The 57,671-nt window shown below is 63.7% G+C and carries 44 protein-coding genes and 2 tRNA genes (1 of these 46 running past the window's edge); 25 read left to right on the top strand and 21 right to left on the bottom strand.

Annotation, left to right across the window (positions count from 1 at the left end; translation table 11 throughout):
• Positions 1-72: 72 nt before the first annotated feature.
• The 4 genes from MC381_RS06155 to MC381_RS06140 all read right to left on the bottom strand — a co-directional run bounded on the left by MC381_RS06155 (position 73) and on the right by MC381_RS06140 (position 3,033).
• Positions 73-513 carry a hypothetical protein gene (locus tag MC381_RS06155; protein ID WP_251976849.1) on the bottom strand — a complete coding sequence of 147 codons (441 nt, stop codon included), beginning with the start codon at positions 511-513 and terminating at the stop codon, positions 73-75.
• 111 nt (positions 514-624) lie between these two features.
• Positions 625-1,533, bottom strand: a complete 909-nt coding sequence (gene rimK / locus MC381_RS06150; protein WP_251976848.1) for a 30S ribosomal protein S6--L-glutamate ligase — start codon at positions 1,531-1,533, stop codon at positions 625-627.
• Between the two features lie 44 nt (positions 1,534-1,577).
• Positions 1,578-2,015 carry an ATP-dependent zinc protease family protein gene (locus MC381_RS06145; protein ID WP_251976847.1) on the bottom strand — a complete coding sequence of 146 codons (438 nt, stop codon included), beginning with the start codon at positions 2,013-2,015 and terminating at the stop codon, positions 1,578-1,580.
• A gap of 4 nt (positions 2,016-2,019) precedes the next feature.
• Complete coding sequence (locus MC381_RS06140; RefSeq protein WP_251976846.1) at positions 2,020-3,033, bottom strand: DUF3549 family protein; 1,014 nt, start codon at positions 3,031-3,033, stop codon at positions 2,020-2,022.
• A 191-nt stretch (positions 3,034-3,224) separates the two neighbouring features.
• Here MC381_RS06140 and MC381_RS06135 point away from each other — a divergent pair, with 191 nt between their 5' ends.
• Positions 3,225-3,551: a YqcC family protein gene (locus tag MC381_RS06135; protein WP_251976845.1), complete on the top strand. Its 327-nt coding sequence runs from the start codon at positions 3,225-3,227 to the stop codon at positions 3,549-3,551.
• Between the two features lie 130 nt (positions 3,552-3,681).
• Here the strand turns inward: MC381_RS06135 and MC381_RS06130 are convergent, their stop codons facing one another.
• The 6 genes from MC381_RS06130 to MC381_RS06105 form a co-directional block, all read right to left on the bottom strand.
• Positions 3,682-4,251, bottom strand: a complete 570-nt coding sequence (locus MC381_RS06130; RefSeq protein WP_251976844.1) for an OmpW/AlkL family protein — start codon at positions 4,249-4,251, stop codon at positions 3,682-3,684.
• Positions 4,252-4,499: 248 nt separating this feature from the next.
• Positions 4,500-5,990 carry a sodium/proline symporter PutP gene (gene putP, locus MC381_RS06125; protein ID WP_251976843.1) on the bottom strand — a complete coding sequence of 497 codons (1,491 nt, stop codon included), beginning with the start codon at positions 5,988-5,990 and terminating at the stop codon, positions 4,500-4,502.
• Between the two features lie 178 nt (positions 5,991-6,168).
• Positions 6,169-9,357: a bifunctional proline dehydrogenase/L-glutamate gamma-semialdehyde dehydrogenase PutA gene (gene putA / locus MC381_RS06120; RefSeq protein ID WP_251976842.1), complete on the bottom strand. Its 3,189-nt coding sequence runs from the start codon at positions 9,355-9,357 to the stop codon at positions 6,169-6,171.
• Positions 9,358-9,519: 162 nt separating this feature from the next.
• Positions 9,520-10,290, bottom strand: a complete 771-nt coding sequence (locus tag MC381_RS06115; protein ID WP_251976841.1) for a helix-turn-helix domain-containing protein — start codon at positions 10,288-10,290, stop codon at positions 9,520-9,522.
• Between the two features lie 63 nt (positions 10,291-10,353).
• A complete protein-coding gene (locus tag MC381_RS06110; protein ID WP_251976840.1) occupies positions 10,354-10,725 on the bottom strand; it encodes a hypothetical protein in 372 nt (123 codons plus the stop codon).
• A gap of 98 nt (positions 10,726-10,823) precedes the next feature.
• A complete protein-coding gene (locus MC381_RS06105; protein WP_251976839.1) occupies positions 10,824-11,837 on the bottom strand; it encodes a Bug family tripartite tricarboxylate transporter substrate binding protein in 1,014 nt (337 codons plus the stop codon).
• Between the two features lie 559 nt (positions 11,838-12,396).
• Here MC381_RS06105 and MC381_RS06100 point away from each other — a divergent pair.
• The gene (locus tag MC381_RS06100; protein WP_251976838.1) at positions 12,397-13,590 is read left to right on the top strand and encodes an MFS transporter; all 1,194 of its coding nucleotides are present in this window, start codon (positions 12,397-12,399) and stop codon (positions 13,588-13,590) included.
• Between the two features lie 111 nt (positions 13,591-13,701).
• Here the strand turns inward: MC381_RS06100 and MC381_RS06095 are convergent, their stop codons facing one another.
• Both MC381_RS06095 and MC381_RS06090 read right to left on the bottom strand, forming a co-directional pair.
• Positions 13,702-13,908 (bottom strand): hypothetical protein, encoded by a 207-nt coding sequence (locus tag MC381_RS06095; RefSeq protein WP_251976837.1) that lies wholly within the window; start codon positions 13,906-13,908, stop codon positions 13,702-13,704.
• Between the two features lie 138 nt (positions 13,909-14,046).
• Entirely contained in the window at positions 14,047-14,625 is a 579-nt protein-coding gene (locus MC381_RS06090; RefSeq protein WP_251976836.1) for a helix-turn-helix domain-containing protein, read from the bottom strand.
• Positions 14,626-15,030: 405 nt separating this feature from the next.
• Here MC381_RS06090 and gltX point away from each other — a divergent pair, with 405 nt between their 5' ends.
• The 3 genes from gltX (at position 15,031) to MC381_RS06075 (ending at position 16,788) form a co-directional block, all read left to right on the top strand.
• The gene (gene gltX, locus MC381_RS06085; RefSeq protein WP_251976835.1) at positions 15,031-16,512 is read left to right on the top strand and encodes a glutamate--tRNA ligase; all 1,482 of its coding nucleotides are present in this window, start codon (positions 15,031-15,033) and stop codon (positions 16,510-16,512) included.
• A 97-nt stretch (positions 16,513-16,609) separates the two neighbouring features.
• Positions 16,610-16,685 (top strand) — tRNA-Ala (locus tag MC381_RS06080).
• Between the two features lie 27 nt (positions 16,686-16,712).
• Positions 16,713-16,788, top strand: a tRNA-Glu gene (locus MC381_RS06075).
• Positions 16,789-17,214: 426 nt separating this feature from the next.
• Here MC381_RS06075 and gltA read toward each other — a convergent pair.
• Positions 17,215-18,501 carry a citrate synthase gene (gene gltA / locus MC381_RS06070; RefSeq protein ID WP_251976834.1) on the bottom strand — a complete coding sequence of 429 codons (1,287 nt, stop codon included), beginning with the start codon at positions 18,499-18,501 and terminating at the stop codon, positions 17,215-17,217.
• Positions 18,502-19,008: 507 nt separating this feature from the next.
• Between gltA and sdhC the strand changes: the two genes are divergently transcribed.
• From sdhC to sucD, 9 genes are all read left to right on the top strand, one after another.
• Positions 19,009-19,386: a succinate dehydrogenase, cytochrome b556 subunit gene (gene sdhC, locus MC381_RS06065; RefSeq protein ID WP_251976833.1), complete on the top strand. Its 378-nt coding sequence runs from the start codon at positions 19,009-19,011 to the stop codon at positions 19,384-19,386.
• Entirely contained in the window at positions 19,380-19,727 is a 348-nt protein-coding gene (sdhD, locus tag MC381_RS06060) for a succinate dehydrogenase, hydrophobic membrane anchor protein (RefSeq protein WP_251976832.1), read from the top strand. Before sdhC ends, sdhD begins: the two co-directional genes overlap by 7 nt.
• A gap of 3 nt (positions 19,728-19,730) precedes the next feature.
• Positions 19,731-21,503: a succinate dehydrogenase flavoprotein subunit gene (sdhA, locus tag MC381_RS06055; RefSeq protein WP_251976831.1), complete on the top strand. Its 1,773-nt coding sequence runs from the start codon at positions 19,731-19,733 to the stop codon at positions 21,501-21,503.
• A gap of 14 nt (positions 21,504-21,517) precedes the next feature.
• Complete coding sequence (locus tag MC381_RS06050) at positions 21,518-22,228, top strand: succinate dehydrogenase iron-sulfur subunit (RefSeq protein WP_251976830.1); 711 nt, start codon at positions 21,518-21,520, stop codon at positions 22,226-22,228.
• A gap of 260 nt (positions 22,229-22,488) precedes the next feature.
• The gene (locus MC381_RS06045) at positions 22,489-25,323 is read left to right on the top strand and encodes a 2-oxoglutarate dehydrogenase E1 component (RefSeq protein WP_251976829.1); all 2,835 of its coding nucleotides are present in this window, start codon (positions 22,489-22,491) and stop codon (positions 25,321-25,323) included.
• Positions 25,324-25,362: 39 nt separating this feature from the next.
• The gene (gene odhB / locus MC381_RS06040; RefSeq protein ID WP_251976828.1) at positions 25,363-26,952 is read left to right on the top strand and encodes a 2-oxoglutarate dehydrogenase complex dihydrolipoyllysine-residue succinyltransferase; all 1,590 of its coding nucleotides are present in this window, start codon (positions 25,363-25,365) and stop codon (positions 26,950-26,952) included.
• A gap of 50 nt (positions 26,953-27,002) precedes the next feature.
• Entirely contained in the window at positions 27,003-28,484 is a 1,482-nt protein-coding gene (gene lpdA, locus MC381_RS06035; protein ID WP_335342010.1) for a dihydrolipoyl dehydrogenase, read from the top strand.
• A gap of 118 nt (positions 28,485-28,602) precedes the next feature.
• Positions 28,603-29,769, top strand: a complete 1,167-nt coding sequence (gene sucC, locus MC381_RS06030; protein ID WP_251976826.1) for an ADP-forming succinate--CoA ligase subunit beta — start codon at positions 28,603-28,605, stop codon at positions 29,767-29,769.
• A complete protein-coding gene (sucD, locus tag MC381_RS06025; RefSeq protein ID WP_251976825.1) occupies positions 29,769-30,641 on the top strand; it encodes a succinate--CoA ligase subunit alpha in 873 nt (290 codons plus the stop codon). The genes sucC and sucD overlap by 1 nt, the downstream gene beginning before the upstream one ends.
• A 186-nt stretch (positions 30,642-30,827) precedes the next feature.
• Here sucD and gpgF read toward each other — a convergent pair whose 3' ends face one another.
• The 5 genes from gpgF to MC381_RS06000 all read right to left on the bottom strand — a co-directional run bounded on the left by gpgF (position 30,828) and on the right by MC381_RS06000 (position 36,681).
• Positions 30,828-31,826 carry a glucosaminyl phosphatidylglycerol flippase gene (gene gpgF, locus MC381_RS06020; RefSeq protein WP_251976824.1) on the bottom strand — a complete coding sequence of 333 codons (999 nt, stop codon included), beginning with the start codon at positions 31,824-31,826 and terminating at the stop codon, positions 30,828-30,830.
• Positions 31,823-32,656, bottom strand: coding sequence for an N-acetylglucosaminyl phosphatidylglycerol deacetylase (gene gpgD, locus MC381_RS06015; RefSeq protein ID WP_251976823.1), 834 nt, complete (start codon positions 32,654-32,656; stop codon positions 31,823-31,825). Before gpgD ends, gpgF begins: the two co-directional genes overlap by 4 nt.
• Positions 32,649-33,782, bottom strand: coding sequence for an N-acetylglucosaminyl phosphatidylglycerol synthase (gene gpgS / locus MC381_RS06010; RefSeq protein ID WP_251976822.1), 1,134 nt, complete (start codon positions 33,780-33,782; stop codon positions 32,649-32,651). The genes gpgD and gpgS overlap by 8 nt, the downstream gene beginning before the upstream one ends.
• A gap of 154 nt (positions 33,783-33,936) precedes the next feature.
• Positions 33,937-35,877 carry an exoribonuclease II gene (locus MC381_RS06005; RefSeq protein ID WP_251976821.1) on the bottom strand — a complete coding sequence of 647 codons (1,941 nt, stop codon included), beginning with the start codon at positions 35,875-35,877 and terminating at the stop codon, positions 33,937-33,939.
• 171 nt (positions 35,878-36,048) lie between these two features.
• Positions 36,049-36,681, bottom strand: coding sequence for an NAD(P)H-binding protein (locus tag MC381_RS06000; protein WP_251976820.1), 633 nt, complete (start codon positions 36,679-36,681; stop codon positions 36,049-36,051).
• A gap of 245 nt (positions 36,682-36,926) precedes the next feature.
• Between MC381_RS06000 and MC381_RS05995 the strand changes: the two genes are divergently transcribed.
• The 6 genes from MC381_RS05995 (at position 36,927) to MC381_RS05970 (ending at position 45,186) form a co-directional block, all read left to right on the top strand.
• Positions 36,927-37,661: a GntR family transcriptional regulator gene (locus MC381_RS05995; RefSeq protein ID WP_251976819.1), complete on the top strand. Its 735-nt coding sequence runs from the start codon at positions 36,927-36,929 to the stop codon at positions 37,659-37,661.
• 22 nt (positions 37,662-37,683) lie between these two features.
• Positions 37,684-38,799: an N-acetylglucosamine-6-phosphate deacetylase gene (gene nagA / locus MC381_RS05990; protein ID WP_251976818.1), complete on the top strand. Its 1,116-nt coding sequence runs from the start codon at positions 37,684-37,686 to the stop codon at positions 38,797-38,799.
• Positions 38,800-38,833: 34 nt separating this feature from the next.
• Positions 38,834-39,868 carry an SIS domain-containing protein gene (locus tag MC381_RS05985; RefSeq protein ID WP_251976817.1) on the top strand — a complete coding sequence of 345 codons (1,035 nt, stop codon included), beginning with the start codon at positions 38,834-38,836 and terminating at the stop codon, positions 39,866-39,868.
• 93 nt (positions 39,869-39,961) lie between these two features.
• Positions 39,962-42,586 carry a phosphoenolpyruvate--protein phosphotransferase gene (ptsP, locus tag MC381_RS05980; RefSeq protein ID WP_251976816.1) on the top strand — a complete coding sequence of 875 codons (2,625 nt, stop codon included), beginning with the start codon at positions 39,962-39,964 and terminating at the stop codon, positions 42,584-42,586.
• 10 nt (positions 42,587-42,596) lie between these two features.
• Positions 42,597-44,303 (top strand): N-acetylglucosamine-specific PTS transporter subunit IIBC, encoded by a 1,707-nt coding sequence (nagE, locus tag MC381_RS05975; protein ID WP_251976815.1) that lies wholly within the window; start codon positions 42,597-42,599, stop codon positions 44,301-44,303.
• 82 nt (positions 44,304-44,385) lie between these two features.
• The gene (locus MC381_RS05970) at positions 44,386-45,186 is read left to right on the top strand and encodes a Cof-type HAD-IIB family hydrolase (protein WP_251976814.1); all 801 of its coding nucleotides are present in this window, start codon (positions 44,386-44,388) and stop codon (positions 45,184-45,186) included.
• A gap of 28 nt (positions 45,187-45,214) precedes the next feature.
• On the opposite strand, the gene MC381_RS05965 is transcribed toward MC381_RS05970, so the two are convergent.
• From MC381_RS05965 to MC381_RS05955, 3 genes are all read right to left on the bottom strand, one after another.
• Positions 45,215-46,261 carry a YcjF family protein gene (locus tag MC381_RS05965; protein WP_251976813.1) on the bottom strand — a complete coding sequence of 349 codons (1,047 nt, stop codon included), beginning with the start codon at positions 46,259-46,261 and terminating at the stop codon, positions 45,215-45,217.
• Positions 46,258-47,649, bottom strand: coding sequence for a YcjX family GTP-binding protein (locus MC381_RS05960; RefSeq protein WP_251976812.1), 1,392 nt, complete (start codon positions 47,647-47,649; stop codon positions 46,258-46,260). The genes MC381_RS05965 and MC381_RS05960 overlap by 4 nt, the downstream gene beginning before the upstream one ends.
• A 116-nt stretch (positions 47,650-47,765) precedes the next feature.
• A complete protein-coding gene (locus MC381_RS05955; protein ID WP_251976811.1) occupies positions 47,766-49,361 on the bottom strand; it encodes a solute:sodium symporter family transporter in 1,596 nt (531 codons plus the stop codon).
• A gap of 746 nt (positions 49,362-50,107) precedes the next feature.
• On the opposite strand from MC381_RS05955, the gene MC381_RS05950 reads away from it, so the two are divergent.
• From MC381_RS05950 to MC381_RS05930, 5 genes are all read left to right on the top strand, one after another.
• Positions 50,108-51,637: a glucan biosynthesis protein G gene (locus MC381_RS05950; protein ID WP_251976810.1), complete on the top strand. Its 1,530-nt coding sequence runs from the start codon at positions 50,108-50,110 to the stop codon at positions 51,635-51,637.
• Positions 51,630-54,125 carry a glucans biosynthesis glucosyltransferase MdoH gene (mdoH, locus tag MC381_RS05945; RefSeq protein ID WP_251976809.1) on the top strand — a complete coding sequence of 832 codons (2,496 nt, stop codon included), beginning with the start codon at positions 51,630-51,632 and terminating at the stop codon, positions 54,123-54,125. The genes MC381_RS05950 and mdoH overlap by 8 nt, the downstream gene beginning before the upstream one ends.
• A 223-nt stretch (positions 54,126-54,348) precedes the next feature.
• Positions 54,349-54,591: a GlsB/YeaQ/YmgE family stress response membrane protein gene (locus MC381_RS05940; protein WP_251976808.1), complete on the top strand. Its 243-nt coding sequence runs from the start codon at positions 54,349-54,351 to the stop codon at positions 54,589-54,591.
• A gap of 110 nt (positions 54,592-54,701) precedes the next feature.
• A complete protein-coding gene (locus MC381_RS05935) occupies positions 54,702-55,970 on the top strand; it encodes an acyltransferase family protein (RefSeq protein WP_251976807.1) in 1,269 nt (422 codons plus the stop codon).
• A 147-nt stretch (positions 55,971-56,117) separates the two neighbouring features.
• Positions 56,118-57,671, top strand: partial view of a DUF1266 domain-containing protein gene (locus MC381_RS05930; RefSeq protein WP_251976806.1) — the 5' portion only. The gene runs 855 nt beyond the window's last position; the window shows 1,554 of its 2,409 coding nt (coding positions 1-1,554); its start codon is at positions 56,118-56,120; the stop codon falls past the right edge of the window.

Genomic DNA, 57,671 nt, shown 5'->3' with positions numbered 1-57,671 from the left:
GGCCGAGGAAGGCACGATACGAGAAAACGCGATACGAAAAAGGATAGAGGCGCAGTGTCGCGGCGGGGTGATCTAGCGCTGGCGTTCCTGCAGCCTGTTGATCTCGCGGATCAGGGCGCGGCAGTTTTTCCAGCAGCGCTCGAGCGCCGGCTCCAGGGGCTCCGGCAGTGGATGCGTAAAGGCGGAGCCCAGTGCCTGCATCAGCACACGCTCCTGCTCAAGCAGCTCGCCGAGCAGAACCAGACTGTCGTTGCCGACGAAGCTCTTGATGCGACTCCAGAGCCATAGATAATCGTCGCGCTCGACGTCTGCATCGCGCGGCAGCATATCGAGATGTTCGCGCACCAAGGCCTGCAGCTCACGCATGGCCGCTCCACGTTCCTCGTAGTGGGGTTTCAGGGCATTGCGCAGCGCCGGGCGCAGGCGATCGAGGTTGTCCTGAAAATAATCGAGACTGTCGGCCAGCGCTTCGAGCACGCTGTCCATCGCCACTTGGCGATTGTCGAGAAACATGTGCGGCCACCTCCTGAGGTGCCACAAATTGTGCGGCTGGAAACACTGTTTTGCTAGCCCCGGGAGCAGAAAAATTTAGTCTTTTCGCGAATTTGCTTAGTGCGTTCGGGGTCAGCCCTTGGGCTTCGGCGGTGCCTTGCGCGGCGCCACCGCATTCTTCTCCAGATGTTCGACGATCTGCCCGGCGATGTCCTTGCCGGTGGCCGACTCGATCCCCTGCAAGCCGGGCGATGAGTTCACCTCCATGATCACCGGGCCATGATTGGAGCGCAGCAGGTCGACGCCGGCCACGCGCAGGCCCATGGCCTTGGCGGCACGAATGGCGGTCGAGCGCTCTTCCGGGGTGATGCGGATCACGGTGGCGGTGCCGCCGCGATGCAGGTTGGAGCGGAACTCCCCCTCGGCCGCTTGGCGCTTCATGGCGGCGACGACCTTGTCGCCAATCACGAAGCAGCGAATGTCCGCCCCTTTTGCCTCCTTGATGTACTCCTGGACCATGATATTGGCCTTCATGCCCATGAATGCCTGAATCACCGACTCCGCTGCCTGATTGGTCTCCGCCAGCACCACGCCGATGCCCTGGGTGCCCTCGAGCAGCTTGATCACTAGCGGCGCGCCTTTGACCATCGTGATCAGATCCGGAATGTCGTCCGGAGAGTGGGCGAATCCGGTGACGGGCAACCCCAGCCCCTTGCGCGAGAGCAGCTGCAGCGAACGTAGCTTGTCGCGCGAGCGGGTGATGGCGACCGAATCATTGAGCACGTAGGTGCTCATCATCTCGAACTGGCGCAGCACTGCACAGCCGTAGAACGTTACCGAGGCACCGATGCGAGGCACGATCGCATCGAACGGCTCTAGTTCTTCGCCACGGTAGTGGATCGACGGCCGATGGGAGGCAATGTTCATGTAGCAGCGCAGTGTGTCGACGACCCGGACCGTGTGGCCGCGCTGTTCGGCAGCCTCGATCAGACGGCGGGTCGAATAGAGATTGCGATTGCGTGACAGAATGCCGATATGCATGGACCAGAACTCCGGGGGTCGGATAGGCGTGAAAGGTGCGTCGTTCAGGGCTCGCCGTGAAGAAAGGAAGCACCGGGCGCGACTAGCAGGCGGCGCATCGCGCGCCGGCCAAGCAGCATCGGGTGGCGCATGTTACTGCGATCGGTCAGGGTCAGTTCGATCGGCAGATCGAGCCCGCCCAGCAGCATGCGGGTGCGAATGACGTAGCGCCACTCCTCCTGCCCGTTGGAGCTGCGTACCTTGCGCCGGTCGTGCAGCGGCAGCCGACACTCGTGAGGCGGTGTCTGGCTGCCGCTGGTTCGCGTCAGAAAGCGAATCCAAGGGTGGCCATTCTCCTCGTAAGGCTCGATGGCTTCGGCATGCAGCGCGGACGTCCGCGCGCCCGTATCCGCCTTGCAGCACAGGGTCAGGTTAAGATCGGGCAGCGAGACCATCTCGCGGCGCCCGATCACGGCCTTGGCCTGGTAGGGAAGTGGTTTCATGGACTCAGGCATTTCCTTCCGAAAGGCGCCGGCCGATCTCGGCGTCACCGTTTGACTGGCGCAACATCATCAATATTGGCAGCCTCAGGCGAGGGATCAAAGCCAGATCGCGCACGACGCCGAGAAAATTGGCCTGCGGACAGGCCGCCAGTCGTGTCAGAAACTGTTGCAGCCGGGTCTCATGCTCCAGGTGATGCCAGCCGCGAGCGGCAATAGCCGCCAGACAGTCGGCCGCCATGGCGTCCTTGTCTGCCAGCAGTTGCTCCAGCCAGGCACCCACCTGCGGGCTGTCACAGCCGACCAAGGCGCGCAGTAGCGCACAGTAGCACTCCAGATCTTGCGCCTGGCGGGCCGTCTCCATGGCCTGCCAGAGCGCGGGCAGCAGCGACGCCGGCGTGTCGCCGTGCTCCAGCAGATAGCAGAGCGGTACGATGACGTCGCGAGGCAACGTGCCGAGACGCTCGGCCAGCGCGGCGTGGATCTCTGCCTTGCCACTTGCGACCTGGTCGGCAAGCCCCTGCAGGCCAAGCATCTGCCAGTTGATCGAGGCGTCGCCAAGGAGATAGCGGCGGGCCATGTCGGCATGGGACGAGAGCGGACGCGAGAACTGGCGGGCCAAGCGGGCATGCAGCAGGGCGCGCTGGTGCAGATCCGGTTCGAAGGCCAGTGGATTGTCCTGCATCAGGTTCTGGACGCTGCCGCTGTCGCTCGCGGCTTGCGTGCCTAGCGTCTGCAGCAGTCGGTCGAGGAAGGCATCGCGAGACGCGGGGACCAGCTGGCCCTGTTCGTCGAGCGGCAGGGTGAGGAACCAGATCGCCGGGTCACCAGCCGTTGCTGGCCAGTTGAGCGCGCAGGCGAACTGGGCCTGCCCTTTCCACGGCAGCGGCCAGGCGGTTTGCTCGCGCTCGAAGGCATCAAAGGTATCGCGGGAGAGCGGCGCGACGCGTCGACCCAGCGTCGACAGCGCCACGTCGGCGCCGCTCTGCGTGAAAAAATCGCTCAGCGTTTGCATGGTCATTGGTGCCAGGATCATCGAGGCGCGCACTGTAACGCGGCAGTCGCGGAGTGAATAGGGTGCGATCAAAAATTGATCATCTTGCAGTATGACTCGTCAGAGCCGGCTTCGATCGATGTATCCCAAGTTTATCCACAGTCTCTTTCAGGTATTCTGTGTGCAGATACACCCGCTGAAAAGAGAAAGGAGTTGGAATGACCGCGCACGACGAACTGGCCGTGGCGCTTCGCCAGTTGGAGGAGACGTTGGCGGCGGCAGAGCTGTGGGAGGTGTCCTACCCCGATGCGGAGGCCTTCGAGAGCCAGCAGCCGTTTTGCGTCGATAGCATGAGCCTGCCGCAGTGGCTGCGCTATGTGTTCATGGCTCGCCTGCAGGCGTTGGTCGACGCTCGTGCAGCGCTTCCCGCAAACTGTGCGGTAGCGCCCGCGATGGAAGTCTGGCTTCAGCAGAATGCGGGAGGGCGCCACCAGGCCGTGGTCCGCCAACTGACCGAGGTCGACCGGCTCGTGACCGAAGGATGACGACAAAGCCGTGAGCGGGTGAGTTCCTGCTAGGTTCATCACCGGCCGGCACACGTAAAAAACCGGGCCCCCCTGAGGGGCCCGGTTTTTTCGTACCGAGTCGCGATGCTCCGACAGGAGCGGTGCGATCTTAGAAGCGCAGCATAGCGCCTGCACCGACGGTGACCGGGTCGAGATCGAAGTCATCGCCGCCGCTGACGTCGGCTTTGACATCGGTGTAGCGGGCGAAAGCGTTGAAGCCGAAGTTGTCGGTTACGGCCAGGTCGAGACCCAGCTCACCGGCAGCACCCCAGGAGTCGTCGATGTCGTTGCCCTGGGCCAGGTTCTCGTCGGAGAACTTGGTGTAGTTGACGCCGACGCCGGCGTAAGGCTGCACGCGAGATTCCAGGCCGCCCAGCGGGTAATACTGGACCATCAGATTGATCGGCTGCTGCTTGAAGTTGCCTTCGGCGCCGTCAGTCGTGATGTCGTGCTTCATCTCTTCGGTCGCGCTCAGTTCCACACCCAGCTTGTCGTGGAACATATATCCCAGGCCGAGGTAGCCGCCATTCTCGTCTTCGGCGTATCCCGGGTCCAGATCCGTCTTGGCGATACCGGCACGGGCGAAGAAGTCACCGGCGCCGTAAGCGAAGGCAGCTTGGGTACCGAATGCGCAGACACCGGCAACGGCCAGGGCGGAGAAAAGTTTGGTCTTGGTCATGATTATGCACTCCCTTTCAGCATCATGTTGCCGGCTCAACCGGCACCCCACGTTCTGTGAGACAACGTAGGCATGATAGGAAACGGTGTTTTTTATTTCAAGTAAAATTTTGAAACAACGTTTTTTAACTGCGTGGCGATAAATGCGCCTGTCTGTTGCCGGCCGACCAAGAAAAAGGCCGCAGCATTGGGCTGCGGCCTTTCCAGCCACCGACCCCGGGGGATCGGTGGTTCGTTCGGTGCTCTCGGTCAGCGCGTGATGTGTTGGTACTCGCCCGCATCGCGAGTGGCGTTGCTGACCACGAGGATGGCGACGAAAGCAGCGATGAAGCCAGGGATGATTTCGTAAACGCCGGGGCCGCCCAGGAAAGCGTTGTTCCAGCCTAGTGCGATCCAGGCGATCACGGTGAGGGCGCCCACTACCATGCCGGCGATCGCGCCAGCACCGTTGGTGCGCGGCCACATCAGTGACAGCAGGATCAGTGGCCCGAATGCCGCGCCGAAGCCGGCCCAGGCGTTGCTGACCAGTCCCAATACCTGGGAGTCGGGATCCGATGCGATGACGGCGGCGACGAGGCCGACCAGCACCACGCTGATCCTGCCCACGAGGACGGTCTCTTTTTCGGAGGCCTCCTTGCGCAGAAACAGGCGATAGAAGTCTTCGGTCAGCGAGGAGGAGGCAACCAGCAATTGACTGGAGATGGTGCTCATGATGGCAGCGAGCAGGGCGGCGAAGAGGAAGCCGGTGATCAGCGGATGGAAGAGCAGGTCGGCGAGAATGATGAAGATCGTTTCCGCATCCTCGACGTCCAGGCCGTTGCGAACCGCATAGGCACGACCGAAGATCCCCACGGAGATGGCGCCGATCAGCGAGATCAGCATCCAGCTCATGCCGATGTTGCGGGCGGTGGGCACGTCCTTGGGCGAGCGGATGGCCATGAAGCGCACGATGATGTGCGGCTGGCCGAAGTAGCCGAGGCCCCAGGTGACCGCGGAGAGCCATCCGATAAAGGTCAGTCCGCTGGTCCAGGACAGCAGGGTGGGGTCGACCTCGTTGAGCGTCTGCGAGGCCTGGCTGAAGCCGCCGCCGCCCTCACCGAAGAGGACCACCGCCGGCATGATCACCAGGGCCAGCATCATGATGCAGCCCTGCACGAAGTCCGTCATGCTGACCGCCAGAAATCCGCCGACGACGGTATAGACGAGTACCACGCCCAACGTGAGGATCACGCCGGTGGCGTAGTCACTCAGCCCGCCGATATCGATCAGACCGGCGAAGGCGCTGTCGAACAGCTTGCCGCCGGCGACCAGGCCGGAGGCCGTGTAGATCGAGAAGAACACGACGATGACGATGGCCGAGATCATTCGCAGCGACAGGGCGCGGGTGGGAAATCGATTGGCCAGGAAGGCGGGGATGGTGATCGCATTGTTATAGTGGATGGTCTGCTCGCGCAGGCGCGGCGCCACCAGCAGCCAGTTGAAGAAGGCGCCGACGAACAGGCCGATACCAATCCAGGCAGAACCCAGCCCGGAGAGGAACATGGCGCCAGGCAGGCCGAGCAACAGCCAGCCGCTCATGTCCGAGGCGCCGGCGGAGAGGGCGGCAACCTGCGGGCTCAGGGTGCGGCCACCGAGCATGTAATCTTCCGAGGTGGATGTCGACCGGCGCATGGCATACACACCAATACCGATCATCAGTGCAAAATAGGCAAAAAGACTGATCCAGACCCCAATCGCCATAAAGACGTCTCCTGTTTGATGTTATTGGATCGGAAATGGCTCCGATGGGCCGTTGGTGCTCGGGTATTCCACCATATTGCTTTCAGCCTGCCGCGCCCGGTGCGGGCGCGGCAGCTGAAGGGAGGGGCTTGCCCTCGACCATTCAACGCTGACCGAGGTCTCGATAGCGAGTCGGTCTTTAGTCGCCCATGGCGAGCAGCGAGGCATTGCCGCCCAGGGCCGCGGTGTTGATGGTACGGGTCTTTTCGGTGGCGAAGCGTAGCAGATAATGGGGCCCGCCCGCCTTCGGGCCGGTGCCCGAAAAGCCCTGTCCGCCAAAGGGTTGCACGCCGACCACGGCGCCGATGATGTCGCGGTTCACATACACATTGCCGACGCGGACACGACTGGCGACGTGGTTGGCGAAACTCTCGTTGCGGCTGTGGACGCCGAACGTCAAGCCATAGCCCTTGGCGTTGATAGCGTCGATGACGTCGTCCAGCTGATCGGCGCGATAGCGGGCGATGTGCAGCAGCGGGCCGAACTGTTCAGTCTGCATCGACTCGATGCCGTCGACGCTGAAGGCCATCGGCGGAACGAAGGTGCCGTGTTCGGTCTCTGCGGGGTCCAGCATCGCTTCCGCCAGCAGCCTGCCTTCCGCCTTCATGGTGTCGATATGGCGCAGCAGGCCATCGCGTGCTTCCTCGTCGATGACTGGGCCGACGTCGGTGCCCAGGTCGCGGGGGTCGCCGATGCGCAGCTCTGCCATGGCACCGCGCAGAATCTCGATCACGCGATCCGCCACGTCTTCCTGAATATAGAGCACGCGCAGGGCCGAGCAGCGCTGGCCGGCACTCTGGAAGGCAGAGTGGACCACGTCCGCGACAACCTGCTCGGGCAGGGCGGTGGAGTCGACGATCATGGCGTTGAGACCGCCCGTCTCGGCGATCAGTGTCGGCAGGGCGGCGTTCTCCCGCGCTGCCAGCGCCCGGTTGATGATCTGCGCGGTATCGGTGGAGCCGGTGAAGACCACGCCGGTAATGCGCGGATCGTTGCTCAGGACGCTGCCGACCGTCGGGCCATCCCCGGGCAGCAGCTGCACGACATCGCGCGGCATGCCCGCTTCGTGCAGTAGCTCGATGACCCGATGCGCGATCAACGAGGTTTGTTCCGCCGGCTTGGCCAGGACGGTATTGCCGGCGACGGCGGCGGCGACCAATTGGCCGGTAAAGATGGCGACCGGGAAGTTCCACGGGCTGATGGCCGCGAAGACGCCCTTGCCGGCCATCATCAGTTCGTTGGATTCGCCGGTCGGCCCCGGGAGCAGGGTGGGCTCGGCGAACAGCTCACGAGCGCGGGTGGCGTAATAGCGGCAGAAGTCGACCGCCTCGCGAATCTCGTCGACGCCATCGGTCAGCAGCTTGCCGCCCTCACGCGAGCAGAGCGTCATCAGCTCGGCAAGATGCGTTTCCATCAGGTCGGCGTGACGTTCGAGAATCGCCGCGCGCTCTTCCACTGGCGTCTTGCTCCAGCGGGGGAAGGCTTGCCAGGCGACGTCGACCGCCTGCTCGGCCTCTTCCCCGGTGGTCCACTGTACGCTGCCGACCGTCTGGCGGCGGTCATAGGGGCTGGTGACTGCGTGCTGGCGTTGCTCGTCGTTGGCGACGTCCACGCCCAGCAGCGGCCCGGCCTGATAAGTCCGGTCCATGAAGTCCGCCATGTGATCGATCAGCGGCTGATATTCACTATTGATGTTCAAGTTGACGCCCTTGGAGTTCTTGCGTGCCGTGCCATAGAGATTCGGCGGCAGGGGGATCTTGGAATTGGCGAAGGTATCGTGCGGCTTCAGCGTTTCGACCGGGTGCACGCAGAGTGACTCCACCGGGACGCGCGGATCGACCAACTGGTGGACGAACGATGAGTTGGCGCCGTTTTCGAGCAGGCGGCGAACCAGGTACGGCAGCAGATCCTTGTGCGCCCCGACCGGGGCATAGATACGGCAGTAGGTGCCTTTGGGCGCCCGCTTGAGAGCCGCGTCATAGAGGGCTTCGCCCATGCCGTGAAGACGCTGGAACTCGAAGGTGCGGTCAGCGGCGTTGGCCAGTTCGAGGATATTGCTGATCGTATGCGCGTTATGGGTGGCGAACTGCGGAAAGATGCGGCCGCGCGTATTGTCGGAAAGCAGAAAGCGTGCGCAGACCAGATAGGCGACATCGGTGCACGCCTTGCGCGTGTAGACGGGATAGCCGTCGACACCGAGCTTCTGCGACTCCTTGATCTCGGTATCCCAGTAGGCGCCCTTGACCAGCCGCAGCGGAATCTCGTCGCCCTGTTCATCGGCGAGACGCGTGAGGTAGTGGAGCACCGGCAGGGCCCGTTTGGCATAGGCCTGCACGACCAGGCCGAAGTGACCCCAGCCGCGGCAGGCGTCGCTCTCGAAAACGGCGCGGAAAACTTCGAGGGAAAGCTCCAGTCGGTCGACCTCTTCGGCGTCGATGGTCAGGGCGACATGACGCTCCCGGGCCAGCGTGACCAGCGCCTTCACCGTCCCGACCAGTTCCTCGAGTACCTGGCTGCGGCGGCCGAATTCGTAGCGCGGGTGCAGCGCCGACAGCTTGATAGAGACCGAGGGGGCGGGCGTGGTGTCGTCCAGGCGCATGCTGGTTTCGCCGACGCGTTCGATCGCCGCGGCGTAGTCATCGTAATAACGCTGGGCATCGTCGCGGGTGCGCGCCGCCTCGCCGAGCATGTCGTAGGAGTAGGTATAGCCTTTGCTGAACAGCGGCTTCGAACGCTTGAGGGCCTCGTCGATGGTGCGCCCGAGCACGAACTGCTGGCCCATGATCTTCATCGCCTGGTACATGGCGCTGCGAATCACCGGCTCGCCCATGCGGTTGACCATGCGGTTGATGAAGCTGGCGGGCTTGCCTTCGCGGGGCTTGTCCATCTGGATCACGTTACCGGTCATCAGTAGCCCCCAGGTGGAGGCGTTGACGAACCAAGATTCGCTCTGACCCACGTAGCGTTTCCAGTCGGCGACGCCGAGCTTGTCCTCGATCAGCGCATCGGCCGTGGCCTTGTCAGGGATGCGTAGCAGCGCCTCCGCCAGGCACATCAGCAGGACGCCTTCCTGGGTATCGAGACTGTACTGCTGGAGCAGCTCGTCGATGGAGTCGACCGCCGTATCCATTTCACGCACTTCGCGAACCAGCTGGGCGGTCGCGTCGCCGATACGGGCGAAGTCCTTCTCGCCGGCACCCAGCACGGCGCAGAGCTCTTCGAGGTAGGCATCCTCGTCGACGATATAGTGGTCGCTGACTCTGGCGAACAGCGTGTCCAGGGAGGTTTGCCAGGTAGCAGTGTCCAGCATTTGATCGGCTTTTAGCATTGTTCAGCCCCGTAATGATCGGCATTCGCGATGGCTCGGCGGGCGCTCGAGGTCGTCCGCGGCAGCCGCGTGCAGGAGGAGTGGCGACTGACTCTAGCGTGAAACAGGCTGGCGATTCTTGCCAATTAAACCGGGTCGATTTGTCAGAAAGCCGGATGCCGCTCAGGGGGTCGAACGGCGCAGATGGGTCGGCGGATGCCCGTAGCGGCGGCGGAAGGCGTTGCTCAAGGCGCTTTGGTTGGCGAATCCGGTGAGCGCGGCGATTTCGGCCAGGGGGAGCGGGGTGGTCAGTGTCAACTCGCGGGCCTTGTCCAGGCGCAGGCGCAGCACGAATTGATAGGGCGTCAGCCCGGCTTGGTCGCGAAAGCGTTCGCTGAAGTGCGCCTCGCTGAGGCAAGCATGGGCGGCGAGATCCGCCACGCTGAGACGCTGACCAAGACGTTCGACCACGAAACGCTCCAGGCGCGCAAGATCCAGCGGACGCGCTCGGCGATCGGACGCCGGGGGGGCGACCAGCGAGGCGCCCTGGCGGGCATGCAGGGCACTCAGCAGCGTTGTGACCAGCAGGTCATCGGCGGGTCTCGACAGGCGGGTCATCTCCTGGAGCATGAAACTGAGGTAGTGCTGCAGCGACTCGTCCAGCGTGAAATAGCCCGGGCGGTCGAACAGGACGCGCAGCTCTCGGTGCCAGCCGGTCAGCGATGAGGCGTCGTCCGGCAGATCGATGATCAACTGACGATTGTCGCCGACGCCCTCGTAGAAATGCTCGACGTTAGCCGGAACCAGGCAGCCCGACCGCGGTGCGACCAGCCCGCCTTGGCCGGCGATCTCGAATTCCGCGTAGCCGGAGAGGCCAATCACGATCTGGTGGAAGTCGTGATGGTGGTGCTGGATGGCGTTGTCGAGCGGCGTCAGCCGAATGGCTTCGGTCATGCCTTGCCTCGGGCGTTGGCAATCCATGGTGGTGCGGCGCGCCGGTAAGGGCAGGGTCGATGCTCAGGCATGGTACTCGCCTTGATGCAGCGCTTGGTGTGCCGCCAGATGATCGCGTAGGGCGGCCAGCTCCTCGCGGCCGCTGCGTGACAATAGCGAGCCGCCCTGGGCGGCCTGCCACGGCCTGCCGTAGGACTCCATCAGTCGCTGACTGCGCTGGCGCAGGTTCTCGAGATAGGCATCGTGGCGGATAGGATGTCCGATCACCGCATGCCAACGCGCCTCGCTGGCCCGGTTGTCGAGCACGGCATCGAACAGTTGGAGCAGGTCTTCCGAGCCTGTGCGGTAGCGCGGGGTGCGCGACAGCATCAGCGCGGCGACGGTGGCCAGGCTGATCAGCAGGCAGACGGCAAATACCAGTAGGAAGATCGACATCGGCGCACTCCGCGCAAGACGTGGCGACCGCCGCAGTCTATCACGTCGGCCGCCTGTCGCCCCAAGGCTGTCTTACAGGCATCACATAAAGGCGTGTCTCAGCGCAGCATGCCGAGTTCACCGCCGATATCGCGGATATCGGCAATCTGCTGGTCCACGAACCGTGTCAGTTCCTCGCCGGATTTGTGGAACGGCAGCAGGCCGTTCTGTGTCATCACGGTTTGCCATGCCTCACTGTCGTAGAGCGTATCCAGCGTGTCGACCCACCATTGGTAGCTCTCCTCGGAGGCCGACGGTGCGGTATAGAAGCCCCGCCAGTTGGGGGCGACAACATCGATGCCCTGCTCGCGAGCGGTGGGGATGGCGGCCAGTTCGCCCGGCAGGCGCTCCTCGGAGAAGACGGCCAGCAGTCGAATGTCGCCGCTGTCGACGAAGCTCTTGGCCTCGCTGAGATCCCCGGTGAAGGCATCGATATGGTTCCCCAGCAGTTGCGTGATCGCCACGGAGCCGGAGTCGAAGGCGAGGTACTTGATCTCGCGCAGGGCGTCGACACCCGACTCGCGAGCAGCCATCAGCACCTTGATATGGTCGAAGCCGCCGGCGACATCACCACCGGCAAAGGTCACGCTGGCCGGATCGGTTTCAAGCGACGCGAGCAGGGCTGACAGCGAGTCGTAGGGGGAATTGGCGGGCACGGCAATGACGCCGTAATCGGCCCCCAGCGTGGCGGCCCAGCGGATATTGTCCGGATCGCCGCCGGGATAGTTGCCGAGCGCCAGTTGCGTGGTGGTGGCGGTCGAGGCGGCGACGATCAGGTCGTCGTCCGTGGCGCGTTTCGCGCGCACGTGGCTGTAGGCGACGCCGCCGCTGGCGCCCGGCACGTTGGTGGTCTGCATGGCGGCGGGGATCAGATCGAGATCCTGCAGCGTGCGGGCGACCGAACGGCAGGTGAAGTCCCAGCCGCCACCGGGCTGGGCCGGGGCGATGCAGTCGACCTTGCCGGTGGGCTCGGCCTGGACGGGTAGCGTCAACAGCGACAGGGCGCAGAGCGGCACGATCTGACGAAGACGGTGGGAGGCGGTTCGTGTGGTGAACCCGGAAAACAAGGCCATGGTGGAATCCGTACTGTGTTCAGCGAAAACTCGATATCGTTATCAGGGTCGCGTCGAGGCGCGACTGCCGGACAGTACCGGATTGGATGCGCTTTCGCTATCGCCCTTTGGCGGCAGGCGATGGAGCCAGTAGCCTCGCGGGTGATACGGGGGCAGTTCAGGCACAGACGGGCGTGAGAAACTGAGAAGGGGAGATAAGAGACTGAGAAAGGGAGAGACGGCGTGTCGGGGGCCGTGCGCCAATACGTCAGCGTGCAATAAATAAAAAGTCGCCGCGCTGGGCGCGGCGACAAAGATCGATAACAGTAAACTCGAGACGCCTCCACAGCGACTGCGTATGGGATCTCTTGCTTATTACGACGGCACGCCGCGGGAAAAGTTCCCGCCAGATGTATCGTTATGACACAGGATGTTGTAGGACGTGTCGCCAGCGGGTGATCGGTACGACCGGCCACGCCGGCATACGCGGTTTCACGTCGAGCAGCCAGGCGGTTCCCATCTGGTCGAGAGGTGTGAATAATGCTCGTCTCTCATCATTCGACCAAAGTTGGAGGCTTGTGTGGCGAGTGCTTCGGAAGTCGACGCCGCGAAGCCGTCGCGGCGTTCCACGCTGTTGCTGGAACTGGCACTGGCCGTTGGCGGGTTCGCCATCGGTATCGGCGAATTCACGATCATGGGGCTGATGCCCAACGTCTCCGCCGCCTTGGGTATCTCGGAGCCGCAGGTAGGCAACGTCATTAGCGCCTACGCCCTGGGCGTGGTTGTCGGGGCGCCGCTGATCGCTATCCTGGGGGCGCACTTTTATCGGCGGCATCTGCTGCTGGCGCTAATGGCGTTCTTTGCCATCGGCAATCTGGCCAGCGCCTTGGCGCCGGATTACCACACGCTGATGGTTTTCCGTTTTATTTCCGGTTTGCCACATGGGGCCTATTTCGGTGTCGCCTCGCTGGTGGCGGCATCGCTGGTGCCACCGCACAAGCGAGCCCAGGCGGTCAGCCGTGTTCTCGCCGGGTTGACCGTCGCGACGTTGGTTGGAAATCCCATTGCCACCTGGCTCAGTCAACTGGTGAGTTGGCGGCTGGCGTTCGCGCTGGTCGGCGCGATCGCTATTCTGACGGTGGTGCTGGTGTTCATCTATTTGCCGCTGAACCGGCAGGAGCGACGCAGCAGCCCGCTACAGGAGCTGACGGCTTTCAATCGTTCGCAGGTCTGGATCACGCTGGCCATTGGGGCGATCGGGTTCGCTGGCATGTTCTGCGTGTTCAGCTATCTGGCGCCGGTATTGCTCAATGTGACTCAGGCATCGCCCTACTGGATTCCGGTGGCCCAGGCGGCTTTCGGGGTGGGGGCGATCGTCGGCAACATCGTGGGGGGGAAGCTCTACGATCGCATGCAGATGCGGGGTGTCGGCTATCTGCTGGTCTGGTGCATTGCCATTCTGCTGCTGTTTCCGCTCGCCGCGCAGCAACTCTGGTCGGTACTGCTGATCTCCGCGGCGGTTGGCACCATGGTTTCGCTATCGCCGGCGCTGCAGACGCGTCTGATGGATGTGGCCGCGGACGCGCAGACGCTGGCTGCCGCATCCAATCATGCCGCTTTCAACGTGGCCAACGCGCTGGGGCCATGGCTAGGTGGGCAGGCGATCGCCGCCGGCTTCGGCTGGACGGTCACCGGTTATGTCGGGGCGGCGACGGCGGCCGTCGGTCTGCTGGTCTTTTTCGTGGCCTTCGGCATGCAACGTCGCCACGGCTAGGCTGGGCGCGGGCATCGGTTCTGATGCCTTCGTGCTTATCGCTGATAGGCAGGCACAAAAAAGGGCCAAGCCGCAAGGCTTGGCCCTTTGTCGTTTCGGCCGAGCGCAGTACTAGTAGCCGAGCGTCGTCGGTTCCGCAGTGGTGGGCGGAGGCATCGAGAGATAGGTCTCGCGGCCGGGGCAACGCTCGCACTGAATCTCGTAACCCTGCGCGGCATCGGCGAGCCTATCGTCGTCCGGTAGGGTCTGCTCGTGTCCACATGCCCGGCAGCAGGCGACCCAGCGATCCGATGATCGAGTCAGAGTAAACATGTCCATGGTGCTCTCCGTGCCTTTCCTTTGTCCCATGCCCGCCGGTCGACGTGGAAGTCGATGCGAACGCCAGCAAAGGGAGTGAGGGCAAAACCCGCTTTTTCAAGGGGGCGCCGTTCGCGAATGACCTTTTTGCGAACGACCTTACTGGCGGCTCCAGCGGGCGCGGACGTAGCCGATGATGCGGAAAGGCGGATGGCGCACGTTCTCGACGGTGACACCTTGCAGCTGTTCGCCGCTGACACGCATCCGGCCGGAAGCGAGCCTTTCGAGATACTGAATCTGCAGGCGTCCCTCTCGCTCCAGCAGGTAGAGGCCGTCCTGCTGAAACTGCTCGCAGGGGGCGACGGCGGCCAGATCGCCATCGTAGAGGAAATCGAAGGATTCGTGCTCGGCGGGGGTGACCAGATAGCAGTCCTGCGTCAGCATCTGAACCGTCGACAGCGCTTCCTCGCCATGATTTTCCAGGCGCTCCCAGGGTGCGGTGAGGTGGGTTTGCAAGCTCAGCACGGCGCGGCTTTGTGCGGCGGGCGCGGCCGCCATGGTGGCATTGAGCGAGTCGTCATCCAGCAGCTCCCGAATCGAACAATCGAGGGCCGAGGTCAGCGACACCAGTCGCTCGTGCCCGATCTGCTTGATGGTACCGGATTCCCAATAGGAGATAGTGACGTCAGAGACGCCCACTCGCCTGGCGAGCGCGGCCTTGCTCAGGCCCGCTTGCACTCGAAGCTGTTTGATTCGTGGTCCTAACCCGTCCATCCATGAATCTCGACGACAGAATTGATGCGACAGAATATCGGCTCGACCCCGAAGTTTGCTTCGGGTGCGATCTCGCCGGGCTTGTGGTATCACGCCACTCAGGAGCGATCGGCTGACGGGGCAGCCTGATGGCGCGGGACAGCCGTTCGTGATGTCTGTTGCCCCGTGCTTCCTGATCTCGTCAGCTTGCGACGGCCCGTCGTGTCACGCCTGCACGATAGGGTTTGCTCGCCCCTTAGGCCTTCCTATTAAGGGTGGCTGCTGAAAGGGCTTCCGGCAAGCCTTGATCGGATGGGTTTCGACGGCCCCTGCAGGACCGGGCGCCGGTTGCGTATAATGATGCGGTTGCCCATCAACGGATTGGATTTCATGACGGTACGCACGCGTATTGCGCCTTCGCCCACCGGCGACCCCCATGTCGGTACGGCTTATATTGCCCTGTTCAACCTCTGCTTCGCGCGGCAGCACGGCGGGCAATTCATCCTGCGCATCGAGGATACCGATCGCCAACGTTCGACGACCGAATCCGAGCAGATGATTCTCGACTCGCTCCGCTGGCTGGGGCTGGAGTGGGACGAGGGTCCCGATGTCGGTGGCCCGCATGGTCCATATCGTCAGAGCGAGCGTGGCGACATTTACGCTGACTACGCCAACCAACTGGTCGAGAAGGGGTATGCCTTCCGCTGTTACCGCACCAGTGCCGAGCTGGACGAGCTGCGCGAGGCGCGCAAGGCGGCAGGCCTGCATCTCGCGCTGAAGCCCGCAGACCTGGCACTGGATGAAGACGAGCAGCACCGGCGCGAGGCGGAAGGCTATCCCTACGTGATCCGCATGCACGTGCCGGACGAGGGCGTCTGCGAGATCGACGACATGCTACGGGGTCGTATCGAGGTGGACTGGGCGCAGGTCGATGCGCAGATCCTGCTCAAGTCCGATGGCATGCCGACCTACCATCTGGCCAACGTGGTCGATGATCACCTCATGGGGATTACCCATGTACTGCGCGGCGAGGAGTGGATCAACTCCGCGCCCAAGCACAAGCTGCTCTATGAGTATTTCGGTTGGACGCTACCGCAGCTCTGCCACATGCCGCTGCTGCGCAACCCGGACAAGTCCAAGCTCTCCAAGCGCAAGAATCCGACATCAATCAACTACTACGAGCGCATGGGCTTTCTGCCGCAGGCGGTGCTCAACTATCTCGGTCGCATGGGCTGGTCGATGCCCGACGAGCGCGAGAAGTTTACGCTCGACGAGATGATGACGAGCTTCGATATTCAGCGCGTGTCGCTGGGAGGGCCTGTCTTCGACCTGGACAAGCTGACCTGGTTGAACGGTGTCTATATTCGCGAGGATCTCGATGATGCCGCGCTCTTGCAGGCATTGAGAACCTGGGCTTTCAACGAGACGTATGTCAGTCAGATCCTGCCGCAGGTACGCCCCAGGATTTCGACGCTGTCGGATGTCATGCCGCTGGCTGGCCATTTCTTTTCCGGGCTGCCGGATATCCGTGAGGAGAGCTTCTCCGGTATTGATCTCGATCGAGAAACGCTGGTGTCACTGCTGCAGTTCCTGATCTGGCGTCTTGAAAGCGTTCCGACATGGGAAAAGGCCTCGTTGCTCGAGGAGGTCAAGCGACTAGCAGCGCACTTCGATCTGAAGATGAAGGCCTTCCTGGCCCCGGTTTTCGTGGCCGTTACGGGGAGTGCTCACTCGACATCGGTACTCGACGCGATGGCGATTCTCGGCTCGGATATGACGCGCGCGAGGCTGCGTCACGCTGTTGATGTGCTTGGCGGCGTTTCCAAAAAGCAGGCCAAGCGGCTCGAGAAGCAGTATCGCGAGCTACGCTGAGCGAGCGTTTCCTCTGTCCGGAAAAATTTGTGCTTCGCGACGACAAACCGTTGACCAATCAGCCAGATACCCGTATAGTTCGCCCCGTTCCTGAGACGGGGCCTTAGCTCAGCTGGGAGAGCGCAACACTGGCAGTGTTGAGGTCAGCGGTTCGATCCCGCTAGGCTCCACCAAGGAACATCAAGCGTACTTTGCGCTGCGTCCCATTCGTCTAGTGGTCCAGGACACCGCCCTTTCACGGCGGTAACAGGGGTTCGAACCCCCTATGGGACGCCATCTCGTTTTTCCTCTCCTGATTTCTCTTCTCGCACACCCGATAGGGTGTTGATAACGTCGTCGTGCCGTTGTTTTCGGCTTGACAGCCTGCCTGTTTTTCCACTGCTGTTGCGTGTATTCGCGATGATGCCATTTAACTCGCTGAATCTACGCAAATCTCCTCTTAATCTTTGTAAATCAACAAGTTACGTAAGATCAAAAATTGAACAATCTGTCTGAAGGGCCCTGAATAGGGCGGCTGAGTGACATTATCTAGCGATTTTTCACAGGGTTATCCACAGAATGTGTGGACATCTGGTGGCGCCTTGGGGTGCGGTTGGCAGCGGTGGGGAATCGGCCAAAAAAAACCGCCGAAGTGTCGGCGGTTCTGAGGGCGGGAGCGGGGTGGGTCGCTCCTTTTCCTGTCTGGCTGATGATGTGGGGTGTTCAATCGGTCGGGTAGTCGCGCTTCTCGTAGCCAGTGTACAGCTGCCGCGGCCGGCTGATGCGGTAGCCGCTGGAAAGCATCTCATTCCAATGTGCCGTCCAGCCAACCGTGCGTGCCATGGCAAAAATCACCGTAAACATGTTGGTCGGGATGCCGATCGCCTTGAGAATGATGCCGGAGTAGAAGTCGACGTTGGGGTAGAGTTTTCGCTCGATGAAATATTCGTCTTCCAGTGCGATCTGTTCCAGGCGCTTGGCAATCTGCAGTTGCGGATCGTCGCCGATGCCTAGCTCGCCCAGCACCTCGTCGCAGGTTTCCTTCATAACCTTGGCGCGCGGATCGAAGTTGCGATAGACGCGGTGGCCGAAGCCCATCAGCTTGAACGAATCGTTCTTGTCCTTGGCCTTGTCGATGAAGCGCTGGATGTTCTCTTCGGAATCGTCGCCGATCTCGTCGAGCATCGCCAGGACGGCTTCGTTGGCGCCTCCATGAGCGGGACCCCAGAGCGCGGCAATGCCGGCGCTGATGCAGGCAAACGGATTGGCGCCGGTGGACCCGGCCAGGCGCACGGTCGACGTGGAAGCATTCTGCTCATGGTCGGCGTGCAGCATGAAGATGCGGTCCATCGCCTTGGCGATCACCGGGTTGACCTCATAGCTCTCGCACGGGTTGCCAAACATCATGTGCAGGAAGTTCTCCGAGTAGCTCAGATCGTTCCGCGGATACATGAAAGGCTGGCCAATGTTGTACTTGTGGCACATTGCGGCGAGCGTCGGCATCTTGGCGATCAGGCGCACCGCGCTGACATGGCGCTGATCGGCCTGGGTAATGTCGAGATTGTCATGATAGAAGGCGGCCAGGCCGCCGACGACGCCGCACAGGATGGCCATTGGGTGCGCATCGCGGCGGAAGCCGCGATAGAAATTCACGATCTGTTCGTGAACCATGGTGTGGCGGCCAAGCGTCTTGGCAAAGGCGTCGTACTGATCCGTCGAAGGGAGCTCACCGAACATCAGCAGGTAGCAGAGCTCCACGTAGTTGGAGTGTTCCGCCAGTTGTTCGATCGGGTAGCCGCGGTGCAGCAGCGTGCCGGCGGCGCCGTCAATATAGGTGATGCTGGACTCGCAGGAGGCGGTTGCCACGAAGCCGGGGTCGTAGGTGAACAGGCCTTCTCCGGTCAGACCGCGAACGTCGACCACGTCGGGGCCGATGGTGCCAGAGTAGACCGGTAGTTCGATGGCATTGTCGACACCGTCGACCGAGAGTTTCGCTTTTCTGTCAGCCATGAAGGCCTCCTTATCGTGACATAACCCTTTGTCTTGACTGCCGTGCGGGCTGAAAATAATTCGCCCACTATAGATTTCCGAGGGGGATTGTCAATTCGCCCAAGGCGCCATGGCGCTGCGCTCGCGGCATTCATCGAAGGGTCTGGGTGTGGCGTCGGGGCACGTCGGCCGCGTGAGAGGCGCGCGCGGGCTGCGCTGTGTTTCTTCATCATACCAACTGCATTGGTCAGGCTGACAATAAAGAAAGAAATTTTCGTGACTGTCGACAACCTGCAAGCCTTGTGCGGTGGGGGATGCATCGGTTTTTCCGCGTTTTGACGGCCTGTCACGGTTTGTCATCGCCCACCCCAAACCCTATAATCCATTCCCGCGCGATATGGCATCGTCAGCCGGCCTGGGCCGCATCGGATGGGTTTTGCCGCCGATTCCGCGACCGAGTTCCTGCTTCTAAAAACCACCGCCCCTGACGGGTTTGGCCTGTCCGGGTAAAGAGAGTGTTTAAGAGCCGTGAATAGCAAACGTCCAGTAAACCTCGACCTATCCACCATCCACTTCCCACTCCCCGCACTGACCTCCATCACGCACCGCGTTACCGGCGTTATCCTGTTTGTCGGACTGATCTTCGGCTTCTGGGCGCTGGATGCCTCGCTGTCCTCTCCCGAGGGATTCGATGCGGTTCGCGACGCGCTGGCGCACAACGTGCTGGCCAAGCTGATTGCCTGGGGGCTGCTCTCTGCGCTCGGCTTTCATTTCGTGGCGGGGATCAAGCACCTGCTGATGGATGCCGGCTACGGCGTCGATCTCGAAGGTGGCAATCGCAAGGCGCAGATCACGGTCGTGATCAGTGCCGTCCTGGTGGTTCTGGCGGGAGTCTGGGTATGGTAACCAACATCACGAATCTCGGTCGCAGCGGCCTTTCGGATTGGCTGATCCAGCGGGTCTCGGCCCTCGTGCTGGCAGTTTATGCACTGTTCGTCGTCGGCTACCTACTGTTCCATCCGAATCTGGACTACGCCACTTGGAGTGGGCTGTTCGCTCAGACCTGGATGCGCATCTTCTCCTTGCTCGCCTTTATTTCGATGGCCGCTCACGCCTGGGTCGGTCTGTGGACGATTTCCACCGACTATCTCAAACACACCGGTGCTCGCTTCGGCTTTCAGGCCGTCGTGATTCTCGCCATCTTCGTTTTTCTGGTGTGGGGCGTTCAAGTCCTCTGGGGAGCCTGATTCATGTCTACCATGCGTAACCTGACATTCGACGCCATCATCATCGGTGGTGGCGGTTCCGGCCTGCGAGCAGCGCTCGAACTGGCCAAATCCGGCAAGAAGACCGCGGTGCTGTCGAAGGTCTTCCCGACGCGTTCGCACACTGTCTCGGCGCAGGGTGGCATCACCTGTGCCATTGCATCGGCCGATCCCAATGACGATTGGCGCTGGCACATGTACGACACCGTCAAAGGGTCGGACTACATCGGCGACCAGGATGCGATCGAATACATGTGCAACGAGGGGCCGAAGGCGGTCTTTGAACTCGAGCACATGGGGCTGCCGTTCTCTCGTTTCGACAACGGTCGCATTTATCAGCGGCCGTTCGGCGGGCAGTCCAAGGATTTCGGCAAGGGCGGCCAAGCGGCCCGAACCTGTGCCGCTGCCGACCGTACGGGGCATGCGCTGCTGCATACGCTTTACCAGAATAACCTGAAGAACAATACGGTCTTTCTGGACGAGTGGTACGCGGTCGATCTGGTCAAGAATGCCAACGGTGACGTGGTCGGCTGCATCGCGCTATGCATCGAGACCGGCGAAGTGGTGCACGTCAAGTCCAAGGCGACGGTGCTGGCGACCGGCGGTGCCGGGCGTATTTACGCCTCGACCACCAACGCCCTGATCAACACCGGTGACGGTATCGGCATGGCGCTGCGTGCCGGCTTCCCGGTGCAGGACATCGAGATGTGGCAGTTCCACCCGACCGGCATCCACGGGGCAGGCTGTCTGGTAACCGAGGGTTGCCGCGGCGAGGGCGGCTATCTCGTCAACAAGGACGGTGAGCGGTTCATGGAGCGCTATGCGCCCAACGCCAAGGATCTGGCCGGCCGTGATGTCGTGGCGCGTGCGATGGTCATGGAGGTGCTGGAAGGGCGCGGTTGTGGCGAGAACGCCGACCACGTCATGCTCAAGCTCGACCACCTTGGCGAAGAGGTGCTGATGAAGCGCCTGCCCGGGATCGTCGAGCTCTCCAAGACCTTCGCGCATGTCGATCCGGTCAAGGCGCCGATTCCGGTCACCCCGACCTGTCACTACATGATGGGCGGCATCCCGACCAACGTTCACGGTCAGGCGCTGATGCAGGATGGCGACGGCAACGACCAGATCATCAATGGTCTGTTCGCCTGTGGCGAGGCGGCCTGTGTGTCCGTTCACGGCGCCAACCGTCTGGGTGGAAACTCGCTGCTCGACCTGGTCGTTTTCGGCCGCGCTGCCGGCATCCATATCGAAAAGTCGCTCAACGAGGGCGTCGACTATCTGGATGCGACCCAGTCCGACGTCGACCAGGCCATGAGTCGCATGGCGCGCTGGAACGAGTCCAGTGGCGGCGAGTCGGTCCACGATCTCAAGACAGAGCTTCAGAACATCATGCAGAACGCCTTCGGTGTCTTCCGTCAGGAAGACAACATGCAGGAGGGGGTGAAGCAGCTTGGCGAGCTACGCGAGCGTATCGGCCAGGCGCATCTGGGTGACAAGTCCAATGCCTTCAACACCGCGCGTGTCGAAGCGCTGGAGCTGGACAATCTGCTCGAGGTTGCCGAAGCGACGGCGATTGCCGCGCTGGAGCGCAAGGAGAGTCGCGGTGCACATTCGCGCTACGACTACCCGGATCGCGACGACGTCAACTGGCTGAAGCACTCGCTGTTCCATCCGGGCGACAAGACGGTGACCAAGCGTGAAGTGAACTTCACGCCGAAGACGGTCGATACCTTCGAGCCGAAAATCCGTACCTATTGAGGGGGTTGTCATCCATGTCCAATCTTCAGGTTTCCGTTTACCGCTACAACCCCGAGACCGACTCCGCGCCTTACATGCAGGAGTTCCAGATCGACACGCAGGGTCGCGATCTGATGGTGCTCAACGTCCTGACCATGATCAAGGATCAGGACAGCTCGCTGGCGTTTCGTCGCAGCTGCCGCGAGGGCGTCTGCGGTTCCGATGGCATGAACATGAACGGCACCAACGGGCTGGCCTGCATCACGCCGATCTCAGACGTGGTCAAGGACAACAAGCTGGTGCTGCGACCGCTGCCGGGGCTGCCGGTCATGCGTGATCTCGTTGTCGATATGAACCTGTTCTACAAGCAGTACGAGCGGATGCAGCCGTATCTGCAAAACGATACGGCCGAGCCGGCGATCGAACGGCTGCAGTCGCCGGAAGACCGCGACAAGCTGGACGGTCTCTACGAGTGCATCCTGTGTGCGTGCTGCTCGACGTCGTGCCCGTCGTTCTGGTGGAACCCGGACAAGTTCGTCGGTCCGGCGGGGCTGCTGCAGGCCTATCGATTCCTGGCGGACTCGCGTGACACCGCGACATCGTCGCGTCTCGCCGAGCTCGAGGATCCGTTCAGTCTGTTCCGTTGCCGCGGCATCATGAACTGCGTCTCGGTCTGTCCGAAAGGGCTCAACCCGACGCGGGCGATTGGCAAGATTCGTGAAATGCTGCTGTCGAACGCGACCTGATCGACGATCAGGTCAACTACGACTTAAATCGTAACGCCTGGCTTGTTATCATGGGCGTACGCGGTCGGCTGCGACGACATGTCGCAGCCGGATGCCGCCCAAGATGTTAGCCGGTGCCTTGTGCACCGGCTTTTAACGATCATGACGACGCCTTGATTGGTCTGGTCGTTTCGCCGTCTCGCGACGGTTCCGGAGTGACGCCGAGGCGCGTAACCGCGACCGGCGCCGACAACACCCCATCAGTGCAGGGTGAACGAGAGATGCAAGAAGGCATAATGGAGTTGATGTGGCGCACTTCTCATATGAGTGGCGGCAACGCCCACTATGTAGAAGCGCTCTACGAGCAGTACCTGAACGATCCCACAACTGTTCCCGATGAATGGCGTCAGGCTTTTGATCAGCTGCCGCGCCTGGAAGGTACCCCCTCCCACGACGTTCCTCTCGGTCCCATTCGGGAAGAGTTCTACCAGCTGGCGCGCGAGCGTCGCCCCTCGATTCCGGCCAGCAGCGCCGGCAGCCAGGAAAGCCGCAAGCAGGTCAAGGTTCTCCAGCTGATCAACGCCTATCGTTTCCGTGGCCACCAGCGCGCGGATATCGACCCGCTGGGGCTGCGGCAGTCCGAAACGGTTCCCGATCTCGATCTCTCCTTCCACGACCTCACCCAGGCCGACATGAACACCGAGTTCCAGACCGGTTCGTTCTTCCTGGGCAAGGATGAGGCCCCGCTCAAGGAGATCATCGAGGCGCTGGATCAGACCTACTGCCGTTCCATCGGCTGCGAGTTCATGCACATCGTCAATACCGACGAGAAGCGCTGGCTGCAGCAGCGCTTCGAGTCCGTGCGCTCGAAACCGAAATACAGCCTCAGCGAACGCGAGCATCTGCTGGAGCGGTTGACCGCGGCAGAAGGACTGGAAAGCTATCTGGCGTCCAAGTATCCGGGCACCAAGCGCTTTGGCCTCGAGGGTGGCGAATCCTTCATTCCGATGATGGACGAAGTCATCCAGCGCAGTGGCAACTATGGTGTCAAGGAGGTGGTCATCGGCATGGCCCACCGCGGGCGCCTCAACCTGCTGGTCAATATCCTTGGCAAGAGTCCTTCCGAGCTGATCGATGAGTTCGACGGCAAGAAGCAGATCGAGCACGGCTCGGGGGATGTCAAGTATCATCAGGGCTTCAGCTCGAACGTGATGACGCCGGGCGGCGAGGTGCATCTGGCGCTGGCGTTCAACCCGTCACACCTGGAAATCGTTTCGCCGGTGGTTGAAGGCTCCGTGCGGGCGCGGCAGGATCGTCGCGACGACGAGGGCGGGCAGCAGGTCTTGCCGGTCGTGATCCATGGCGATGCCGCCTTCGCCGGTCAAGGCGTGGTCATGGAAACCTTCCAGATGTCGCAGACCCGCGGTTACAAGACCGGCGGCACGCTGCACGTGGTGATCAACAATCAGGTCGGCTTCACCACCTCGCGAGCCGAGGACGCTCGCTCCACCGAGTACTGCACCGATATCGCGAAGATGGTTCAGGCGCCGATCTTCCACGTCAACGGCGACGACCCGGAAGCCGTGCTGCATGCCACGCAGGTGGCAGTGGACTACCGCAAGGAGTTCAAGCGCGACGTGGTGATCGATCTGGTTTGCTACCGTCGCCGCGGCCACAACGAGGCCGACGAGCCTTCCGGTACGCAGCCGCTGATGTACGCCAAGATCAAGTCGCACAAGTCGACGCGCACGCTCTACGTCGAGCAGCTGATCAAGGAAGGGGTGCTGACGGAAGATCAGGCCAAGCAGATGGGCGAGCAGTATCGTGACGATCTGCTGGCCGGCAATCACGTCGCCAACGCGCTGGTCAAGCAGCCCAATACCGGTCTGTTCGTCGACTGGACACCGTACCTCGGGCACGAGTGGTCAGCGGACGCGGACACCAGCTGCGATCTCGAGCATCTGACGCAGCTGGCCCAGAAAATGAGCGAGATCCCCAACGGGGTCGAGGTGCAACGCCAGGTGGCGCGGGTCTACGAGGAGCGTCGCAAGATGCTCGCCGGCAGCCAGCCGATGAACTGGGGGTTTGCCGAGACGCTGGCCTACGCCACGCTGGTCGACGCAGGGCACCCGGTGCGTCTGACCGGGCAGGACTCCGGTCGCGGCACGTTCTCGCATCGTCATGCGGTCGTGCATAACCAGGCCGATGGGTCGACCTACATTCCGCTGCAGCATATCCGCGACGACCAGCCTCGATTCACGATCCACGACTCTTTCCTCTCCGAGGAAGCGGTGCTGGCATTCGAGTATGGCTACGCGACGACGATGCCCAATGCGCTGATCGTCTGGGAAGCCCAGTTCGGCGACTTCTTCAATGGTGCGCAGGTCGTCGTCGACCAGTTCATCTCCTCCGGCGAATCCAAGTGGGCTCGCCTCTGCGGTCTGACACTGCTGCTGCCGCATGGCTACGAGGGGCAGGGGCCGGAGCACTCGTCCGCGCGTCTCGAACGCTTCCTGCAGCTGTGCGCCGAGCACAACATGCAGGTTTGCGTGCCGACGACGCCGGCGCAGATCTTCCACCTGCTGCGACGCCAGGTCATCCGCCCATTGCGCAAGCCGCTGATCGTGATGTCGCCGAAGAGCCTGCTGCGGCACAAGGATGCGACCTCGAGCATGCAGGAGCTGGCCGAGGGGCGTTTCCAGACGGTGATTCCCGACGTCGCCGAGCTCGAAGCCGATGCGGTCAAGCGAGCCGTGCTCTGCTCGGGCAAGGTCTACTATGATCTCGCGACTTACCGGGCCGATAACGAGCGCCGCGATACGGCGATCATTCGCGTCGAACAGCTCTACCCCTTCCCGAAGGACGAGCTTTTCGAGGCGCTCAAGGCCTATCCGAATCTGGAACAGGTCGTCTGGTGTCAGGAAGAACCGCTCAATCAGGGCGCCTGGTATCAGAGCCAGCATCATCTCCGCCTGGTGGCGAGCATGGTGCGCGAGGGATTGGACCACAGCCTCAAGTTTGCTGGTCGTCCGGCATCCGCCGCACCAGCCGCAGGCTATATGTCTGTCCATGTGGCACAACAGAGCCAGCTGGTCGACGACGCCTTCAACGCCTGAGGCGCGTCACCGCGAGAGAAATGAGACTAAGGATACGACATGGCTACTGATATCAAAGCGCCGACTTTTCCCGAATCCGTTGCCGAGGGAACCGTCGCCACCTGGCACAAGAAGGTAGGTGACAGCGTCGAGCGCGATGAACTGATCGTCGAGATCGAGACCGACAAGGTCGTGCTGGAAGTCGTGGCGCCGGAGGCGGGTACGCTCTCCGACATCAAGGTGGAAGAGGGTGACACCTGCGAATCCGAGCAGGTTCTGGGCGTACTGGGCGCTGCCGCCGAAGGTGGCAAGAGCGAGTCCGCCGACGATGGCGATACGGGCGGCGATGAGAAGGCATCCGTGGCATCGGCTTCCGGTGGCGACGACAAACCGGCGGCTTCCGGCAAACGCCATGATGTGAAGGCGCCGAGCTTCCCGGAATCCGTGCAGGAAGGCACCGTCGCGAGCTGGAACAAGCAGGTCGGTGAAGCGGTCAAGCGTGACGAGGTGCTGGCCGAAATCGAAACCGACAAGGTCGTGCTGGAAGTCGTGGCACCGGCCGACGGCGCGCTTGCCGAGATCAAGGTTCAGGAAGGCGAGCAGGTCGAATCCGAAGCGCTGCTGGCAACCTTTGCCGAAGGCGCCGGCGGTGAGGGCGGCTCGGCGTCCGCCGAGCCTGGTGGCGACCAGGCGGCCGCCTCCAGTGACGACGGTGGTGAAGAGGATGCCAAGGTCGACGGCAAGATCCTGGCGCCGGCCGCTCGCAAACTGGTCGCCGAGAACGACCTCGATGCGGCAAAGATCCAGGGGACCGGCAAGGGCGGCCGCGTCCTGAAGGAAGACGTGCAGAAAGCCCTCAAGGACGGTTCGGCCAAGAAGTCCGCCGGTGGTGGCGCCGGCTCCAAGCCCTCCTCCGCCGCGGCGCCGAAGACCCCCGCGATCGAGGGTGAGCGCCCCGAGCAGCGCGTACCGATGAGCCGGCTGCGCCAGACCATTGCCAAGCGTCTGGTTCAGGCGCAGCAGACCGCCGCGATGCTCACCACCTACAACGAGGTGGACATGAGCGCGGTCATGGCGCTGCGCAGCCAGTACAAGGACACCTTCCTCAAGGCGCACGACGTCAAGCTCGGCTTCATGGGCTTCTTCGTCAAGGCGGCAACCGAGGCGCTCAAGCGCTTCCCGGACGTCAACGCTTCCATCGACGGCACCGACATCGTCTACCACGGCTACCAGGATATCGGCGTCGCCGTCTCCACGCCGCGTGGGCTGGTGGTGCCGGTGCTGCGCGATACTGACAGCATGAAGCTGGCTGATGTCGAAAAGGCGATCGGTGATTTCGGGCAGCGTGGTCGCGAAGGCAAGCTCGGCATCGAGGACATGCAGGGCGGTACCTTCACCATCACCAACGGTGGGATCTTCGGCTCGCTGATGTCGACGCCGATCCTCAATCCGCCGCAGACCGCGATCCTGGGCATGCACAAGATCCAGGAACGCCCGATGGCAGTGAACGGCAAGGTCGAGATCCGTCCGATGATGTATCTGGCCGTCTCCTACGACCACCGCATGATCGATGGCAAGGATGCGGTGCAGTTCCTGGTGGCGATCAAGTCGCTGCTCGAGGATCCGGCACGCCTGCTGCTCGATATCTGAGTCGCGCTGCCACGGACTGAAGATTCGATTCGCCGGGTCAGTCCCGGCGAATGACCAACGAAGCGAACAGGAAATGTGTAATGGCCGATAAATTCGATGTGATCGTCATTGGTGCCGGCCCTGGCGGCTATGTGGCCGCGATTCATGCCGCGCAGCTGGGCCTCAAGACGGCCTGTGTCGAGAAGTGGGTCAACAAGGAAGGCAAGACCGTCCACGGTGGCACCTGCCTGAACGTGGGCTGTATTCCCTCCAAGGCGCTGCTCGAGACCTCGCACAAGTTTGTCGAGACGCGCGATCATTTTGCCGAAATCGGCATCAACGTCGGTGATGTCGAGACCGACGTGAAGAAGATGATGGAGTTCAAGAACAGCGTCATCGCCAAGAATACCGGCGGCATCAGCATGCTGTTCAAGTCCAACGGCGTGACCGCGCTCGAAGGCACTGGCAAGCTGCTCGACGGCAAGAAGGTCGAAGTGACCGGACATGACGGCAAGGCCGAGACCTACGAAGCGGAAAACGTCATCATCGCCTCCGGCTCGGTGCCGGTGAACATTCCGCCGGCACCGATGACCGACGACATCATCGTCGATTCCGCCGGTGCGCTGGAGTTCGAATCCGCACCCCAGCGCCTCGGTGTCATCGGTGCTGGTGTCATCGGCCTCGAGCTGGGTAGCGTGTGGAATCGTCTGGGCAGCGAAGTCACTGTCCTCGAAGCGCTCGACAGCTTCCTGCCGATGGTCGATCAGGCGATCTCGAAAGAGGCTCAGAAACTGCTCAAGAAGCAGGGTCTCGACATCAAGATGGGCGCCCGCGTGACCGGCTCCGAGATCAAGGGCAAGGGCGACAAGCGGGAAGTCGTGGTCAAGTACACCGACAGCGAGGGCGAGCAGGAACAGACCTTCGACAAGCTGATCGTTTGTGTCGGCCGCAAGCCCTATACCGAGAACCTGCTCGATGATAGCGCCGGTATCAAGCTCGACGAGCGCGGCTTCATTGTCGTCGACGACCAGTGCCGCACCAATGTCTCGGGTGTCTATGCCATCGGCGACGTCGTGCGCGGTCCGATGCTGGCGCACAAGGCATCCGAAGAGGGCGTCATGGTGGCTGATGTCATCGCCGGCCAGAAGCCGGAGATGAACTACGACGCCATCCCCAGTGTCATCTATACCGCGCCGGAAGTGGCCTGGGTCGGCATGAATGAACAGCAGGCCAAGGAGCAGGGAATCGAGGTCAAGACCGGTTCCTTCCCGTTCTCCGCGAGCGGGCGCGCGCTGGCTAACAACGCGCCGGAAGGCATGGTCAAGGTGATCGCCGAGGCCGAGACCGACCGCGTGCTGGGCGTGCATATTCTGGGGCAGCACGCGGGCGAGCTGATCGCTCAGGGCGTGATCGCGATGGAGTTCGGCTCCAGCGCGGAAGATCTGGCCCTGACCTGCTTTGCGCACCCGACGCTGTCCGAAGCGGTGCACGAGGCAGCGCTGGCCGTCGATGGCCACGCCATCCACATGGCCAACCGCAAGAAGCGCAAATAAGACCGCCGCCGGCGTCCTTGCGTTTAGGTGCCGCGTCTTTTTCGCGGCACGGGGGTGGCGGGCCGATCACGGTAGCCCGCCGCCATTCGAGTCACATGCAACCTAATGGCATGAATCGATGAACCTTCACGAGTATCAGGGTAAACAGCTGTTTGCCGATTACGGCCTTCCGGTGTCCAAGGGCTTCGCCGTCGACACCCCCGAAGAAGCCGCGCAGGCGTGCAAGAAGATCGGTGGCGACAAGTGGGTCGTCAAGGCACAGGTCCACGCCGGTGGTCGCGGCAAGGCGGGCGGCGTCAAGCTGGTCCAGAGCCCGGACGAAGCCAAGGCCTTCGCCGAGCAGTGGCTGGGCAAGAATCTGGTGACCTTCCAGACCGACGAGCACGGTCAGCCGGTGGCCAAGATTCTGGTCGAGAACTGCACCGACATCGCCAGCGAACTCTACCTCGGTGCCGTCGTCGACCGCGCGACCCGTCGCGTTGTCTTCATGGCGTCCACCGAAGGTGGTGTCGAGATCGAGAAGGTTGCCGAGGAAACCCCCGAGAAGATCCTCAAGGCCGAGATCGATCCCCTGGTCGGCGCGCAGCCGTATCAGGCACGTGAACTGGCGTTCCAGCTGGGCCTGAACAAGGAGCAGATCAAGCAGTTCACCAAGATCTTCCTGGGGCTCTCGAAGCTGTTCCACGACAAGGATCTGGCGCTGCTCGAGATCAACCCGCTGGTGATCACCGACGAAGGCAACCTGCACTGCCTCGACGCCAAGATCAACCTCGATGCCAACGCGCTCTATCGTCACCCGGATCTGCAGGCAATGCGCGATCCGTCTCAGGAAGACGAGCGCGAAGCGCATGCTCAGCAGTGGGAACTGAACTACGTGGCGCTCGACGGCAACATCGGCTGCATGGTCAACGGCGCCGGTCTTGCCATGGGTACCATGGATATCGTCAACCTGAACGGCGGTAGCCCGGCCAACTTCCTCGATGTCGGCGGTGGTGCAACCAAGGAGCGTGTGGCCGAGGCGTTCAAGATCATCCTCTCCGATACCAACGTCAAGGCCGTGCTGGTCAACATCTTCGGCGGTATCGTGCGTTGCGACATGATCGCCGAGGGCATCATCGGTGCCGTCGAGCAGGTCGGTGTCAACGTGCCGGTGGTGGTGCGCCTGGAAGGGAATAACGCCGAGCTGGGTGCCGAGAAGCTGGCCTCCAGCGGTCTGAACATCATCGCTGCTACCAGCCTGACTGACGCGGCTCAGCAGGTCGTCAAAGCGGCGGAGGGCAAGTAATGAGTATCCTGATCGACAAGAGCACCAAGGTCATCTGCCAGGGCTTCACCGGTGGCCAGGGGACGTTCCACTCCGAGCAGGCGATCGCCTACGGCACCAACATGGTCGGTGGCGTCACGCCGGGCAAGGGTGGCCAGGAGCATCTGGGTCTGCCGGTGTTCAACACCGTCAAGGAAGCGGTCGAACAGACCGGCGCGGAAGCCTCCGTCATCTACGTGCCGGCGCCGTTCTGCAAGGACTCGATCCTGGAAGCCGCCAACGCGGGCATCAAGCTGATCGTCTGCATCACCGAAGGCATTCCGACCCTCGACATGCTTGACGTCAAGGTCAAGTGCGACGAGCTGGGCGTGCGCCTGATCGGCCCGAACTGCCCGGGTGTCATCACGCCGGGCGAGACCAAGATCGGCATCATGCCGGGCCACATCCACAAGCCGGGCAAGGTCGGCATCGTGTCGCGTTCCGGCACCCTGACCTACGAGGCGGTCAAGCAGACCACCGACCACGGCTTCGGCCAGTCCACCTGCGTGGGCATCGGCGGTGACCCGATCCCGGGCTCCACCTTCATCGACATCCTCGAGATGTTCGAGAAGGATCCGCAGACCGAAGCGATCGTGATGATCGGCGAGATCGGCGGGACCGCCGAAGAAGAAGCGGCAGCCTACATCAAGGCCAATGTCTCCAAGCCGGTCGTTTCCTACATCGCCGGTGTCACGGCGCCTCCGGGCAAGCGTATGGGCCACGCCGGCGCCATCATCGCCGGTGGCAAAGGCACCGCTGACGAGAAGTTCAAAGCGCTGGAAGACGCGGGCGTCAAGACAGTGCGTTCTCTCGCCGAGATCGGCGATGCGCTGAAGGTGGCAACCGGCTGGTAAGTCGCTGCGGATAGCGCGAGGCCAAGCCCTCGATAAACGGCCCGTCGGACTTGCGTCCGGCGGGCCGTTTTTTATGCTTCATCCCATGCCGGCCGCAACGCGGGAACAGGCTTTGCCACTGATTTGGGCTATGGCGATTCGGGGGAGAGGGCGTGACGGACCGGCAGGGCCGGTTGCTCTAGTGCTTCAGGTGCGCTTGCGCTGACTTATCATGCGTAGGAAGGCCCGGCCTGCCGTGAGAACGAAGACCGGGAAGCCGGCGAGCAGATAGAAGTAGTAGGTCACGAAGCGCCAGATGAGCACGGCAGCCGCTGCGCTCTGCGCGCCGATCAGCGGTGTCAGCAGCGCGGAGGAGGTGAGCTCAGCGCCTCCCGCGCCTCCGGGCAGGAAGCTCAGTTGCCCGGCTGCCATCGATACCATCTGCACCAGGAAGGTCCAGGCCCAGTCGATATGCTGGCCGAGCCCCTGAACGACCAGGTAAAGCACGCTGTAGCGCACCAGCCAGTGAGCACAGCAGAGCAGGAAGACCGCCAGCAGCTGCCAGCGAGGCAGGCGCAGGGTTTCAACCAGCGAGTTGCGAAAGTGCAGTAGCCGCCGTGCCAGACCAAAGCGCGAGCGTCGCTTGACGTTGAGCCTCGCCAGCCAGCGACCGGTTATCTGCATGACGCGAGCGTAGTTGTGCAGCGTGAGCCACAGCAGCACGAGCGCGACGACCAGCAGTAATGTCGGTAGTCCGACCAGCCAGCCGAGCTGCAGGTCGACGGCCTCGATCAACACGTAGAGGGCCACGCCCAGGAGTCCGGACAGAAAGAACAGCAGATCGGTCAGCTGATCGACCGCAAAGATCGCCGAGGCCTGTGCCGGACGAACGCCGCGGCGAGCCAGCAGACCCAGCAAGGTCAACGGGCCGCCGGTACCGCCGGGCGTGGCACAGATGGCGAATTCCGTCGCCATGACGATCGAGAACGCGCGCCACTGTGACAGGCGGCCGGCGCGACCGGCCAGCAGTACCCGCAGACGCAGCGCGTTGAGGTTCCAGCAGATCACGATCATGCCCAGCATGAGCAGCAGCTGCGAGGTCGGAAAACCGCGCAGCTCGTCCACGATTCCGCCGCCGCCGATCAGGATCGGAATCGCCAGCGCCGCGACCAGCCCTAGCGCCAGGCACCAGAGGATGCGTTTCATGCCGCGCCGCGGTCCCCGTCTATCAGATCGGGCGCGTGACGCGCGAGCCATGCCTGCTTGGTGACCGGCTGTCGGCCGCTTTGCAGTAAGCGCTCCACCAGCTGCAACCAGTAGTCGTGGGAGCTACGGTGGCGCATATCGACCGGATGCAGCGCCAACCGCATGAGCGGCGCTTCGCGGGCACGGCGATATTGCAGGTTGCTGACTACCCGCGACATGCCGCGCCGCCAGGCGCTACGCGCGCTCCAGACAATGCTGGGGGCCTCGATTGGTGTAAAGCTTGGCAGGCGGTACAGGTGTTGAGGGTTACTGGTATAGCGAAACGGGCGTTCGGCGAGTGCCTGTCGGGTACCCGGGCTCATCAGCCAGGCGGGAGCAACAAAACCGCCGTGTGGCCAGCCGCAGGCGTCGAACTGGGCGATGCCTCGGTCGAGCAGCGTGCCGGCACGCTGCGCGTCCAGCGAGTAGAACTCGCCCTCCCAGGTGTAGATGCGACGCATGTAATAGTCGCGTGGCGTGCGCGGTGTCGGCGCGTCGTCGCGATGGTAGTAGCCGTGCAGGGTCAGTTCGTCGCCGCGTGCCAGTCGATCGTCGAGGACCCGGCGCAGCGTTCGGCTTTCGCGGCACTCGCCCCGGCCGTGGAAGTCGGGAACCACGAGCCAGGTGATCGGAATCGGCCCGTAGCGCTCGGCAAGGCGATCCACCGCCTCGACGAATCCCTGGTAGTCGGGCCAGGTTTCCGGCGCGATATCATGCAGTACCAGCGCGAAGTGCCGATCTGACGCGCCCGAGTTGGCGCCGTGAGGGCCGTTGACGGATCGATCAGCCATGCTGGGAGCCCTGCTCCGTCGCGCCGGCTGTCACGGTGGCGCTGGTGAGGCGGCGATAGTGAGAGAGCAGGCCATCGATGACGATGTCCCAGTCGTGGTGGCGTTCGACATAGCGCCGCGCGCGACGGCCGGCGTTGACGGCGTCGTGATTGGAGAAAAGCTCGCGTACCGCACGCGCCATGTCGGCAGGCGAGTGGGGCTCGCTGAGCAGGCCACAGCCCAGTGGCACGTTCTCGGCCAGCGCGCCGGCGCGGGCGGCGACGACGGGAATGCCGCTCGCCATGGCTTCCAGCGCGACCAGGCCGAAGGTCTCCTGGGTGCCGGCATGCACTAGCGCGTCGCTGGTAGCAAGCCAGCTTGCGACTTCCTCGGTCGGCGTATAACGGTCGATCACGCTGACATTGTCCGGTACCTGGGCTGGCATGCTCGGGCCGACGAGCAGCAGGTGGTAGCCCTTGCCCAGCAGGCGCGCCATTGCCAACAAGTCGTGCAGGTTCTTCTCGCGCGAGCCACGCCCGACGAAAATCAGCAGGCGGGTGTCGTCGTCGAGCCCCAGTTGCCCGCGCAGCGCCGGGTTGCGGTGATCCGGGTGAAAGCTTTCCAGATCCACCCCGAGTGGCTGGATCGCGACCTGCTCGATGCCCAGGCATGTCAACCGGTCGGCCATGACGCGGCTGGGTGCCAAAACCTGATCGAAGTGCCGATAGAGGCGGTAGACGTAGCGTTCGATCAGGCGATCGGTCCCCTTGCCGAGGCGATTGCTGATCAGCCGGGGCAGGTCGGAGTGATAGAAGCCGACCACCGGTACATCCAGCTTGCGTCCGGCATCCAGCGCTGCCCAGCCGGTGACGTAGGGATCGCCGGCCTCGATGATGTCCGGAGCGATGCGCGTCAGTTCGCTTTCCCAGCCGCGTCGGCGCAGCGGGAACCGGTACCCTTGCCCAAAAGGCAGTGGTGGCGCGGGCACTTCATGAATGCCGTCGTGCGAGAACAGGCGGGGCCCGGGAATCAGTAGGCTGCAGGTAATGCCGGGCAGTTTGGCGAGGCGCCGGTGCTTGGCATCCAGGTAGGTACGAACCCCGCCGCTGGCGGGGGCATAGAACATCGTGACGTCGGCAATATGCAACGTGCCGCTCCTCTTGAAAACCATCCCTGTCGTGAAGGCGCATTCCGCAGAATGGCGAGGCTTCAAATGCAGTATATCGTCTTGCTGTCACAGGGGGTTCACACCATGGTGGTAGCCTGTCGACGCGTCCCTGCGTCGGCAGACCGGCGTGTCATCACTCGGCCGGTGTCGCGACCAGTGAGCGGGTAGCTTCGCGAGCCTCGACCAGCTTGACGCGGAGACTGCCACCGAGCTGGTAACGCGCTTCGCCAGCGATCTGGATGCGTCCTTCCTTGTCGTCGATTGCCACCTGGTTACGGTCGCTGTGCAGCATCGGCGCCGGCACGAAGGCGGTCGCCCCGTTAGCGGTCAGTCGAACACGCATGCCACCCCGGCGAATGTCGATGATATCGGCATCGAAAACCTCGCCCTGGTCGAGCGTGGCGCCCAGATAGCGCACGTAAAGCCAGTCTTTGACGTCGCGCTCGGCCATTCGGTTCAGTCGGCGGCGTTCGGTCAACTGCTCGGTCAGCTGCTCGCTGGCTTCCTGGGGGGCGGCCTCGGCCTTGAGCACGCGCTTGATCAGGCGATGGTTGACCATGTCGCCGTACTTGCGGATCGGCGAGGTCCAGGTCGCGTAGGCGGGCAGGCCCAGGCCAAAGTGCGGGCCGGGTCGGGCCGACATGTTGGTATAGCCCTGGAAACGGCGCAGGCGCGCGTCCAGCCAGGCATCTTCGCGCGCGTCGAGCGCACGCCGGAGTTCGCGATAGCGGGAGAGTTCGGCGAGCTGCTCGCGCTCGACCTCGATCTCCTGAGCCGTCAGGAACTCCAGCGCCTGGTCGATCTTTTCCGGATCGAAGGCGTTGTGCACGTTGAAGATGCCGTGGCCGACTTCCTTCGCCAGCAGGTCCGCGCAGCAGGCGTTGGCGACGATCATCGATTCTTCGATCATGCGCTGGGCGATGCGGCGTTCTTCCGTGCGCACGGCGAGGACGTTGCCGGCGTCGTCGAGATCGAAGACGTAGTCCGGACGATCCTTGAACACCAGCGTGTTCGCTTCACGCCATGCGGCGCGCGCGCGTGACAGGTCGGCCAGCGCCACGAGCTGCGGGGCGATCGACTCGGCGGGTGCCTCGGCGTCGGGCTGTTCTTCCAGCCAGTCGGAAACATGATCGTAGACGAGGCGCGCCTGGGAGCGGATCGTCGCCGCGAAGAAGCGGTAGTCGCCCAGGGTACCGTCGGCATGGACGTGAAGGCGACAGGCCAGGACCGGGCGATCGACTTCCGGCTTCAGCGAGCAGAGATCATCTGCCAGCGCTTCGGGCAACATGGTGATGTTCTGGCCCGGCAGATAGACCGTGAAGGCACGCGTGCGCGCTTCCTGGTCGGCCGGGTGAGACTCGTCGACATAGGCGGTCGGATCGGCGATCGCGACGGTCAGATTCCAGCCGTCGTCGGTGGCCTCGATGCGCAGCGCATCGTCCATATCGCGGGTCTTCTCACCGTCGATAGTGAAGAACGGCTCGGCGGTCAGGTCCTCGCGAACGAGTCCTTCCTCACGCAGCGGCCACTCGTCGGCCGCCGGCGGGCACTCCTGCTCCAGCGCGTGGCGGGCTAGCGTCACGCGCCACGGCACGGCCGGGTCGTCGCGCTTGACCACGATCTCGTCGATCTGGGTGAAGAAGCCGCGATCATCGGGGCGCAAGGGGTGGCGCACCAGGCGTGCCACGATCCAGTCGCCGTCCTCGATGGTCGATTCGTCCAGCGAGCGCTTGATGCGAGCCTTGAGCGCCAGGTTGATGGACGGATGGTCGGGAATGACGGCCAGGCGGCCATCGCGTTTCTGCACGCGGGCCACGAAGCGATCGAGCGAGGCTTCGAGCAGCGTCTCCGGATCGGCCTGCTTCTTGTGGCCGTCTTCCTTGATGACGGCCTCGACACGGTCGCCGTGCAGGACCTGCTTCATCGCGGGCGGTGGAATGAAATAGGAGGCGCCATCCTCCGCTTCCAGGAAACCGAAGCCCTTGTCGGTCGCCTTGACGGTGCCCTGGACACGGGGCGTGTTCGCGCGAATGTCCTGCTTAAGCTGGGCCAGAAGAGAGTTGTTCTGCAGCATCGGTTCGAATCGGTCGGTGGACGAGAGCGCCACTATACGGATTCCGCGCTGGCGGCGCCAACCACGCCGGCCTGACTGGCATCATCGTCGATGGCCGCTATGCCGGCGTCAGGCGGGGCATTGCGGCCGGATAAGTCCGCGGGCGGGGTGGTTCGCCCCCGAAGCCAGGCGCTACTCGGCCAGCGCGGTCTCGATGGGGGTGTCGCCATCGAGCAGCGTGATGTCGCGTTGGCGGTGCCGCGGATGCTGCGCCAGATACAGCAGCGTGTGGGCGACGTTGGCGCGGGACGTCGTGCCATCGAGACGCCGCTCGCCGACCTGTACGCGCCGGGTCGCCGGTTCGTCCGTCAGGCGTCCCGGTTTGACGATCGCGTAGGGCAGGCCCGAACTGCGCAGATGGGCATCCGCTGCCGCCTTGGCCGCGCAGTAGGGGCGTAGCTTTTCCGGCGCCTCGAACACCCCGTCAGCGTGCAGGGCACTGACCATCAGGAATTGAGGTAGTCCCATGCCGCGGGCGATATCGATCGCGCGGATGGCACCGTGCAGGTCGATCATCAGCGTTTTGTCGGCCCCGGTATGCGGGCCCGAGCCGGCGGCGAAGACGATCTGGTCACAGCCGTAGAAGGCGTGGCGCAGACGCCCCTCGAGATTCCCGATGACCGTATCGATGCCGCGCTCACCGAACCACGCCTGCTGACCGGTATCACGGATCATCGCCTTGACCGACAGGCCGGCTTCGGCAGCGACCTCGCAGAACTGGCGGCCGATCTGGCCGTTGGCACCGATGACGAGAATTTTTCCCATGACGCATGTCCTTGTGTCGCGTTGTGCTGGGCCGATGGCGGTAGTGACCATCGAGCGGTATCGGGAAAGCATGGCAGAAAGTCGCGAGTGCGACCAAAGTCGGTCTGTCGTGACAGTGAAAGGTATTAGTCAGAGGTAGCTTGAGTGGTCTGCAAGTGGTATTGCTGAAAGCATAGGCAGACGCGCTGCCGGCGCGAGGTCGTCATCCGAGCATCGAGAGGAGGCCGTGGCATGGGGAGCGGGACATGGAGAGCGCGCTGAAGCGCCTGCGGCTCGACGCCGAACAGCCTACGCCACTCTATCGGCAGCTCGCTCGCCAGCTCGAGGCAGCGATCGAAGCCGGCCTCTGGCAAGCCGGCGACGCCCTGCCTTCGGAGCGAGCGCTCGCTGAGAGGCTAGGGATTTCGCGGATCACCGCACGCAAGGCATTGGACCAGCTGGTGTCGATCGGACTGATTCAGCGTGCTCGCGGGTCGGGGACCTTCATTGCACCGCGCCTCAATCAGTCCCTGGCCCGGTTGACCAGTTTTACCGAACTGCTGGAACAGCGTGGGTATCGGCCCAGTTCGCGCTGGCTATCGCGAACGGAAGATTGGCCGATGGCGGAGGAGCGTTGGCGTCTGGGGCTGAGTGACGGCGCGCCGATCGCGCGGCTGCGACGATTGCGCCTCGCCGACGATGTCGTGGTGGCCGTGGAGGAGAGCTGTCTCCCGGTGGCCGTTGTCGGCGACCCATTAGCCGTGACGCAGTCGCTCTATGCGCATCTCGAGGCGCGCGGCCGGACCATCGTGCGCGCGCTGCAGTACGTGTCGGCGGTCAACGCCGACGCCGAGCTGGCGCGCCTGGCCCAGGTGGCACCGGGTCAGGCGCTGCTCAAGGTCACCCGGCTGGGCTTTGTGGCCGACGGGCAGGCGGCGGAACTGACGGTGACCTACTGCCGTACCGATTATTACGACTTCATGGTCGAATTGACCCAGTGAGTCCGAGAAGACAGGACGTTATATGCTCCATGGCAACATTCTGACGCCTGACGGCTGGCGGCTCGGCACCCTGACTTGGCAAGCGGGCCGCATCAGCGCCATCGAAGGGGAGGCCGTCGATCCGGAGAGTAACGATCATCCTCGCCTATTGCCGGGCTTCGTCGATCTTCACGTCCACGGTGGCGGTGGCCGCGATGCGATGGAAGGCGGTGACGCGGTCGGGGTCATGGCGGAGACCCATGTGCGATTCGGTACCACCAGCTTTCTGGCGACGACGATGACCGCGCCGGAGGCTGACATCCGCCGCGTGCTCGGCGAGATCGCCTCACGGCTGCCCTGGCCCTCGGCACGAGGGGCGCGGCTGCTGGGCGTGCATCTGGAAGGGCCGTTTCTCAACCCGGGTAAGCTCGGTGCGCAGCCACCGCACGCGCGCCCCGGCACGTGTGGGGAGATCGATGCGCTGCTCGCGCTGGCGCCGATACGGCTGGTCACGCTGGCGCCGGAGCTAAGCGGCCACGCCGAGCTGATTCGTCATTTGCGTCGTCGCGATGTCTGCGTGCAGATGGGGCATACGCTGGGCAGCTACGAGGAGGGCGTCGCCGGGTTGGAAAGCGGTGCGCAGGGATTTACCCATCTGTTCAACGCCATGACCGGTCTGCATCATCGCGAACCGGGCATGGTCGGCGCCGCGCTCGCCCATGCGGACTACGCGGAGATCATCCCCGATCTGCTGCATGTGCATCCCGGTGCGATCCGTGCCGCGCTGCGCTGCATTCCTCATCTCTACGGCGTCACCGATTCCACCGCCGCCGCCGGCATGCCGGATGGCGACTACCGGCTGGGCGAGCAGCATGTCACCAAGTGTCTGGGCGGTGTCAGACTGGCCGACGGCACGTTGGCCGGCAGTACGCTGACCATGGATCAGGCCCTGCGTAATCTCGTGGCGGTGGGATTGTCGCTCGACGATGCCTCGCGTCGCCTGTCGCAGCTGCCCGCGGACTTCATCGGCCGTCCCGATATCGGCCGACTGGCCGTGGGGTGTCGCGCCGATGTCGCCGTTTTTGATCGTGAGCTCAAGCTCGAGGCTGTTCATGTGGAGGGCGTCCTGACTCACGACGCCGGTACCGAGACGGCCTGACGATACGACAACCCCCAGGACAGGAGCCGAGCCGATGCCCCAGATGTCCGCGTCATGGATGCAGGAGGAAGCGCTCAGCGCGCCGCAACGGATTCAAACCCAGTGGCAGTGCAACCGGGAGTTCGTGACGGCGCTGGCTGCTGAGCTGCGCCAGTTCGACCCGGTGGGAGGGCTGACCGTCGCTCGCGGAAGCTCCGATCATGCGGCCAGCTACTTTGCCTACTTGTGCATGAAGCATCTCGGCCTGCCGGTCGCGTCCGTGCCGCCTTCGCTGACCACGCTGGCGTCGGCACCGTGGCGGGTCTCGCGTCATCTGGCCCTGGCCATTTCGCAGTCCGGTGCCAGCCCCGATCTGGTGGCGACGCAGCAGGCGCTCGCCGGCGGCGGCGCGCGCACGCTGGCGCTGGTCAACGCCAATGAGTCTCCTCTAGCGGCGGCCAGTGATAGCGCATTGTCGCTGCAGGCCGGGGAGGAACGCAGTGTGGCGGCGACCAAGAGTTTTCTCGCGACGCTCTCCGCGAGCGCCCACCTAATCGCGGCATGGGCCGAGAACGATGATCTGCTGGAGGCCATTCAGCGCCTGCCGACCCGCCTAGAGCAGGCCGCCTCGATGGAGTGGCAGGCGGCCGTGACGGCGCTGGTCGAGACCGATCGGCTGCTGGTCGTCGGGCGCGGTGCCGGCCTGGCTGTCGCACAGGAGGCGGCGCTCAAGTTCAAGGAGACCTGCTCGCTGCAGGCCGAGGCGTTCAGCGCCGCCGAGGTCCGTCACGGCCCGATGGCGTTGATCGAGCCGGGGTATCCGGTCCTGGTCTTCGCGCCCCCGGGGCCCGAGCAGCGCGGCCTGCTTGAACTGGCGGCGTGGCTCGAGAGCGTCGGCGCCAGAGTGCTGGTCGCGGCCGATGCCGGCGTACCCCGGCGCCACTTGCCTCTGATCGATGCCGGTCACGACGACCTGCAGGCGCTATCGGTGATTCAGAGCTTTTACCTGATGGCAGCGCAGCTGGCGCAAGCGCGGGGCCAGAATCCCGATCATCCGCGTCACCTGCAGAAAGTCACCAGGACGCTTTGAACGTCGTGGCGGCGTGGTCGGCGTGCCACGGCGATCGGGAACCTGTCCAGCCACCCATACCGCCTGCCCAACAACAATGAGGCCGGAATTTCCATGTCACGAGATACCTTTGTTCTGCAGTCACCCCTGACGGGGATCGTGGTGCCCCTAGCCGAGGTGCCCGATCCGGTCTTTTCCGGCGGTACGCTGGGTCCGGGCCTGGCGATCGATCCGCTGGGCGAAACGTTGCACGCCCCCTGCGATGGCGAGATCGTGCACTGTGCGCGTACCGGGCATGCGTTCACGCTGCGCGACGTCAACGGTTTCGAATGGCTGCTGCACCTGGGGTTGGAGACCGTGGCGCTCGAGGGCGACGGTTTGACGCCGCTGGTGGCGGAAGGTGACAGCGTCGCGGCCGGCGACGTGCTTTGCCGCTTCGATGCCGACCGGGTGGCGTGTCGAGCGAAGGCGCTGATCACACCGATGATCCTGATCAACGGTGAAGGCTGGCAATGTCAGGCGCATGTCAGTGGGGGATCCCGAGTGATGGTCGGAGAGGCGCTGCTGGGCCTGCAACGTGAGCTTGGTCGGCAACGGGATGCGCAGTCATCGGCACCGCTGGAGACGCCCGACCTTCAGATCAGTGACGCGCGGGTCGTGACCGTTGCGCTGTCTGCCGGCATTCATGCGCGCCCCGCCGCGCGGCTGCGGGCCATCGCGCGGGAGCAGGGCGTCACGTTGACCGTGGCGCGCTCCCCGGCGGAGCCGGTTGACGTCGCCAGCCTCAGCGCGTTGCTACACCTTGGCGTGGTTGCGGGGGAGCAAGTGACGCTGACGGCATACGGTGCCCAGGCCACGGTGGCGCTCGCGGCCGCCGCCGAACTGTTGAACGAGGTGGAACTGGTGGCGGCGCTGCCCGTCGACGCGACGGGCCATGGCCTGCCTGAGCTCGGCGAGGGGAGGTTGTCCGGGCTGGTGGCGAGTGCTGGCATGGCGCTGGGGCCGCTGGTGCCTTTTGCGCCACCGCTTCCCGAGGTGCCGACGAATGCTGCCGACCCGGCCGTGGAAAGAGAGGCGCTGCACGCCGCGCTGGCCGTCGTCGGCGAGGCACTGGCACAGGCGCGGCGTCAGGCGCGTCGCCATCACCAGGTTGCCGAGGGCGATATCTTCGAGGCGCATCTCGCCTGGCTTGAAGATCCAGACCTGCTGGCGGCGGCGGAGCAACAGATCACTGCCGGCCGCAGTGCCGGCCGTGGCTGGTACGAGGCGCTGGAGGCGGAAGCCCGGCGCCTGCGGGCAAGCGACAATGCGCTGCTGGCAGCGCGCGCGGAGGATCTGAGGGATCTGCAGCGCCAGGTCATGGCGCATTTTGCATGCGGCGAGCCCGACGGCGACACGGTGCCCGAAGGCGCCATTCTTGTCGCGCGCGAGCTGACGCCGTCGCAGTTCGTCGCCGTGGCCGAGCGTCTCGCTGGGCTTTGTCTCGTGGCGGGCGGGACGACATCTCACGTCGCGATTCTTGCGCGTGCGCGAAACCTGCCATGTCTGGTCGCGATGGGCGAGGTGCTGCTTGAGGCCAGCAGTGAATGTGCTTATCTCGAGGCGCCGGCCGATGCGCCTCACGGCACGCTGGAAATCTCCCCCGACGTATCGCGACAGCGCAGCGTGGAAGCCTGGTTCGATCAGCGCCAGATCCAGGTTGAGTCCGCCCGCGCCGCGGCTTTCGAGATCGCCCGCACGCGGGATGGCCAGACGGTGGAAGTGGCCGCCAACGTCGGCTCGGCCGCCGATGCCGTGCAGGCGGCGAAGGCGGGGGCGGACGGGGTCGGTCTGATGCGCAGCGAATTCCTGTTTCTCGGGCGTGAGACGCCGCCGGATGGGGAGATCCAGCGGCGCGAGTACGCGCAGGTGGTCGACGCGCTCGGCGGGCGTCCGGTAATTGTGCGCATGCTCGATCTTGGCGCCGACAAGCAGCTGCCTTATCTAACGCTGCCGAAGGCGCCCAATCCGGCGCTCGGCGTGCGCGGTATTCGTCTCTGGCAGTGGCAGCCCGAACTCTTCGAGACGCAGCTCGATGCGCTGCTCGAGGCCGGTCGTGGCAGGAAACCGGCCAGCGATGGGCGTTCGTCGCTGCGCATCATGCTGCCGATGATCAGCGATGCCGGCGAGCTGCGCTGGGTGCGCGAGCGACTCGCCGCCAGGGCCGATACGCTCGGGATCGAGACGTTGCCGGCGCTGGGGGCGATGGTCGAGGTGCCGGCCGCCGCCCTGGCGGCCTCCTGTCTGGCTCGGGAGGCGGACTTCCTTTCCATTGGCACTAACGACCTGACCCAGTACGCGCTGGCCATGGATCGCGAAGCGACCGAACTGGCGGCACGTGCCGACGTGCTGCATCCGGGGGTGCTTCGCCTGATTCAGGCATGCGTCGAGGGTGCGGGCGAGCACTGTCCGGTGGGTGTCTGCGGGGCGGCGGCGGGCGATCCACTCGCCGGCATGGTGCTGGTGGCGATGGGGGTCAACGAGCTCTCGGTCGAGCCCGCCCGCGTGGCTGCAGTCAAGGCCTCGGTGCGAGAGCTCGATGCCGGACGCCTGCGGCGTGCGCTGCCTGAACTGCTGGCATTGGATGACTCCTCTCAGGTGCGGAGGGCGCTACGTCGTCTGCTCGACGACATGGGGATGAGCCCCGGCGACTCGTCCGCTTCGGCCCCACGTCGCGATGCCACGACCACCCGATCCTAAGGAGCGCGTCATGTTCACGACCTTCGGTTCCCGCTTGATGGGCGGATTGCAGAAACTCGGGCGCTCGCTGATGCTGCCCATCGCCGTGCTGCCGGTTGCCGGCCTGCTACTGCGCCTGGGGCAACCCGATCTGCTCGATATCGGTTTTGTCGCCAACGCCGGTGATGCCATCTTCGCCAATCTGGCACTGATCTTCGCCATCGGCGTGGCCGTTGGTCTGGCCGATGACGACAACGGGGCTGCGGGGCTCGCCGGCGTCATCGGCTACCTGGTGCTCGACGCGGTGATCGGCACGCTGAACGACGAGATCAATATGGGGGTGTTGGGCGGTATCATCATCGGCGTGGTCGCCGGCGTGCTCTACAACCGCTACAAGTCGATCCAGCTACCGGATTATCTCGCCTTTTTCGGCGGACGTCGGTTCATTCCGATCGCAACCGGGCTGTCGGCCGTGGTACTCGGCGGCCTCTTCGGGGTGGTCTGGCCGCCGATCCAGCAGGGTATCGACCAGCTCGGCCAGTGGCTGATCGATGCCGGGAACCTGGGCCTGTTCGTCTACGGGGTACTCAACCGCGTGCTGATCGTGACGGGGCTGCACCACGTGCTCAACAGTTTCGTCTGGTTCGTGTTCGGCAGCTTCGACGGGGCGACGGGGGATCTCAACCGCTTCTTCGCCGGCGACCCGACCGCCGGCAGCTTCATGGCCGGTTTCTTCCCGGTCATGATGTTCGGCCTGCCGGCGGCGGCGCTGGCGATGTATCACGCCGCGCCGCGCCACCGGCGAGCGCAGGTGGGTGGGTTGCTACTGTCGTTGGCGCTGACCGCCTTTCTGACCGGGGTGACCGAGCCCATCGAGTTCTCCTTCATGTTCCTGGCGCCGCTGCTTTACGGTCTGCATGCCCTGTTGACCGGTCTGTCCATGGCGATCATGAACTTGCTCGACGTCAAGCTGGGCTTTACCTTCTCCGCCGGGGCCTTCGACTACGCGCTCTCCTATGGGCTCTCGACCAATGGCTGGATGATGTTGCCGGTGGGGCTTGTCTACTTCGGGCTCTACTATGGTGTGTTCCGCTGGGCGATCAGGCGCTTCGACCTGCCAACGCCGGGACGTGAACCGGAGACGGCCGCCGTTGACGAGACGTCGGTCGGCGAGCGCGGGCCGGCGTTCGTCGAGGCGTTGGGAGGCGCCGCCAATCTGCGTAGCGTCGGCGCCTGTACAACGCGGCTGCGTCTGGTGCTGCAGGATGACACGCAGATCGACGAGCCGACGCTCAAGGCGCTGGGCGCGCGCGGCGTTCTGCGTCTGCGTGGCGGCGGGTTGCAGGTGATCCTGGGGCCGATCGCCGATGCGGTCGCCGATGATATCCGTCTGGCCGCGAAGGCCCGAGGCGGTGCCCCGGCGATGCCCGAGGTAGTGCCGGCCATGGACGATGCCGAACTCGACCAAGCGGTGCTCGACGCAGCCTCTCGGCGTGCCTGGCTCGCCGCACTGGGGGGCGGCGACAATCTCGCCTCGGTCGATCGGGTGGCGACGACGCGACTGCGGCTGACGCTGGTCGATGCCCAGCGCCTGGACGAGGCAGCCATCATCGGGCTGGGCGTGGCAGGGGTCCAGCGCCTTGCCGGCGGTATCGTGCATCTGCTCATGGGGCCGCAGGCGGTGGCCGTGGCCAACAGCCTGCGCTCCGGCACGTCGCGAGCCGGTGGCGAGGGTTGACCGCCACGGCACACCGCCCGAGACTGAATTTTTCCGTCGCCGAGCCGGTTCGGCGCCCAGGCTCGTACTTCGAGGAGAGACCATGACGCCGCACCTGATTGCCAGCGATCTCGACAGCACATTGCTGAACGCCGAGCATCGCGTCGATGCGCTGACGCGCGATACCCTGCGCGAACTGTCGCGACAGGGGCACGTGATTGCGCTGGCATCCGGCCGGCACTATCGGGATATCGCCGCCATCCGGCGTCAGCTCGAGATCCCCGCGTGGATCATCAGCAGCAACGGTGCACACGTTCACGACCCGCAGGACCGCGTGGTCGCGGAGACGCTGGTGCCTGCCGCCAGGGTAGAAGCCCTGGCGTCCCTGCCGCGGCCCGACGATGTCCGTTTCAATGTCTATACGCGCGAGCGCTGGCTGATCGATGCCGAGGCGCCGGAACTGCTGCCGCTCCACGCGATGACCGGCTTCACCTACGATGTCGATGGCATGAACGATCTCGCCGAGGCAGACGTCGGCAAGGCGCTCTACATCGGGGCGCCGACGGCGCTGGCGCCGCTCGAGGCAACGCTTCGCCAGCGCTATGGCGAGGAGCTGCACATTACCTACTCAGCGGCCAATTCGCTGGAGGTGATGCAGCGTGGGGTCAACAAGGCTAGCGCCTTGAGCCGCGCGCTCGAGGCGTTGGCGATGCCGACGTCGAGGACGCTGGCCTTCGGCGACAATTTCAACGATGTGGAGATGCTGACCCTCGCCGGTCACGCCTTCGTGGTCGCCAACGCGCATCCGGCGGTGATCGATCAGTTGCCGCATGCGACGACTATTGGCGCGCATCACGAGTCGGCGGTGGCGCAGACGTTGCGGGCGTTTTTTGCCCTCGATTGAGCGTGACAGTGGGCGGTGACGTTCGCGCTCAGCGCGTCTGGGAAGCCTCGTCGACCTGGCGTAGCTGCTGCCAGATTTCCTGCCGCAGGTCGCTCAGGCGCGGTTGCTCCTCGGCGCGGAAGGCGATCGGACGAATGGTACGCATGGCGCGCAGGCCGAGTCTCGCGGTCAGGAGGCCGGCACCTAGTCCTTGGCCGGCCCGGGTGGAGAGCTTGGCGGCGAGGTTCATCGATAGCAGATCCATGCCTGCATCGCTGACTATCTCGCTGGCGCCGGCGAAGACCATGTTGCGCAGCACGTCGCGAAACAGGCGCAGGCGACTGGCATAGCCGAGCTCCAACCCGTAGAGCCCGGCGATACGGTCGAGCATGGCGATGTTCCGCCACGCCATCAGCGACATGTCGACCAGCGTCAACGGGCTCACCGCGACCATTACCGCCGTTTCGCCAGCCATGCGCGTGATCAGTTGGCGCGCCGCGCGGTCGCGGGGCAGTAAAAGATGATGGACGATCAGCTCGCGGGTCTCCGTCGCCGTATGGTGCGCCTCGTGAGCCTGCTCGAACGACTGCCAGTGTGGATGCGAACGAGAGAGCCCCATCTGGCCGCGCAATGCATCGGCCAGCGTCATGGCGTCGGCGCCGGTCGTCGTGTCGTCTTCCTGGACCCAGGTCTCGTCGATCCGCTGGCGTAGGCGGGCATGGCGGCGCAGCTTGCGCAGGCGCCAGAGCTCGCCCAGGACGGCCTTGCCGCCGAGGCCGAGTGCCAGCAGGCCGACGGCGCTCCAGGCGCCCGCCAGCCAGTCACCGCCGAGCGTGGCCGCGTAGAGGGTCTGGCCCGCCTCCAGTGTGCCCAGCCCCAGACTGGCGGCGAGCATGAGGAACAGCCCCCAGCGTCGTTTTCTCGGCGGGGCGATGGCGGCCGCTAGCTCGCCCTCGTCTGCCGCTTCGACCTCGTCCAGCGGGCGTGATATTTGTGCCGGTTCGTAGGTGTAGGCTCCGCGCAGCGCGTCGACGCCGGGCGCGGGGGCTTCTTTTTCTTCGATCGTGAAGCGTCGGCCGGGGCGTGGGTCGGTCATCGTAGCTTGTCTCCCATCAGCCACTCCATGGCGGCATCCATGCGAATGTGTGGCAGCGCCACTGCGTCGCTCTGGGGCGGTCGAAAGGCGGTGAACGTGAAGCCCTGACGTTGCCAGAATGCCGCATCCGGCACGCGCCTGGGGACGTCGCCGGGATAGATCAGCAGAGGAGCACCCTCGAGATCGTGCCCGCGAAGTGCCGGTTGCTGGCGGCCGTCATGCGCCACTTCCCGCGCTTCGGTCGCGCGTATCGCCGCCAGCGAGAAGGCTCGCACCGGGACATCGGCATAGCGTAGATCGCGCAGTGGCTCCGCCAGTAGCGTCTCGAGCAGCGTCGTCAGGTTGGCGTGTTGATCCGGGGTGACGTGATCGGCCTTGGTAGCGGCGATGGCGAGTCGATCGATGCGAGGCGCGAAGAGACGGTTGAGCAGACTGCGCTTGCCGTAGTCGAAGCTGCGCATCAGCGTCGACAGCGCCAGCGACAGATCTTCGAATCGCTCGGGGCCGGCATTGAGCGCGCCGAGCACATCGACCAGTACGATCTGGCGGTCGAAACGCCGAAAATGCTCGCGGTAGAACGGTTTGACCACATGCTGCTGGTAGTAGCGGAAGCGGCTGGCGAGTGTCTGATAGAGACTGTCGCCGGGTAGAGCAGCGAGGCGTTCGCGGTCACTTTCGTCGAGGCCGGGCAGCGGAAAGAACTGTAGTACCGGCGCGCCCTGAAGCTCGCCCGGTAGCAGGAAGCGGCCCGGTTGCAGGTGCGAAAAGCCGGCTTCCCTGGCTTGGCGCAGCGTGCTGGCATAGCGTTCCGATAGGCTGGCGAGACGCGATTCGTCCACGCTGTCACTGGCGTCGTGCTCGGAAAGCGCCTGCAACCAGTCGGCGGCGAAGCGCCGGCGCTCGTCACCCATGGCCGCAAATTGTGCCTGACTCCAGCTCAGGAAGTCATGCGCCAACAGGGGAAGGTCTAGCAACCATTCGCCTGGATAGTCGATCAGGTCCAGCGTCAGTGTGCCCTTGTCGCCGAACGGGCCGCGGGAACGGGCACTGCGGTAGCGGAGCTGCAGGCGTAGCTCGCTGATGCCGCGCGTTGGTTCGGGCCAGTGTGGTGGCGTCGTCGCCAGCGCTTGCATGGCCTCGTCGTAGGGAAAGCGGGGGACGCCTAGATCCGGTTGCGAGAGGCGTTGGGCGCCGAGCAGACGCGACTCGCGAGCCGCCTTCATCAGGTCCAGCCGGGCATCGATACCGGCATGGCGTAGCTGATTGACCAGCGATGTCAGAAACGCCGTCTTGCCGGCTCGCGATAGGCCGGTCACGGCCAGTCGAAGCTGGCGATCGCGGCCGCGATCAAGCAGATTCTGGATTTCATGAGACAGTTGACGACGCATCCTAACCCCCCGCGTTGGTTAGAGAAATGTGCGGGCAAACGGGCGTCGAGGCAAGGGCAAGGGGCAAAATGAGGCCGCCCCGACTGAGGCGGGGCGGCCAGTCGGCGTGAACGTGCTCAGCCGGCGAAGGCGAAGTAGATCGCGAAGACCAGGACCAGCAGCACCAGGCCGACGGGTACGGCACCTTTCCACGGTGTCAGGTCGACCGCCTTGACGTCTTCGTGGACCCAAGCCTCGCGACGTGGTGCGATTTTGCCGATCAGCAGCATGCCGAGGATCAGGATGACGAAGACACCGGCGACGAAGTGGTATTGGTTGGCGATCTCGAGAATCCCGTTGAAGGGCGGCACGAAATAGCCTGCGGCGATCAGCACGATGCCGCCGACCAGGCCGAAGACCGCGGCCGCCTCCGGCACCCGCTTGGTCAGCAGGCCGACGATCACCACGGCCAGAATCGGGATGAAGTAGATCGCGTTCATCGTCTGCAGGTAGTCGAACAGGCTGTCCTGGCCCGCCAGGAGAGGGGCGATGGCCATGGCGGCGACCGCCATGATCCAGCCGAAGACCTTGCCGGAATTGACGACCTCCTGCTCGCTGGCGTCCTTGCGGAATACCGCCTTGTAGATGCCGAGGCTGAACAGTGTGGTGGTGCTGTTCAGCGCCGAGTTGAACGACGACAGGATGGCGCCGACCATGACGGCAGCAAAAAAACCGGTCAGCCAGGGCGGAAGCAGGTGGAAGACCAGATAGCCGTAGGCCTGGTCGGCCGCGATACCGTCATCGGCGTAGAGCTGGTAGGCGATGATGCCCGGCAAGACCAGGTAGAGGGGACCCAGCAGCTTGAGGAAGCCGGTAAGCAGGACGCCTTTCTGGCCCTCGGAGAGGCTGCGGGCGGCGAAGGTGCGCTGAATGATCTGCTGGTTGGTGGCCCAGTAGAACAGGTTGATCAGGAAGACCCCGGTAAACAGCGTCGGCCAGGGTACCTGCTGATCCGGCCGGCCCAGCGAATTGAGCCGGTCCGGTTGGTCCTGCTGTATGGCCTGCCAGCCGGCGGCGATGCCGTCGCCACCGCCGGCCGCGTCGAGGCCGAGATAGACGATCACGAAGCCGCCGACCAACAGACCGATAGCGTTGATGCTGTCGGAGACCGCAACCGTACGGAGGCCGCCGAACAGGGCGTAGACTGCACCGATCAGACCGACGCCCCAGACCGTGAGCCACAGCAGCGTGGTGCTGGAGTCGATCCCCGTCAGGACCGGTAGATCGAGCATTCCCTGCAGGCCGACGGCGCCCGAGTAGAGAATGATCGGCAGCAGGATGACTGCGTAGGCGACCAGGAAGATCACGTTGCAGATCAACTGGGTTGTCGGCCCGAAGCGCTCCTGCAGCAGCTGCGGCACCGTGGCGATGCCGCTACGCAAAAAGCGTGGCAGAAAGAACAGGGCCAGTAGCACCAGAGCGACCACGGCAACCACTTCCCAGGCCATCACGCTCAGCCCGTCGGCGAAGGCCGAGCCATTCAGTCCCACCATCTGCTCGGTGGAGAGGTTGGTCATCAGCAGTGAACCGGCAATCAGCGGAAAGCTGAGATTGCGCCCGGCCAGAAAGTAGCCTCGGGTGTTGCTGAGGTCATCGCGGTGGGTGATGCGCCAGGTAATCAGCGCGACCAGCCCCGTGAAGAACAGAAACGAGAGCAGAGTCCATGCATGCATTGGGGGCGTGTCCTTGTTGAATGCATCCCGATGGCGGTACGTCGAGGTATAGAAACCGCCACATTACCCCTGCAGTGTTGAGCAGCCATGTCAAAACCGCTATTCGCCATTTGTCTGACATAGAGCGTGTAATGTGTAGGCGTTTGCGTGACGATTTGTCTCTTCGGCCAGGAAATGGCGGTCTGGCATCACCGGCTGAAGTCGCCGGATGCTGCGGTGAGGGGCTTTGCCGGCAGCAGCCGACCTGCGCTTCGAAGCGTCCATGACGGGGGCGCGGCGCGCATTCGGGGTGGCTCCTCAGCGGTAGATACGCCATTATGCCCACCCTACGACGTCACTCGGGTGTCATCGTGATGTGGTTGAGGCGCGCTCGAAAGAACCAGAAAACTGATGGCGAGCGGCGTAGCAAGCCATGGTAGAAGTATGGAAAGTCACGGCAGAAGCCTGAAGAGATGCGGGGAGTGCCCTCCATGGCGTGCCAGTGGCGCCGCGTATGCTAGACTGCGGCGAGACGAAGCACGGAGGCTTCGCTATCCGTCGTTTCCTTCACCGTGATTCACGTCCGTATTGTCGTGCAGCGGGGCGAGACCCCGGGCGCTTGCCGTAGCCGGCCGTGCCATTCCATGTTGACGACAGTGAGCGCGTCGAGCGCGTTGATATCGGCCAAGATAGTTTCGACAGGAGTAATTAGTGTGAGTGTACCGATCCGGCGGAATAACCTTGAAAGACGCAAGGCGCTTCTTCCGGTGGCGGCCCTAACCGGGCTGCTACTCAGCGGCATCGCCCAGAACGTATTGGCCTTCAGCTTCGACGACGTTTCGCAGCAGGCCCAGGATCTCGCTCAGCAAGGCTACAGTGAGCCAGAACGCAATTTGCCGGAGGCATTGCGCAACCTGGACTACGGCCAGTATGAGCAGATCCAGTACAAGCGCGATCGGGACGTGTGGAGCGGCGACGGCGTTCCCTTCACACTGAGCTTCTTCCACGAAGGCATGCACTATGACAGTGCCATCCAGCTGCACAGCGTGGATGATCAGGGCGTGCACGATTTCGCCTACAATCCCGATGACTTCACCTACGGCAACCTGGAGCTCTCCGACGACGTCAAGCAGAGCGACGACCTGGGGATCGCCGGCTTCAAGGTGAACTACGCGCTCAATGATGCCGACCGCAAGGATGAGACCATGGTCTTCCTGGGCGCGAGTTACTTTCGCGTGGTTGGCCGGGATCAGGTCTACGGGGTGTCCGGTCGTGGCCTGGCCGTCGACACCGGCCTACCCTCCGGCGAGGAGTTCCCGCGCTTCAAGGAGTTCTGGGTCGTCAAGCCGAGCCAGAATAGCCAGTACCTGACCATCTTTGCGCTACTCGATTCCCCGAGCCTGACCGGCGCCTACCGCTTCGTATTGCGCCCAGGGGCCGACACGGTGGTCGACGTCAAGTCGCGCCTGTTCCTTCGTCGCCCGGTCGAGAAGCTGGGCATCGCGCCGCTGACCAGCATGTACCTGTATGGCCCGGCGCAGCCCTCGTCGACGATGAACTATCGTCCGGCGATTCACGACTCCAACGGCCTGCTCGTCAACGATTCTCGCAATGGCTGGACCTGGCGTCCGCTGGCCAACCCGGCGCAGCTGATGATCAACGAGCGCGAGACACCGCGTCTGCGCGGTTATGGCCTGATGCAGCGTGGCCATGCCTTCGGCGACTACCAGGATCTCGAAAGTCGCTATGACCTGCGTCCCAGTGCCTGGGTCGAACCGCAGAATGAGTGGGGGGCCGGTCGGGTCGAGCTGATCCAGATCCCGACGCCCAACGAGACCAACGACAACATCGTCTCGATGTGGTTGCCGGAGACGTCCCCCGAGCCGGGTACGCCGCAGGATTTCGATTATCGCTTTACCGTGACCAAGGACGAGAGCCGCTATGTCGACCCTTCGCTGGCCTGGGTCGAGCAGACGCGTCGCTCCCGCGGTGAAGTGCGTCGGGATAACCTGGTGCGTGAAGCCGACGGCTCGCTCGCCTTCGTGATCGATTTCCAGGGTCCGTCGCTCTCCGGCCTCGATGACAGTGCCAACGTCAGTGTGCAGGCCAGCGTCGGTGACAACGGCGAACTGGTCGACAGTCGCGCCGTGCGCAATCCGGCTACGGGTGGCTGGCGGGTCTTCGTCAAGGTCAATCGCAGCGATGACAGTCAGCCGCTGGATATCCGTGCGCACCTGAACCAAGGCGATCAGCGCGTCTCGGAAAACTGGTATTACCGGCTGCCTGCCAATGGCTGAAGCGACACCTTCGCAGAGCGCGTCGGCCGATCTCTATCTCGAGCGGCTGGCGCTGGAAGCCCAGGATCGCGAAGCGCGGCGTGAACTGCTCGCCAGCGATCTGGATGCGCACGATATGGCTTCGCTGCACGCGACACTGGGCGGTCAGGCTGTCGACCCCGAGGATCCGGCCGCGGCCTCTGTCGGCCGGCGCCTGGCGCTGGCCTACGCGGAACCGCCGCTGGCGCCGCCGGAAGTGCTCTCCACCGATGACGAAGGCATCACCCGCCTGCAAACGGCACCGCCCATGCAGCGCACGCCGTTGGCACCGGAGGCATGGTCGACCAATCCGTTCGTGCGCTTCGGGCAGCGCCTGAAGAACTGGTCGTCGCGTGGATTTCGGCGACGCCAGCGCCCGGCACGGCCGAGGCCCCGTTGGCAGTGGGTCGCGTCATCGCGGCGCTGGGTGCTGCTGGTCCTGATCTTCGGCCAGAGTGTCGTTGCCGCCAACCAGATGCGCACGGTGCTTCCTTATCAAGGCCAGCAGTGGCTCGAAATCGCCATCCTGGCGTTGTTCGTGCTGTTGTTCGCATGGGTGTCGGCCGGTTTCTGGACCGCGCTGATGGGCTTCTTTCAGCTACTGCGCGGCCGTGATCGTTATGCGATCGATTCGGAGGTCGGCGACGAGCCGATCGCCGAGGAGGCGCGTACGGCGCTGCTGGTGCCGATCTGCAATGAGGACGTGCCACGCGTCTTTGCCGGTGTGCGCGCCACGCTCGAGTCGCTGCGCCAGAGCGGCAATGACCGCCACTTCGATGTGTTCATCCTCAGCGACACCTTCGATCCCGATACGGCGATCGAGGAGACGCATGCCTGGCTGTCGCTATGTCGCGACCTGGATGCCTTCGGCCAGGTTTTCTATCGGCGTCGTCAGCGTCGGGTGAAGCGCAAGAGCGGCAACCTCGACGACTTCTGCCGTCGGTGGGGGGCACTCTACCGCTACATGCTGGTGCTCGATGCGGATAGCGTGATGAGCGGCGCCTGCCTGACGCGTCTGGTGCAGATGATGGAAGCCCATCCGAGTGCGGGAATCGTGCAGACGGCACCGCGCGCTTCCGGGCGACTCAACCTCTACGCGCGTATGCAGCAGTTCGCCACCCGCGTGTACGGGCCGCTGTTCACGGCGGGGCTGCACTTCTGGCAGCTCGGCGAGTCGCACTACTGGGGGCACAACGCGATCATCCGGATGGCGCCGTTCATGCGCCACTGCATGCTCGCGCCGCTACCCGGCAAGGGATCGATGTCCGGCGAAATCCTGTCGCATGATTTCGTCGAGGCGGCGCTGATGCGGCGTGCCGGCTGGGGTGTCTGGATCGCCTACGAGCTTGAGGGCAGTTATGAGGAAATGCCGCCCAACCTGCTCGACGAGCTGAATCGAGACCGTCGCTGGTGTCACGGTAATCTGATGAACTTCCGGCTGTTTCTCTCCAAGGGGATTCACCCGGTGCATCGGGCCGTGTTCCTGACCGGCCTGATGTCCTATATCTCCGCGCCGCTCTGGTTCCTGTTTCTGGTGCTCTCTACGGCGCTGCTTGCCGTGCATACTCTGAGCACGCCGAACTACTTTCCGGAGCCGGGCATGATGTTCCCGGTCTGGCCGCAGTGGAACCCTACGCTGGCGGTCGGGCTCTTCGGGGCGACGGCGACGCTGTTGTTCCTGCCCAAGGTGCTCAGCGTGATTCTGATCTGGATTCAGGGCAGTCGGCAGTTCGGTGGTCCGCTCAAGGTGCTGGCGAGCATGGTGCTAGAGTCGCTTTTCTCGATGGCGTTGGCGCCGGTTAGAATGCTCTTCCACACGCGATTCGTGCTGACGTCGGTCATGGGCTGGGCGATTCAGTGGCGTTCGCCTTCGCGGGAAAACAGCGATACCACCTGGAGTGATGCGATCCGCAATCACTGGAGTCAGACGCTGATCGGCGCAGCCTGGGCGGTCGGCGTCTATCTGATGGAGCCGACCTTTCTCTGGTGGTTGTCGCCAATCGTCGGGGCGATGATGATCTCGATCCCGGTCTCCACGCTCTCCAGTCGCGTCTCCTTGGGCAGCGCCTGCTTTCGGGCAAGGCTCTTCCGGATTCCCGAGGAGACGCACCCGCCCCGCGTGCTGCGTCGCATGGTGCGCCACCTGGGGCGGATGAACGCCGCGATGCCGACGCCTAATTTTGTGCAGGCTGTCGTCGACCCGGTGGCCAACGCCCTGATGACCGCGCTGGGCACTTCCCGTCATCGGCCCGTGGCACCGATCCAGCGTCGGCGCCAAGAGCGTGTCTCGCGAGCCGTGACTGCGGGGCCCGATGGCATGGGCAACCTTGAGCGCCTGGCCTTCCTCGACGATCCGGTCATGATGTCCCAGTTGCACTATCACGTATGGGCTGACCCCGAGGCGCATGCTGGCTGGCATGGCCAGGGGTTGCTATCGCGGGAAACGTTGCGAGTGCGCAGCCACGGCTGATGGCGTCAAACCGAGGCGCTCGCGGCGCTTCAATGACCAACGGGGTCGGCATCTGCCGACCCCGTTCTCGTTTCTGATGCGTGTTTCGGATGCCCGTGGCCGCCAGATCGCCGTTTGCCGTTCGAGAGAGTCGTCGAATGCGCGGATCGCGACTACGCTTGAGGGAGCGGCTGGATACCCGCCGCTGGCTGTTCATACTCGAAAGGAAGCAAGGAGTAACGCAATGGGTTTTATCTTGTGGCTGATCATTGGCGGGATTGCCGGTTGGATCGCGGGTAAGGTGATGCGCGGTGGTGGTTTCGGCATCCTCGGCAACATCGGGGTAGGCATTGTTGGCGCCGTCATTGGCGGGTTTCTGTTCAGCCTGCTGGGACTCTCCTCCAACGGTTTGATTGGGTCGCTGGTCGTGGCGACGATCGGAGCGATCATCCTGCTTTGGGTGGTGGCCAAGATCAAGAAGGCCTAGGGGCGCGCGACCGGGGCAGTGCCGTGCTGCCCCGGTGGTCGAAACAGGCGGCGCCGGGCGCTGATAATCAGGTACACTAGCGCCTTTAGACGGCCAGAGAACTGCAAGGAATGCCTGATTCAACGACCGCCGCCAAGGAGCGCTTCATTGGACTGGAGTGGCTTCGCTTTCTGCTCGGCCTCTACATCGTCATCTTCCACACCCTGCATAATTACCCGTCGATCCGAGACTGGTCGCATTACGTCACCGATATCGGTTTTTTCTCCACCAGTGCCTTCTTCGTCCTGTCCGGATTCCTGCTGACGCACGTCTATCTCGATAGCCGACACGAGATGCGCGAGCCCGCTCGCAGCTTCTGGCTCAAACGCTTTTCCAATCTCTATCCCATCCATATCGGCTCGCTGGTGCTGGCGATGGCTGTGTCCGCATTGGTTGGATATCTGGCAATCGCGCCTGGCGATCAGGACATTTCCCTGCGCTTCGTCGTTTACGATGTCAACAACGATGTCGGCCAGCTCGACTGGGACAGCCTCAAGCACACGATGGGAGCGCTGGAGACCGGCATCAATGTGCTGCTCAACCTGACCTTGCTGCACGCCTGGAATCCGCTCTATCTGACGTTCAATCCGCCATCCTGGTCGATCTCGGCGCTGTTCTTCTTCTATCTGACCTTTCCATGGCTGGCGCCGCGCCTGCGCCGGGTGCTGCATCCTCGGCGGGCGATCCTGCTGGTCAATCTGCTCTATCTGTTGCCGCCGTTGTATGTGGTGCTGACCACGGACTATGGCGTTCCGGAGACGGGCATCCTGCACCGCAACCCACTGATTCGTCTTCCAGAATTTGCGGCGGGTATTCTGCTGTACACCTTCTATGCCATGCGTCGTTCGCAGGGGCGGCGGCTGACCGCACGGGGCTGCAGCGTGGTGCTTGCGGGTATCGCGATCAGCGTGGCGGTGGCGCTGTGGCTACTGGGTAAGGGACACGCCTGGTACTACCTGTTGCACAACGGCTTGCTGCTGCCGGCCCAACTGGCATTGATCTATGTCGCCGCGCTGTGGCGCGAGCCCCATAGCCCTCGTCTGCGACGCTGGGCCGCGCGGTTGGGAGGCGCTTCGCTGCCGATGTTCGCGTTGCACGTGCCGCTCTATGCGCTTTTCTCACGCGTCGAACGGGTGCTCTCGGGCGAGCCAGCGCTCTGCATGAGCGACGTGCCGGCCTGCCTTGGAGCCGCGGGCGACGTGCATCTCTGGTTATATCCGCTCTTCCTGTTGTTGACCGTCCTCTTCTGCGTCATGTTTCAGGAGCAGTTCGTGGTGCGGGTCAGACACTTCCTGCTGCGATATCTGCTCAAGCCTGCCGCCAGCGAGGGCGGGCGCTAGCCAACCCCCCAGCCAGGCATTCTGCAGGCCTGGGCCTTGCTGACGTCGGCGTGGCCCGGGCTTTCCGCTATAATGGCCCGCCGTTACGGTTGCTGTCTCCATGAAGGCGGCGTGCTCTCATTTGTCTCTCTGTTCTCGAGGTTTCTCTTGCGCGAACTACTCGTTACCTGGTGGGCTCAGCAGTTGAGGTTGCTTGGCTGGCCACCGGCTTCCGATCCCCGTCAGGCGCTCGAGCCGCAGGTGGCGCTCGATCGGCTAGTGGCGCTGGGTATCGGCGACCGGGACGAGTTTGCCTGGCGGCTGTGGGAAAGCGTGACCGACGCGCAGTCACCAGCGGTCTCCCGGCTAGCGGCGCTGGAGCTGCTGGGGTTGGGCGCCTGTCTCGAGTGGATCGACGAAGCGACGACCGCGGCCTGGCTGCGTGATCTGGTTCGGGACGTCGTCACGGAAGCCCCGACGCTCAAGTCCTGGCTCGCCAAGCTGTCTCAGCTAGGCGAGCCATCGCTGGATGCTGCCGGCCGGGAGCTGGCGCGTCTCGAACGACAGGGCCGGGGGGCTGACTGGCAACGTGTGGCAGAGAGCCTACGCGTCACGCCGGCCCAGGAGACTGACCGCTGGGGCGACACGCTTTGGCATGCCCGAGCGCCATTCGGGCCGGTGCTGGCCTGGCCTTTCACGCCCACTCGGGAGGAGCAGCATCAGCGCCGCCAATTGCTGCGAGAAGAAGGCGAGGTGAACGATCGCGAGGGGCTGCTGACGTTACTCCACTGGTTGGGCGCACAAGGCCATCGCTACGGTTGGGAGATGGATGCCGCCCGTCTAGCACGTCAGAGGCAGTCGGAAACGCTGGAGTGGCTGGCGACGCTGAACGACCAGCAGGACTATGGCCGCGTCTTGTTGCGCTTTCTGGCGGATCAGGAGCCGCTCGACTGGGCGGCATGGGACTGGCTTCGACTTGTCGATCAAGCGTATCTGGGTTTCATGGCCGGCTGGCTCTCGGCGACAGAGGCGGAAACCTTCGCCGCGCATGCGCTCGATCTGCTGCAACAGCGCTACGCTGACTGGACCGCGGTCGCGCTTGCCTATCGCCGCGGGCGCAGTCTTTTCGAAGGGCGTGACCTGCGGGCTACCGAAGAGGTGGACTGGGAGCGCCTGCTGGGCGAATGCGCGAGCCCTTGGCAGGTGCCGCTGGCAGATTGCCTCGACGAGGCGCGACGCGAACGCTCGAGAGCGGCCATTCAAGAACGCCATGCCGGGCCGGATGCCTGGGTTCTGGCGCTGGCGACGGTGCGCGAGCCGGATCTGATCTATCGTCGGAGTTTACAGGAGCCGCTGAGCCAGGAGCGCCGCCAGGACGCGGAGCGCTACCTCGAGGAAGTGTTGATGCTGCGACGTGACGAGGGCATCGAGGGATTGGCGCGGTTCTGGCTACCGGCGCAGGCGCATCACCTGAATCAGCTCGCCGCCGATGCCCGTCACGCACCCGCCAAGCAGCAAGCGCGTCGTGCCGGTCTGGTGGCGTGTGCCGAACATGCTGCGACCATCGCCATGGCCGAGAAATACGCCTTCTATCTGTTGATGGCGGCCGACAGTGGCCGCTATGCACCCGAGGCCATTCGTGGCTTGTCGCAATCCCTGTGCGATGTGCTGAGCCGCTTCTACGCCACCCCCGAGCGGCTGTTGGCCGCGTGGTCGGCCTGG

Source organism: Salinicola avicenniae (assembly GCF_023736115.1).
In the GTDB taxonomy this organism is placed as follows: Bacteria; Pseudomonadota; Gammaproteobacteria; order Pseudomonadales; family Halomonadaceae; genus Salinicola; species Salinicola avicenniae.
Note: the sequence above shows the minus strand (reverse complement) of the source record. Positions and strands in the feature narration are given on the sequence as shown.

Coding starts and splice junctions, on each gene's coding strand:
- MC381_RS05970 (WP_251976814.1), top strand. CDS start 44,386: ATGACGCCGCACCTGATTGCCAGCGATCTCGACAGCACATTGCTGAAC.
- nagE (WP_251976815.1), top strand. CDS start 42,597: ATGTTCACGACCTTCGGTTCCCGCTTGATGGGCGGATTGCAGAAACTC.
- mdoH (WP_251976809.1), top strand. CDS start 51,630: ATGGCTGAAGCGACACCTTCGCAGAGCGCGTCGGCCGATCTCTATCTC.
- MC381_RS06145 (WP_251976847.1), bottom strand. CDS start 2,015: ATGAAACCACTTCCCTACCAGGCCAAGGCCGTGATCGGGCGCCGCGAG.
- nagA (WP_251976818.1), top strand. CDS start 37,684: ATGCTCCATGGCAACATTCTGACGCCTGACGGCTGGCGGCTCGGCACC.
- MC381_RS06110 (WP_251976840.1), bottom strand. CDS start 10,725: ATGTCGATCTTCCTACTGGTATTTGCCGTCTGCCTGCTGATCAGCCTG.
- MC381_RS06095 (WP_251976837.1), bottom strand. CDS start 13,908: ATGGACATGTTTACTCTGACTCGATCATCGGATCGCTGGGTCGCCTGC.
- MC381_RS05995 (WP_251976819.1), top strand. CDS start 36,927: ATGGAGAGCGCGCTGAAGCGCCTGCGGCTCGACGCCGAACAGCCTACG.
- gltX (WP_251976835.1), top strand. CDS start 15,031: ATGACGGTACGCACGCGTATTGCGCCTTCGCCCACCGGCGACCCCCAT.
- MC381_RS05985 (WP_251976817.1), top strand. CDS start 38,834: ATGCCCCAGATGTCCGCGTCATGGATGCAGGAGGAAGCGCTCAGCGCG.
- MC381_RS06155 (WP_251976849.1), bottom strand. CDS start 513: ATGTTTCTCGACAATCGCCAAGTGGCGATGGACAGCGTGCTCGAAGCG.
- lpdA (WP_335342010.1), top strand. CDS start 27,003: ATGACCAACGAAGCGAACAGGAAATGTGTAATGGCCGATAAATTCGAT.
- MC381_RS06005 (WP_251976821.1), bottom strand. CDS start 35,877: ATGCTGCAGAACAACTCTCTTCTGGCCCAGCTTAAGCAGGACATTCGC.
- putP (WP_251976843.1), bottom strand. CDS start 5,990: ATGGCGATTGGGGTCTGGATCAGTCTTTTTGCCTATTTTGCACTGATG.
- gpgD (WP_251976823.1), bottom strand. CDS start 32,656: ATGGCTGATCGATCCGTCAACGGCCCTCACGGCGCCAACTCGGGCGCG.
- MC381_RS06045 (WP_251976829.1), top strand. CDS start 22,489: ATGCAAGAAGGCATAATGGAGTTGATGTGGCGCACTTCTCATATGAGT.
- MC381_RS05935 (WP_251976807.1), top strand. CDS start 54,702: ATGCCTGATTCAACGACCGCCGCCAAGGAGCGCTTCATTGGACTGGAG.
- MC381_RS05965 (WP_251976813.1), bottom strand. CDS start 46,261: ATGACCGACCCACGCCCCGGCCGACGCTTCACGATCGAAGAAAAAGAA.
- sdhA (WP_251976831.1), top strand. CDS start 19,731: ATGTCTACCATGCGTAACCTGACATTCGACGCCATCATCATCGGTGGT.
- MC381_RS05960 (WP_251976812.1), bottom strand. CDS start 47,649: ATGCGTCGTCAACTGTCTCATGAAATCCAGAATCTGCTTGATCGCGGC.
- ptsP (WP_251976816.1), top strand. CDS start 39,962: ATGTCACGAGATACCTTTGTTCTGCAGTCACCCCTGACGGGGATCGTG.
- rimK (WP_251976848.1), bottom strand. CDS start 1,533: ATGCATATCGGCATTCTGTCACGCAATCGCAATCTCTATTCGACCCGC.
- MC381_RS05940 (WP_251976808.1), top strand. CDS start 54,349: ATGGGTTTTATCTTGTGGCTGATCATTGGCGGGATTGCCGGTTGGATC.
- sucC (WP_251976826.1), top strand. CDS start 28,603: ATGAACCTTCACGAGTATCAGGGTAAACAGCTGTTTGCCGATTACGGC.
- MC381_RS06115 (WP_251976841.1), bottom strand. CDS start 10,290: ATGACCGAAGCCATTCGGCTGACGCCGCTCGACAACGCCATCCAGCAC.
- MC381_RS06105 (WP_251976839.1), bottom strand. CDS start 11,837: ATGGCCTTGTTTTCCGGGTTCACCACACGAACCGCCTCCCACCGTCTT.
- MC381_RS06140 (WP_251976846.1), bottom strand. CDS start 3,033: ATGACCATGCAAACGCTGAGCGATTTTTTCACGCAGAGCGGCGCCGAC.
- MC381_RS06050 (WP_251976830.1), top strand. CDS start 21,518: ATGTCCAATCTTCAGGTTTCCGTTTACCGCTACAACCCCGAGACCGAC.
- MC381_RS05955 (WP_251976811.1), bottom strand. CDS start 49,361: ATGCATGCATGGACTCTGCTCTCGTTTCTGTTCTTCACGGGGCTGGTC.
- gpgF (WP_251976824.1), bottom strand. CDS start 31,826: ATGAAACGCATCCTCTGGTGCCTGGCGCTAGGGCTGGTCGCGGCGCTG.
- gltA (WP_251976834.1), bottom strand. CDS start 18,501: ATGGCTGACAGAAAAGCGAAACTCTCGGTCGACGGTGTCGACAATGCC.
- MC381_RS06000 (WP_251976820.1), bottom strand. CDS start 36,681: ATGGGAAAAATTCTCGTCATCGGTGCCAACGGCCAGATCGGCCGCCAG.
- sdhD (WP_251976832.1), top strand. CDS start 19,380: ATGGTAACCAACATCACGAATCTCGGTCGCAGCGGCCTTTCGGATTGG.
- putA (WP_251976842.1), bottom strand. CDS start 9,357: ATGCTAAAAGCCGATCAAATGCTGGACACTGCTACCTGGCAAACCTCC.
- odhB (WP_251976828.1), top strand. CDS start 25,363: ATGGCTACTGATATCAAAGCGCCGACTTTTCCCGAATCCGTTGCCGAG.
- MC381_RS06130 (WP_251976844.1), bottom strand. CDS start 4,251: ATGACCAAGACCAAACTTTTCTCCGCCCTGGCCGTTGCCGGTGTCTGC.
- sucD (WP_251976825.1), top strand. CDS start 29,769: ATGAGTATCCTGATCGACAAGAGCACCAAGGTCATCTGCCAGGGCTTC.
- MC381_RS06135 (WP_251976845.1), top strand. CDS start 3,225: ATGACCGCGCACGACGAACTGGCCGTGGCGCTTCGCCAGTTGGAGGAG.